This window comes from Allostigmatella hybrida (assembly GCF_020103775.1).
Classification (GTDB): domain Bacteria; phylum Myxococcota; class Myxococcia; order Myxococcales; family Myxococcaceae; genus Hyalangium; species Hyalangium aurantiaca.
This window is the reverse complement of the sequence record NZ_JAHXBH010000006.1, coordinates 286,373-344,043: the sequence shown is the minus strand read 5'-3', so window position 1 is coordinate 344,043 and position 57,671 is coordinate 286,373. Positions and strand designations below refer to the sequence as shown.

General features: G+C 68.7%; 45 protein-coding genes (2 of these 45 running past the window's edge). 33 read left to right on the top strand and 12 right to left on the bottom strand.

The window, feature by feature from the left end; translation table 11 throughout:
• From KY661_RS13955 to KY661_RS13945, 3 genes are all read right to left on the bottom strand, one after another.
• On the bottom strand, positions 1 to 1,041 hold the beginning of the coding sequence (locus KY661_RS13955) for an efflux RND transporter permease subunit (protein ID WP_225410661.1). 2,076 nt of this gene lie to the left of the window's left edge; 1,041 of the gene's 3,117 nt are visible here — the first part of the coding sequence; its start codon is at positions 1,039 to 1,041; its stop codon lies beyond the left edge, outside the window.
• Between the two features lie 19 nt (positions 1,042 to 1,060).
• The gene (locus tag KY661_RS13950; protein WP_225410660.1) at positions 1,061 to 2,137 is read right to left on the bottom strand and encodes an efflux RND transporter periplasmic adaptor subunit; all 1,077 of its coding nucleotides are present in this window, start codon (positions 2,135 to 2,137) and stop codon (positions 1,061 to 1,063) included.
• A gap of 228 nt (positions 2,138 to 2,365) precedes the next feature.
• Positions 2,366 to 3,115 (bottom strand): DNA/RNA non-specific endonuclease, encoded by a 750-nt coding sequence (locus KY661_RS13945; RefSeq protein WP_225410659.1) that lies wholly within the window; start codon positions 3,113 to 3,115, stop codon positions 2,366 to 2,368.
• A 217-nt stretch (positions 3,116 to 3,332) separates the two neighbouring features.
• Here KY661_RS13945 and KY661_RS13940 point away from each other — a divergent pair, with 217 nt between their 5' ends.
• The 19 genes from KY661_RS13940 (at position 3,333) to gstA (ending at position 23,746) form a co-directional block, all read left to right on the top strand.
• Entirely contained in the window at positions 3,333 to 4,706 is a 1,374-nt protein-coding gene (locus tag KY661_RS13940) for an erythromycin esterase family protein (protein WP_225410658.1), read from the top strand.
• A 49-nt stretch (positions 4,707 to 4,755) separates the two neighbouring features.
• A complete protein-coding gene (locus tag KY661_RS13935) occupies positions 4,756 to 6,174 on the top strand; it encodes a sigma-54-dependent transcriptional regulator (RefSeq protein WP_075010430.1) in 1,419 nt (472 codons plus the stop codon).
• Between the two features lie 190 nt (positions 6,175 to 6,364).
• Positions 6,365 to 7,291 (top strand): type II secretion system protein GspC, encoded by a 927-nt coding sequence (gene gspC / locus KY661_RS13930; protein ID WP_225410657.1) that lies wholly within the window; start codon positions 6,365 to 6,367, stop codon positions 7,289 to 7,291.
• Positions 7,292 to 7,318: 27 nt separating this feature from the next.
• On the top strand, positions 7,319 to 9,853 hold the full coding sequence (gene gspD, locus KY661_RS13925; protein ID WP_225410656.1) for a type II secretion system secretin GspD: 2,535 nt from the start codon (positions 7,319 to 7,321) through the stop codon (positions 9,851 to 9,853).
• A gap of 5 nt (positions 9,854 to 9,858) precedes the next feature.
• On the top strand, positions 9,859 to 11,670 hold the full coding sequence (gspE, locus tag KY661_RS13920; RefSeq protein WP_225410655.1) for a type II secretion system ATPase GspE: 1,812 nt from the start codon (positions 9,859 to 9,861) through the stop codon (positions 11,668 to 11,670).
• Between the two features lie 42 nt (positions 11,671 to 11,712).
• Positions 11,713 to 12,969 (top strand): type II secretion system inner membrane protein GspF, encoded by a 1,257-nt coding sequence (gene gspF, locus KY661_RS13915; RefSeq protein WP_225410654.1) that lies wholly within the window; start codon positions 11,713 to 11,715, stop codon positions 12,967 to 12,969.
• Between the two features lie 11 nt (positions 12,970 to 12,980).
• Entirely contained in the window at positions 12,981 to 13,127 is a 147-nt protein-coding gene (locus KY661_RS13910) for a hypothetical protein (protein WP_225410653.1), read from the top strand.
• Between the two features lie 76 nt (positions 13,128 to 13,203).
• The gene (gene gspG / locus KY661_RS13905; protein WP_398577186.1) at positions 13,204 to 13,629 is read left to right on the top strand and encodes a type II secretion system major pseudopilin GspG; all 426 of its coding nucleotides are present in this window, start codon (positions 13,204 to 13,206) and stop codon (positions 13,627 to 13,629) included.
• A gap of 13 nt (positions 13,630 to 13,642) precedes the next feature.
• The gene (locus tag KY661_RS13900; protein ID WP_225410652.1) at positions 13,643 to 14,077 is read left to right on the top strand and encodes a type II secretion system protein GspG; all 435 of its coding nucleotides are present in this window, start codon (positions 13,643 to 13,645) and stop codon (positions 14,075 to 14,077) included.
• Positions 14,074 to 14,769, top strand: coding sequence for a pilus assembly FimT family protein (locus KY661_RS13895; RefSeq protein ID WP_075010424.1), 696 nt, complete (start codon positions 14,074 to 14,076; stop codon positions 14,767 to 14,769). The genes KY661_RS13900 and KY661_RS13895 overlap by 4 nt, the downstream gene beginning before the upstream one ends.
• Positions 14,766 to 15,497 carry a prepilin-type N-terminal cleavage/methylation domain-containing protein gene (locus KY661_RS13890; RefSeq protein WP_225410651.1) on the top strand — a complete coding sequence of 244 codons (732 nt, stop codon included), beginning with the start codon at positions 14,766 to 14,768 and terminating at the stop codon, positions 15,495 to 15,497. Before KY661_RS13895 ends, KY661_RS13890 begins: the two co-directional genes overlap by 4 nt.
• Entirely contained in the window at positions 15,494 to 16,165 is a 672-nt protein-coding gene (locus KY661_RS13885) for a type II secretion system protein GspJ (RefSeq protein WP_075010422.1), read from the top strand. Before KY661_RS13890 ends, KY661_RS13885 begins: the two co-directional genes overlap by 4 nt.
• Positions 16,165 to 17,493, top strand: coding sequence for a type II secretion system minor pseudopilin (locus KY661_RS13880; RefSeq protein WP_225410650.1), 1,329 nt, complete (start codon positions 16,165 to 16,167; stop codon positions 17,491 to 17,493). Before KY661_RS13885 ends, KY661_RS13880 begins: the two co-directional genes overlap by 1 nt.
• A 3-nt stretch (positions 17,494 to 17,496) precedes the next feature.
• Positions 17,497 to 19,092 carry a pilus assembly protein PilM gene (gene pilM, locus KY661_RS13875; RefSeq protein ID WP_225410649.1) on the top strand — a complete coding sequence of 532 codons (1,596 nt, stop codon included), beginning with the start codon at positions 17,497 to 17,499 and terminating at the stop codon, positions 19,090 to 19,092.
• 4 nt (positions 19,093 to 19,096) lie between these two features.
• Positions 19,097 to 19,654 carry a type II secretion system protein GspM gene (gene gspM / locus KY661_RS13870; RefSeq protein ID WP_075010419.1) on the top strand — a complete coding sequence of 186 codons (558 nt, stop codon included), beginning with the start codon at positions 19,097 to 19,099 and terminating at the stop codon, positions 19,652 to 19,654.
• An 18-nt stretch (positions 19,655 to 19,672) separates the two neighbouring features.
• Entirely contained in the window at positions 19,673 to 20,680 is a 1,008-nt protein-coding gene (gene gspN / locus KY661_RS13865) for a type II secretion system protein GspN (protein WP_225410648.1), read from the top strand.
• A 125-nt stretch (positions 20,681 to 20,805) separates the two neighbouring features.
• Entirely contained in the window at positions 20,806 to 22,449 is a 1,644-nt protein-coding gene (locus tag KY661_RS13860; protein WP_225410647.1) for a sigma 54-interacting transcriptional regulator, read from the top strand.
• 106 nt (positions 22,450 to 22,555) lie between these two features.
• The gene (locus KY661_RS13855) at positions 22,556 to 23,065 is read left to right on the top strand and encodes an RNA polymerase sigma factor (RefSeq protein WP_225410646.1); all 510 of its coding nucleotides are present in this window, start codon (positions 22,556 to 22,558) and stop codon (positions 23,063 to 23,065) included.
• A gap of 69 nt (positions 23,066 to 23,134) precedes the next feature.
• Positions 23,135 to 23,746, top strand: a complete 612-nt coding sequence (gstA, locus tag KY661_RS13850; protein WP_225410645.1) for a glutathione transferase GstA — start codon at positions 23,135 to 23,137, stop codon at positions 23,744 to 23,746.
• Between the two features lie 58 nt (positions 23,747 to 23,804).
• Here gstA and KY661_RS13845 read toward each other — a convergent pair whose 3' ends face one another.
• The gene (locus KY661_RS13845; RefSeq protein WP_225410644.1) at positions 23,805 to 24,413 is read right to left on the bottom strand and encodes a CAP domain-containing protein; all 609 of its coding nucleotides are present in this window, start codon (positions 24,411 to 24,413) and stop codon (positions 23,805 to 23,807) included.
• A 120-nt stretch (positions 24,414 to 24,533) separates the two neighbouring features.
• Here KY661_RS13845 and KY661_RS13840 point away from each other — a divergent pair, with 120 nt between their 5' ends.
• From KY661_RS13840 to KY661_RS13825, 4 genes are all read left to right on the top strand, one after another.
• Positions 24,534 to 25,640, top strand: coding sequence for a glycoside hydrolase family 3 N-terminal domain-containing protein (locus KY661_RS13840; protein WP_225410643.1), 1,107 nt, complete (start codon positions 24,534 to 24,536; stop codon positions 25,638 to 25,640).
• A gap of 173 nt (positions 25,641 to 25,813) precedes the next feature.
• Positions 25,814 to 27,568 carry an SGNH/GDSL hydrolase family protein gene (locus tag KY661_RS13835; protein ID WP_225410642.1) on the top strand — a complete coding sequence of 585 codons (1,755 nt, stop codon included), beginning with the start codon at positions 25,814 to 25,816 and terminating at the stop codon, positions 27,566 to 27,568.
• On the top strand, positions 27,565 to 29,715 hold the full coding sequence (locus tag KY661_RS13830; protein WP_225410641.1) for a serine hydrolase domain-containing protein: 2,151 nt from the start codon (positions 27,565 to 27,567) through the stop codon (positions 29,713 to 29,715). Before KY661_RS13835 ends, KY661_RS13830 begins: the two co-directional genes overlap by 4 nt.
• Positions 29,716 to 29,798: 83 nt before the next feature.
• Positions 29,799 to 30,407 (top strand): hypothetical protein, encoded by a 609-nt coding sequence (locus tag KY661_RS13825; protein WP_225410640.1) that lies wholly within the window; start codon positions 29,799 to 29,801, stop codon positions 30,405 to 30,407.
• Between the two features lie 6 nt (positions 30,408 to 30,413).
• On the opposite strand, the gene KY661_RS13820 is transcribed toward KY661_RS13825, so the two are convergent.
• Both KY661_RS13820 and KY661_RS13815 read right to left on the bottom strand, forming a co-directional pair.
• Positions 30,414 to 31,067, bottom strand: a complete 654-nt coding sequence (locus KY661_RS13820) for a high-potential iron-sulfur protein (RefSeq protein ID WP_225410639.1) — start codon at positions 31,065 to 31,067, stop codon at positions 30,414 to 30,416.
• Positions 31,067 to 33,241 carry a S46 family peptidase gene (locus KY661_RS13815; protein ID WP_225410638.1) on the bottom strand — a complete coding sequence of 725 codons (2,175 nt, stop codon included), beginning with the start codon at positions 33,239 to 33,241 and terminating at the stop codon, positions 31,067 to 31,069. Before KY661_RS13815 ends, KY661_RS13820 begins: the two co-directional genes overlap by 1 nt.
• Before the next feature lie 104 nt (positions 33,242 to 33,345).
• Between KY661_RS13815 and KY661_RS13810 the strand changes: the two genes are divergently transcribed.
• The 5 genes from KY661_RS13810 to KY661_RS13790 all read left to right on the top strand — a co-directional run bounded on the left by KY661_RS13810 (position 33,346) and on the right by KY661_RS13790 (position 40,022).
• Positions 33,346 to 34,080: a M50 family metallopeptidase gene (locus tag KY661_RS13810; RefSeq protein ID WP_225410637.1), complete on the top strand. Its 735-nt coding sequence runs from the start codon at positions 33,346 to 33,348 to the stop codon at positions 34,078 to 34,080.
• A gap of 92 nt (positions 34,081 to 34,172) precedes the next feature.
• Positions 34,173 to 34,565 (top strand): hypothetical protein, encoded by a 393-nt coding sequence (locus KY661_RS13805; protein WP_225410636.1) that lies wholly within the window; start codon positions 34,173 to 34,175, stop codon positions 34,563 to 34,565.
• A 111-nt stretch (positions 34,566 to 34,676) separates the two neighbouring features.
• Complete coding sequence (locus KY661_RS13800) at positions 34,677 to 34,814, top strand: hypothetical protein (protein ID WP_225410635.1); 138 nt, start codon at positions 34,677 to 34,679, stop codon at positions 34,812 to 34,814.
• Positions 34,815 to 34,886: 72 nt separating this feature from the next.
• A complete protein-coding gene (locus tag KY661_RS13795) occupies positions 34,887 to 35,876 on the top strand; it encodes an aldo/keto reductase (RefSeq protein ID WP_225410634.1) in 990 nt (329 codons plus the stop codon).
• Between the two features lie 93 nt (positions 35,877 to 35,969).
• Entirely contained in the window at positions 35,970 to 40,022 is a 4,053-nt protein-coding gene (locus KY661_RS13790) for an MG2 domain-containing protein (protein WP_225410633.1), read from the top strand.
• Between the two features lie 93 nt (positions 40,023 to 40,115).
• Here the strand turns inward: KY661_RS13790 and KY661_RS13785 are convergent, their stop codons facing one another.
• Complete coding sequence (locus KY661_RS13785; protein WP_225410632.1) at positions 40,116 to 42,194, bottom strand: prolyl oligopeptidase family serine peptidase; 2,079 nt, start codon at positions 42,192 to 42,194, stop codon at positions 40,116 to 40,118.
• 74 nt (positions 42,195 to 42,268) lie between these two features.
• On the opposite strand from KY661_RS13785, the gene KY661_RS13780 reads away from it, so the two are divergent.
• Positions 42,269 to 42,799: a DinB family protein gene (locus KY661_RS13780; RefSeq protein WP_225410631.1), complete on the top strand. Its 531-nt coding sequence runs from the start codon at positions 42,269 to 42,271 to the stop codon at positions 42,797 to 42,799.
• A 203-nt stretch (positions 42,800 to 43,002) separates the two neighbouring features.
• Here KY661_RS13780 and KY661_RS13775 read toward each other — a convergent pair whose 3' ends face one another.
• Positions 43,003 to 45,102, bottom strand: a complete 2,100-nt coding sequence (locus KY661_RS13775; protein ID WP_225410630.1) for a lectin — start codon at positions 45,100 to 45,102, stop codon at positions 43,003 to 43,005.
• Positions 45,103 to 45,224: 122 nt separating this feature from the next.
• A complete protein-coding gene (locus KY661_RS13770) occupies positions 45,225 to 45,617 on the bottom strand; it encodes a GFA family protein (protein WP_263436979.1) in 393 nt (130 codons plus the stop codon).
• 154 nt (positions 45,618 to 45,771) lie between these two features.
• Here KY661_RS13770 and KY661_RS13765 point away from each other — a divergent pair, with 154 nt between their 5' ends.
• From KY661_RS13765 to KY661_RS37555, 3 genes are all read left to right on the top strand, one after another.
• Positions 45,772 to 46,713 carry a glycoside hydrolase family 19 protein gene (locus KY661_RS13765; protein ID WP_398577184.1) on the top strand — a complete coding sequence of 314 codons (942 nt, stop codon included), beginning with the start codon at positions 45,772 to 45,774 and terminating at the stop codon, positions 46,711 to 46,713.
• 148 nt (positions 46,714 to 46,861) lie between these two features.
• Positions 46,862 to 47,968 carry a phytanoyl-CoA dioxygenase family protein gene (locus tag KY661_RS13760; RefSeq protein ID WP_225410627.1) on the top strand — a complete coding sequence of 369 codons (1,107 nt, stop codon included), beginning with the start codon at positions 46,862 to 46,864 and terminating at the stop codon, positions 47,966 to 47,968.
• 128 nt (positions 47,969 to 48,096) lie between these two features.
• Positions 48,097 to 49,227, top strand: coding sequence for a peptidoglycan-binding domain-containing protein (locus KY661_RS37555; protein WP_317987257.1), 1,131 nt, complete (start codon positions 48,097 to 48,099; stop codon positions 49,225 to 49,227).
• Here the strand turns inward: KY661_RS37555 and KY661_RS13740 are convergent.
• From KY661_RS13740 to KY661_RS13730, 3 genes are read right to left on the bottom strand one after another with little or no spacing between them, the layout of a single operon-like run.
• Positions 49,224 to 52,709, bottom strand: a complete 3,486-nt coding sequence (locus KY661_RS13740) for a hypothetical protein (RefSeq protein WP_225410626.1) — start codon at positions 52,707 to 52,709, stop codon at positions 49,224 to 49,226. The two genes, KY661_RS37555 and KY661_RS13740, sit on opposite strands and share 4 nt — an antisense overlap.
• Complete coding sequence (locus KY661_RS13735) at positions 52,703 to 53,242, bottom strand: DUF1318 domain-containing protein (RefSeq protein ID WP_225410625.1); 540 nt, start codon at positions 53,240 to 53,242, stop codon at positions 52,703 to 52,705. Before KY661_RS13735 ends, KY661_RS13740 begins: the two co-directional genes overlap by 7 nt.
• Positions 53,239 to 56,925: a hypothetical protein gene (locus tag KY661_RS13730; RefSeq protein WP_225410624.1), complete on the bottom strand. Its 3,687-nt coding sequence runs from the start codon at positions 56,923 to 56,925 to the stop codon at positions 53,239 to 53,241. The genes KY661_RS13735 and KY661_RS13730 overlap by 4 nt, the downstream gene beginning before the upstream one ends.
• Positions 56,926 to 57,208: 283 nt before the next feature.
• On the opposite strand from KY661_RS13730, the gene KY661_RS13725 reads away from it, so the two are divergent.
• On the top strand, positions 57,209 to 57,671 hold the 5' end (the start) of the coding sequence (locus KY661_RS13725; protein ID WP_225410623.1) for a hypothetical protein. It continues 881 nt past the right edge of the window; the window shows 463 of its 1,344 coding nt (coding positions 1-463); it begins with the start codon at positions 57,209 to 57,211; its stop codon lies off the right edge, out of view.

Below are 57,671 nucleotides of genomic sequence, written 5' to 3'. Positions count from 1 at the left end.
CACCACGACGATGATCAGCGTCTCCACCAGCGTGCTCACCACCTCATCGATGGCGTCCTGGATGTACTCCGTTCCATCGAAGGTGATGCCCCCCTGGATCTGCTCCGGCATTTCCTTCTGCAGCGCGTTCATCTCCGCGTGCACGAGCTTCAGGACATCCAGGGAGTTGGCGTGGGGCAGCACCCACAGGCCGATGAACACCGCCTCCTTCCCGCCCGCCCGGACGTCGTTGTCATAATCCTCGGCCCCGAGCACCACGTCCGCGATGTCCGAGAGCCGCACCACCGCGCCGCCGTCCCGGCGCACGATGAGCTGCCGGAACTCCTCCACCGAGCGCAGGTCCGTGTTCGCCGTGAGGTTCACCTGGACGAGCGAGCCCTTCGTCTGCCCGACCGCGGCCAGGTAGTTGTTGCTGGCGAGCGCCTGCCGGACCTGCGCCGGGCTGATGTTCAGCGCGGCCATCCGGTCCGGCTTCAGCCACACGCGCATCGCGAACGTGCGCGCCCCAAGGATGTCCGCGCGCTGCACGCCCTCGATGGCGGACAGCCGCGGCTGCACCACCCGCACGAGGTAGTCGGTGATTTCGTTCTGCTTCAGGAAGTCGGAGGAGAAGTTGAGGTAGGCCATGGCGGCCTGGCTGTCCGCGGACTCGATGCTGAGCACGGGGACCTGGGATTCGGGGGGCAGGTCGCCGCGCACCTGGTCGACCTTGGAGCTGATCTCGCTGAGCGCGCGGTTGGAGTCGTAGTTGAGCTTGAGCCGGGCGCGGATGGTGGACACCCCCTGCGCGCTCTGGGACTCGACGTAGTCGATGCCGTCCGCGGAGGCGATGACGCGCTCCAGGGGCGTGGTGATGAAGCCCCGGACCAGCTCCGCGCTGGCGCCGATATAGGCCGTCGTCACGACGATGTCGGCGTTCTCGCTGCGCGGGTACTGCCGCACGTTGAGCGACTGAATGGCCTGAAGACCCGCGATGATGATGAGCAGGTTGACCACCAGCGCCACCACGGGACGCCGGATGAAGAGATCGGTGAAGTTCATGGGGCCGTCTTCCGTTCCACTACGGGGCGACGGGCTGGGGCGCGGTCTCGGCCTGCGGCGCCAGCGCGTTGTTGACGGCGACGGCCGCGCCATTGCGCAGCTTGAAGACGCCGTTGCTGACCACGGTCTCTCCGGGCTTCAGCCCCGAGGTCACCGCGATGAAATCCCCCCGCCGCTCGCCCAGCCGCGTGAACCGCTGCTGCGCCACGAGGTTCGGCTTCCCGGCAGCATCCTTGCCCTCTTCAAGGACGAACACCGAGTCTCCATACGGGGCGAAGAGTACGGCGGTGGTGGGGATGGCCACCACCTGGCGCGCGTCCTCGGAGAGCACATCGATGGAGGCGAACATGCCCGGCAGCAGCCGCCCGTCCGTGTTGGACACGGTGGCGCGCATGCGCACGTTGCGGGAGGAGAGCTCCACCTCGGGGTTGATGGTCGTGAGCGCGCCCTCCCAGGTGTCCTTCGGGAAGACATCGACCTGGACCCGCACCTTCTGCCCCTCCTTCACGTCCGCCAGGGCCTGCTGCGGCAGGAGGAACTCCACATGAACGGGATCCATGGACTGGAGGGAGGCGATGGGGCTGCCCGGGGAGACGACCTGGCCCAGCTCCACCTGGCGGATGCCGATGCGGCCATCGAAGGGCGCGCGGATGACCTTCTTGGCGATGAGGGTGCGCAGGTGGGTCACCGTGGCCTCGGCCTGGACCGCGCGCGCCTGGGCGGCCTCGAGATCCGCCTGGGGCTTGGAGCCCTGGGTGGCCAGAGACTGGACGCGGGCGCGGGTGAGCCGGGCCAGCTCCGCGTCCGCCTCGGCTCCCACCAACTGGGCCGCCTCGCTGGCGGTGTCGAGCTGGACGAGCACCTGCCCCTTCTTCACCCGCGCGCCGTTCTCGAAGCCGATTTCACGGACAATGCCGGACAGCTCGGAGCCCAGCGTCACGCCCCGGACCGCGAGCACCGTGCCCACGGCCCGCTGGGAGGCCTGCCACGTGATGGCCTCGGCCTTGACCGAGGTGACGGACTCGGGGGGCGGGACATAGGAGGCCCCCGCGTCGATCATCGCGCCGATCTGCGCCGCCTTGATGCCCACGAGCACGGCGATGACTCCCAGCAAAGCCAGGATGCCGAGGATCCACCCCTTTCGATTGCTGGCGGGACGTGGGGAAAGAGAGGGATTTTCAGAAGAAGCAGAGACAGGCATCGCGAGCACTCGGCGGGGAAAAGTGCGGGCCGTGTAGCCGATTCGCCGGGTGCTTGCGCTCTTGAAAGTAAAAACCAGCTGTGGGCAACGGTTCGCTGTCCAGGAGAACCGTTTTCCGGGGCGTTAATTGCACCCCGCACTGGTGAGGAAGCTCACGCCCCGGTTCTTCTCGGCCACTCCGTTCGGGCCTCCTGCGTCCGTGTTCAAGAAGGAGAGCGACACGCTGTCGCCGGTGGCCTGGTTGCGCAGCTCCATGATCAGGGCGTTGGGGACGATGCTGCTGATGTTCGGGTAGTTCGCACCGACGTAGTAGCGCATCCGGCGATTGGGCAGGGCCGCGCACTTGGCCATCTTGTTCTCGAGCACCACCCAGTTTCCGCGATTGAAATTGGCATCCTGCGGGACGAGGTTCGCCCGCCCGCCCCACCCTCCGAGCTGAGAGCCAATGAGGTGTCCCCCGTCATAGTCGTTGCTGGGGTCCGCCGCGTCCCCCCACCGGCCCACGTTGGTCTGGCACGTCTCGGCGCGCGCCGCCGCGGCGATCGGCGGCAAGTACGCGTAGGCCCGGTGCGGCCGGCCCGAGCTGTCAATGAAGTGGTACATGCCATTCAAGCTGTGCCAGGCATTCCGATCGCTCGCCGGAAAGAACTGCGGACACTCGGTGATGGCGGCCGGGGTGATGAACCCGACGCCGTAGGGCGCCATCGCCCAGCGGATCTCGTCTTCGGAGTGGCTCTCGAAGAAGTCCATCAGTCCGCCCGGACCACCAAAGTCCTGCTCGATCTGGCTGACGGCCTCTTCGCCTCCCAGGTGCTGGGCGCCACAGCCAACGAGACAGAGGCCGGACAGCATCACCACAAGCAGCTTTCTCATGCGCGTTCTCTTCACTCTCTTGGGGGGGAGCTTCGGAGTGTCGAGGATACGGCGTGAGGCAATGAACTCGATAAAACAGCCGGTGTCACAATGAAATTGACAATCCGTGAATACAGCCGTGCCGCACCCGCTTCCGGACCCCATCCGCCGGGGAGAAGAGAGAGGGCCTGAGTGCTTGCCTGGACCCGTGCCTGCTGGCTCCCGGTGACTGGGCGGCATGCTGCATCCTGCCCACCTTGTGGGCATGGTCCCCCTCTTCGATGAGCCAGACATCTCGCAGGACTTGCTCAACGGCGTGCGCTCGGCGGCCGTGCCGCTGACGGGTGCCGCCGCGGATCTGGATGCGCTGATCGAGGGCATCGGCGATGCGCGCTTCGTCCTGCTGGGCGAGGCGACCCACGGAACCCATGAATTCTATGCGCTGCGCGCGGCCCTCACCCGCCGGTTGATTGCCGAGCACGGCTTCACCGCCGTGGCGGTGGAGGCGGACTGGCCGGACGCCCTGCGCGTCAACGCCTTCGTCCATGGCGAGGGAGACGACCCGGACGAGGAGCGCGCGCTGGGAGACTTCCAGCGCTTCCCCCGGTGGATGTGGCGCAACCAGGACACCGTGGAGCTGGTGCGCTGGCTGCGGAATCACAACGCCTCCCAGCCTCCGGAGCGCCAGGCGGGCTTCTACGGGTTGGATCTCTACAGCCTGCATGCCTCGATGCGCGCGGTGGTGGACTACCTGGAGCAGGTGGACCCCGAGGCGGCCCAACGGGCGCGCGAGCGCTATGCCTGCTTCGAGCGCTTCGGAGATGATCCCCAGCATTACGGGCACGCCGTGGCCTCGGGCCGGGCCAGCCCCTGTGAGGCCAAGGCCGTGGCGCAGCTCCTGGAGCTGCAGCGGCGCCCGCCCCTCCACGCCCGGGACGTGGACGCGCGCTTCTTCGCCGAGCAGAACGCCCGGCTGGCCCGGAACGCGGAGGCCTACTACCGGGCGATGTACGCGGGCCGCCACGAGAGCTGGAACCTGCGCGACACCCACATGGCGGACGCGGCGGACGCGCTCGCCGGACACCTGACCCAGAAGACGGGACGGCCCGCGAAGCTGGTGGTGTGGGCCCACAACTCCCACCTGGGGGATGCGCGCGCCACGCAGCTCGGAGACCAGGGGGAGCTGAACCTGGGCCAGCTTTTGCGGCAGCGGCACGGCCGGGCCACCTACAACGTGGGCTTCACCACGTACACGGGCACCGTCCTCGCGGCCCACGAGTGGGATGGGCCCGGGGTGCGCCGGAAGATCCGCCCCGCCCTGCCCGGCAGCTACGAGCACCTGTTCCACGAGGTGGACCTCGGGCGCTTCCTGCTGCGCACGAAGGACCTGGGCGAGGCCGCCTCGGGCCTGCGCGAGCGGCGGCTGGAGCGCGCCATCGGCGTGGTGTACGCCCCCCGCACGGAGCGCTGGAGCCACTACTTCCTGGCCGACCTGCCCGCGCAGTTCGATGCCGTGGTGCATTGCGACGAGACGTGGGCCCTCCAGCCCCTGGACGCGGACGCCGGGCACGAGGAGGAGGACGCCCCCGACACCTATCCGTTCGGCCTGTAGCCCCGGTGGGAATAAGGATTGCAGGGCCCTGTTGGGAGGCCTTCCATCCATGACCACCGCCACGGTTCTGGTCGTCGACGACGACCGCGCCAATCTCGACTCCGTCGCCCGCATCTTTCAACGCGAGGGGCTTGCCACGCACTGCGCCTCCAACGGCACCGAAGCGCTGGAGCTTCTGCGCAAGCCGGAGGTCAGCGTCATGGTGACGGACCTGATGATGCCCGGCATGGATGGGCAGGAGCTGCTCAAGGCCTCGCGCACCATCCGCCCCGACGTGGAGGTGGTGCTCATGACGGCCTACGGCACCGTGGAGACGGCCGTGGCCGCCATGAAGGATGGCGCCTACGACTTCATCACCAAGCCGCTCAAGCGCCACGCGCTGGTGAAGGCCGTGCAGAAAGCCCTGGAGAAGCAGGCCCTCGTCGCCGAGAACAAGGTCCTCAAGGCGAAGCTCGCCGAGATGGGCGCCTCGGGCGGCAAGGCCATGGTGGGCCTGGCCCCCGCCTTCCGCGCCATGATGGACACGCTGCGCCAGGCGGCCCCCTCCACCGCCACCGTGCTCCTCATGGGGGAGTCCGGCACCGGCAAGGAGCTGGCCGCGCGCGCCCTGCACGAGCACTCCTCCCGCGCCAAGACGGCCTTCATCGCCGTCAACTGCGCCGCCCTGCCCGAGAGCATCCTCGAAGCCGAGCTCTTCGGCGTGGAGCGCGGCGCCTACACCGGCGCGGTGGCCCGCCGCGAGGGCCGCTTCGAGCGCGCCCACGGGGGCACCCTCTTCCTGGACGAGGTGGGCGAGATGCCCCTGTCCGCGCAGGTGAAGCTGCTGCGCGTGCTCCAGGAGGGCGAAATCGAGCGGCTGGGCGGCACCCAGACGGTGAAGGTGGACGTGCGGCTGGTGGCCGCCACCAACAAGGATCTCCAGAAGGAGGTCGCCGAGGGGCGCTTCCGCGAGGACCTCTACTACCGCCTGAACGTGGTGGAGGTGCGCGTGCCGGCGCTCGCCTCGCGCCGCGAGGACATTCCGCTGCTGGCCGATGCCTTCCTGCGCCGCTTCGCCGCCAAGAACGGCAAGACGGTGCGCGGCTTCTCCCCCGAGGCCCTGCAGATCCTCGAGAACTATGCCTGGCCGGGCAACGTGCGGGAACTCGAGCACGCCGTCGAGCGCGCGGTGGTGCTGGCCAAGGGCGAGGCGCTGGAGGCCAGCGACTTGCCCGAGAGCGTCCGCAAGGGGCCCCTGGGCTCGGCCGGCCAGCTCGTCATCCCCATTGGCACCCCCATGGAGGAAGTCGAGCGCCGGGTCATCCACGAGACGCTGCGGCACACCAAGGGCGACAAGACGCTGGCCGCCCGGCTGCTGGGCATCGCCGCGCGCACCATCTACCGCAAGCTGGAGCGGGAGTCCTCCGGGGGACCGGAGCGTGAAGGTCTAGGGCCCGAGGAGCCCCGCGTCCCCGGCACCGCCGACTGACAGCCCGTCAGGCGATGCCCCCACCGGCTTTGACAAATTGTCCACGCGGTCCCCGCCCATTGCCCCCGGGCAGCCGAGGGGGCCCACTGCTGGAATAATTCCGGGCACTTGGCCGTAGGCCACCGGTTTCACGCCGCCCCAGGGGTGGCACTTGGCTTGCTCAATGACGGGCAGCCCTTCTGGACGCGTGATGGAACTCTTCTTTCGCAAATACTTCTGGACCGTGAACCTGGTGTTCATCTTGCTCGTCGCCTGGATGGTGGCGCGCACGGCGAACCTGTTCGTGGAATCCGCCATCGCACCCGGCCTCGGCTCGGAGCAGATGGCACGCATGCCGCAGCGGACCCACGCGGCCACCCAGCAAGCCATGCTGGACATGGAGACCCTCTCGCGGCTCACGGGCATCAAGATCCCCGAGCCCGAGGTCGCCGTTCAGGAGCCCTCCTCGGCCCCGCCCGTGGACGAGAACGCCGAGCCCGTGAAGAGCGGCCTGCGGGTGAAGCTCCTGGGCACGCTGGTGGCCGCCGACAAGCTCTGGTCCTTCGCGTCCGTGCAGGACATGGGCACCCAGCGCTCGCAGACGTACATGGTGGGTGACCGCATCCAGGGCGCCGAGGTGACGGACATCCTTCGCGAGCGCGTCATCATCATCAACAATGGCCGCCGGGAGTTCATCGACGGGCAGCCGGGCGATGGCGCCGCGCCGGTGCCCACCTACCCGCCCCCGGCCGTGGCCACGGCCCCCCCCGCGGGCCCTCCCAACAACGGCCTGGGCAACGGCATCCGCTCCACGGGCGAGAACGAGTACGAGGTGCCCCGCACGGAGATCGACCGCACCCTGTCGAACCTCAACGAGGTGGCGATGCAGGCGCGCATCGTGCCGGCCTTCAAGGACGGCCAGGCGCAGGGCTTCAAGCTCTTCTCCATCCGCCCGGACTCCATCTATTCGAAGATCGGCGTCCAGAATGGGGACGTCATCCGCCGCATCAACGGCTTCGAGCTCAACAGCCCCGAGAAGGCCCTGGAGGTCTACTCCAAGCTGAAGGAAGCCGGCCGCATCGAGATCGAGATCGAGCGCAACGGAGCGCCGATCCGCAAGACGTACAACGTTCGTTAACCCCCGCAGCGTACGCCCTTTCCGACAATGAAGACGCTCCCGTCCTGGTCGCTCCTTCTGTGCCTGGTGCTGGCCACCCCGCCCGCTTGGGCCCAGCGCCGCCCCCTCTCGCAAAACACCAACCCCGACACCGCCGGGGAGCGGCAGATCGCCCCGCAGGCGACGGCCACGGGCGAGGGCACCTCCGCCACCGTGCGCTCCACCCCCAGCTGCGAGGAGGCCCGGCGCCGCGCCCGCTACGGCATCTACTTCGACAAGGTGGACATCGAGAAGCTGGTGCAGACGGTGTCGGATGCCACGTGCAAGACGTTCATCCTTCCGGAGAACGTGCGCGGGAAGATCTCCATCATCGGCCCGGAGAATGGCCGCGTGGAGGTGGACGCCGACTCGTTCTACGCCGCGTTCCTGGCGGCCCTCGACGCCAACGGGCTGTCGGTCTACCCGCACGGCCGCTTCCTGAAGATCGTCGACAAGCGCTCGGCCAAGCAGAACCCCATCCCCACCATCATCGACGGGGACACGGCCTACACCACCAACGAGCAGATGGTGACGAAGCTCTTCCGCATCCAGCACGTGGAGGTGGAGCCCTTGCGCGGGGTGCTCCAGCAGCTCGTGTCGAAGGATGGCGACACCATCCCGTACCCGCCGGACACCATCATCGTCAACGACGTGGGCTCCAACATGCACCGCCTGGAGCGCATCATCAACCAGCTGGATGCCCGCTCCGCCAGCGACGAGATGCGCATCATCCAGGTGCAGTACGCCAGCGCCCAGGAAGTGGCCGGCACGGTGCAGAAGCTCTTCGAGTCCAAGGCGAGCCGCCCCGGCCAGCGCCCGGGCAGCTTCAACAGCCCCAGCCCGGGCGGCGTGCCGCCCGACATGTCCCAGGGCGGCGGGGAGAGCAACGGCCCGGTGACGCTCTCGCAAATCATCCCGGATGAGCGCACCAACAAGCTCATCATCGTGGCCAGCCCGGGCGCGTTCGACCGCATCCAGGAGATCGTCAAGGAGGTGGACATCCCCACCGACTCCGGGGGCCGCATCAACGTCTACCCGCTGGAGAACGCGGACTCGGAAGAGCTGGCCAGCACGCTGCAGACGCTGGCGCAGGGCACCGCCAACCGGCCGCGCACCACGCCCCAGCAGCAGCCCCCGGGCGTGCCGCGCCAGAACTCGGCCGTGGCCGCCGAGCTGTTCTCCGGCGAGGTGAAGGTGTCGGCCGACAAGGCCACCAACTCGCTCGTCATCGTCGCCAGCCAGGCGGACTACAAGAACATCGTCCGCGTCATCGAGAAGCTCGACATCCCGCGCCGCCAGGTGTTCGTCGAGGCGGTCATCATGGAGGTCAACCTCGACCGCAACTCCGAGTTCGGCATCAACGTCCACTCCGGCTACAAGCTGGACACCAGCGACGGGCCCGCCACGGGCATCGTCGGCACGAAGTACACCAAGCAGGGCGCCCCGCCCTCCTTGAGCCTGGGCTCGCTGGTGAACCTGGGCGGCTTCCTCGCGGGCCTGCAGGGCCCCGTCATCCCCGAGCTGAAGAACCTGGGCATCGACGTGCCGGCCTTCGGCGTGGTGCTGCACGCGCTCCAGCAGAACTCGGACGTGAACGTGCTGTCCACCCCGCACCTGCTCACCAGCGACAATGAGGAGGCGGAAATCACCGTGGGCCAGAACGTGCCCTTCCAGGCCGGCTTCTCCCCCACCTCGCTGGGCGGCAGCATCGGCAACATCGGCGGCATCTCCGGCGGCGCCAACGGCGGCCTGAGCAGCGCGCTGCTCGGCCTGGGCTCCTCGTTTGCCCCCATCACCCGCCAGAACGTGGAGCTGAAGCTCACCGTCAAGCCGCAGATCAACGAGAGCGACTTCATCCGCATGGTCATCACCGAGCAGACGGAGGAAATTGCTTCCAGCGATCCCGTGCTCGGCCCCACCACCTCCAAGCGCAGCGCGAAGACGACGGTGGTGGCCAAGGACCAGGAGACGGTCGTCATCGGCGGCATCATGCAGGACCGCACCATCGAGAGCGTCTCCAAGGTGCCCGTGCTGGGCGACATCCCCCTGCTGGGCCACCTGTTCCGGGAGACCACGCGCCGCAAGACGAAGACGAACCTGCTCCTGTTCCTGACGCCCTACATCATCCGCAACCAGAGCGACTTCCGGACCATCTTCGAGCGCAAGATGAAGGAGCGGCAGCAGTTCGTGGAGCAGTTCTACGGCCAGGTGCCGGGCTACCAGGTGCCCATCGACTTCAGCCGCAAGCCGGGCCCCCTGTCGCGCATGAACCAGACGGTGCTCCGCGAGCAGCAGAAGGCGGAGAACGGCGGCCCCGGCGCCGCGGGCGAGCGCGTCATCACCCCCGCGAGCGAGGCCCCCGCCTCTCCCCCCGCGAACCCGCCCTCGCCGGGCGGGCAGGCTCCCGGGGCCTCGGAGGGCCTGCCGGTGGGGACGGAGGTGCGGGAAGCCGCGTCCTCTCCCCCGGGTTCAGAAGGGTCAACGCCCCCTCCCGAATCCCCGGAACAACTGCGCATCCAGCCTGACACGGGAGAGGGCGAGTAATCCCCATGAGCCTGACCACCGATCCCACCCTTCCAGCCCCCACGCCGGCCCCCAGTGCGTCGCGCAACGACGCCACGCAGATCGTCGCGCACAGCCAGGCCTACCTGTCCGGCCGCCCGCTGGGTGAGATTCTCCAGGCCACCGCCTCGCTCTCCGCGGAGAAGCTCCAGGAGGCGCTCGCCGTCCAGGCGGAGAAGGGTGGCCGCATCGGTGAAGTGCTCGTGGGGCTCAAGGCGGTCACCGAGGACGACGTGGCCAAGGCGCTGGGCACCCAGCTCGACCTGCCCTTCCTCCAGCGCATCTTCGTGGACGAGGTGGACCCGGAGCTCGTCAAGCGCGTGCCCATCAACTTCGCCAAGCAGGCGAAGCTCCTGCCGCTCGCCCTCGAGGACGAGACGGTCATCATCGCCGTGGCGGACCCGCTGGACACCGCGGTGCTGGACAACGCCCGGCTGCTGCTCGGCCTGAACGTCAGCCCGCGCATCGCGCTGGGCTCCACCATCGTGGATGCCATCAACGCCGTCTACGACCGGTCCATCAACGAGGCCGAGCAGCTCGTGGACGAGATGGAGGAGGCGGACCTCGACTCGCTCGCGCACGAGTTGGAGGAGCCCAAGGACCTGCTCGACACGGACGACGAAGCGCCCGTCATCCGGCTGGTCAACTCCATCCTCTTCCGCGCCGCCAAGGAGCGCGCGAGCGATATCCACATCGAGCCCATGGAGCGCGAACTGCTGGTGCGCTTCCGCGTGGACGGCGTGCTGCAGGAGGTCATCAAGCCGCCCAAGCGCTACCAGAACTCCATCGTCAGCCGCGTGAAGGTGATGGGGCAGCTCAACATCGCCGAGAAGCGCCTGCCCCAGGACGGCCGCATCCGCATCAAGCTCGCCGGCCGCGACATCGACATCCGTCTGTCCACCATCCCCACCACGTTCGGTGAGCGCATCGTCATGCGTCTGCTGGACAAGACCGCGACGCTGCTGGACCTGGCCGAGATCGGCATGAGCCAGCACACGCTCTCGGGGATCAGCGCCGTCATCAAGCGCTCGCACGGCATCATCCTGGTGACGGGCCCCACGGGCTCCGGCAAGACGACGACGCTCTACGGCGCGCTGTCGAAAATCAATACCCCGGACCTCAACATCCTCACCGTCGAGGACCCGGTCGAGTACCAGCTCAAGGGCATTGGCCAGATGGCCATCAGCCCGAAGATTGGCCTCACCTTCGCCCAGGGCCTGCGCTCCTTCCTCCGCCAGGACCCGGACGTCATCATGGTCGGCGAAATCCGCGACAAGGAGACGGCGGAGATCGCCATCCAGGCATCGCTCACGGGCCACCTGGTGCTCTCCACGGTGCACACCAACGACGCGGCGGGCGCCGTCACGCGTCTGGTGGACATGGGCGTGGAGCCCTTCCTCGTGGCCTCCTCGCTCACCGCCATCCTGGCCCAGCGCCTGGTGCGCCGCGTGTGCCCGGACTGCCGCGTGCCCACCTCCACCGACGACGTGGAGCTCAAGGAGCTGGCCCACACGCGCGCTTCCTTCAAGGAGCGCTACGGCGTGGACCGCATCTACAAGGCCACGGGCTGCCCCAACTGCAACCGCACGGGCTACCGCGGCCGCACGGGCATCTACGAGTTCCTGCTGGTGGATGACGACGTGCGCCAGCTGGTGCTCAAGAACGTGGACGCGTCCACCATCAAGAAGTCCGCCATGAGCAAGGGGATGCTCACCCTGCTGGATGACGGCGCGCGCAAGGTGGCCCTGGGAGAGACAACCATCGCCGAGGTCCTCAGCATCACGCAGGAGGACATCTAACCGCCTCCCCTCCTACGGGAAGGGGCCGGGGGTGAGCCACACATGCCGGTCTTCGAGTACAGAGGTCTCAACAGCGCGGGGAAAACCATCAAGGGGCTCTTGGAGGCAGACTCGCCCAAGACCCTGCGCAGCCAGCTGCGCAAGGATGGCATCTTCCTCACGGACGTGCTCGGCCAGGCCGAGGGCAGCCGGGGCGCGGTGCGCAAGGGCGCGGGCGCCGCGCTCGCCGAGCGTGACATCGACCTGCGCAAGGTGGCGCGCGGCCGTGTCACCACCGAGGACATCGCCATCACCACGCGCCAGCTCGCCACGCTGCTGAGCGCGGGCGTCACCCTGGTGGAGTCGCTCACCGCGCTGGTGGACCAGGTGGAGAAGGAGCGCTTCAAGCGCATCCTGTCCGACATCAAGCAGCGGGTGAACGAGGGCTCCTCGCTCGCCGACGCGCTGGGCCAGCACCAGAAGGTGTTCGGCTCGCTCTACGTGAACATGGTGCGCGCCGGCGAGGCCTCGGGCGCGCTGGACACGGTGCTCCAGCGGCTGGCGGACTTCACCGAGGGCCAGGCCAAGCTGCGCCAGAAGATCGTCGGCACCATGCTCTACCCCGCCATCATGCTGGTGGTGGGCGGCGGCATCCTCGTGCTGCTGATGACCATCGTCGTGCCGAAGGTGACGAAGATCTTCGAGACGATGAACGCCACCCTGCCCTTCACCACGCGGGTGCTCATCGCGGTGAGCAACTTCCTGCAGAACTGGTGGTTCCTCATCTTCCCCACCCTGGGCCTGGGCATCTTCGGGCTGGTGGCATTCCTGCGCAGCCCGCGCGGCAAGCCCATCTGGGACCGGTTCGCGCTCAAGGCGCCCGTGTTCGGCAGCCTCGTGCGGCTGCTGGCCATCTCGCGCTTCGCGCGCACGCTGGCCACGCTGCTCAAGAGCGGCGTGCCGCTCCTGGCCGCCATGGACATCGTCAAGGCGGTCATCACCAACTCGGTGCTCTCGGACGTGGTGGAGAAGGCGAGGGACGCCATCCGCGAGGGCGAGAGCATCGCCAACCCGCTCAAGCGCTCGGGGGAGTTCCCCCCGCTCGTCTACCACATGGTCGCCATCGGCGAGCGCTCCGGCCAGCTGGAGGAGATGCTGTTCTCGGTGGCGGACAGCTACGAGACGCAGGTGGACGTGCGCATCGGCGCCCTCACCTCGCTGCTCGAGCCCATCCTCATCGTGTTCATGGGCGCGGTGATTGCATTCGTCGCCTTCTCGATCCTGATGCCCATCCTGCAGGTGAACTCGGCCATCCGGTAAGAGGCGCGGCAATGAACGACACGCTCAACAGGTGGGTCCAAGGCGTCACCCTGGCGGCCCTGCTGGCCCTGGCGGCGGCCCTGCTGGGGGTGGGTGCCGCGCTGTACGCTTCGGACTCGCAGGCCAGCGCTCCGGCCGCCCCCCGCGGCGAGCCCTGAGCGCGGCACTGTTGAGACTTTTGACACAAAGGCATGGGCAGACCGCCAGCGTCTGCCAGAAAGTCAATCGAGGGACATGATGGACACGACGACGAAGAAGCAGCAGCGCCGCCGCCGCAACCGCGGCATGACCCTGATCGAAATCATGGTCGTTATCACCATCCTCGGCCTCATCGCCGCGGCGGTGGGCGTGGCGGTCATCCCCCAGCTCAACCAGGCCCGCCGGGACCGCGCCGAGCTGGACATCAAGAGCATCCAGAACGCGCTCAAGCTCTACTACACGAAGAAGGGCAACTACCCCGACACGGCCACGGGCCTGCGGGGCCTCGTGGAAATCCAAGCGCTGGAGGCCATCCCGAGAGACCCTTGGAACAACGAGTACGTGTACCTGAACGAGGGCGGCAAGCCCGTCATCATCTCCTACGGTGGCGACGGCACCGCGGGCGGCGAGGGCCAGGACGCGGACATCTCGTCGCGCGACGCGAACCCGGCCGGCAAGTAGGCACGGAGGACCCATGGCCATGGCCGAGCACGTCTCCCCCCAGCCCCCCGTGAGCACGGCCCACCCGGCCCGGGTCGGGCGGATCGCGCTCGCCATCGTCTTCTTCCTCGGCACGGCGCTGGCCTTCGGGCTGGTGTACCTGACGCAGGATGACGCCCTGGGCCAGAAGCAGCGCCGGGCGCGGGCGCAGATTCGCCGCCTGGAGGGCTACTTCCAGGCCTTCCACCGCGCCACGGGGCGCTTTCCCACCGAGGCCGAGGGCTTCACCCCGCTCATCCAGGCCAAGGTGATGGACACCCCGCCCATGGACCCGTGGGGCAACCCGTACGTGTACCGGATGAACGACGCGCGCGCCGGCATCGTCTCCTATGGCTCGGACGGGGTGCCGGGGGGCGAGGGAGACGCCGCGGATGTCACCAGCGGCGGGCTCGAGGAGACGCGGCCATGAGACGTGCCGAGCGCGGGCTGACGCTCATCGAGATCGCCATCGCGCTGCTCATCGCCGCGGTGCTCTTCTCCGCGGTGGTGACGAGCGTGGGCGCCATCACCGGCAGCAAGGCCAAGGCGGCCGCGGCGGAGCTGGCGGGCATCATCCGCTCGCTCTACGACACGGCCGCGCTGTCGGGGAAGACGTGCCGGTTGGTGTTCGAGCTGCCCAACCCCAAGAGCGAGGAGGTGGTGCGCTACCACGCCGAGTGCGCCGCGGGCGGCGTCACCACGGCGCGCGACCGGGACGAGGCCCTCAAGACGGAGAACCGCTCGCGCGAGGACGAGGCCCGCTACGGCGCCGACGAGCGGCGCAACTTCACCTCCTCCAACAGCGGCGGGGCCCCGAGCCTCCAGGAGCTGATGGCGCAGGAGCAGAACCGGGTGGAGGAGGCCGCGCGCTTCTCCAGCTACACCAGCGAGGAGCTGGCGCCGCGGGAGCTGCCCAGCAGCGTGAGCCTCTCGGTGTGGACGCGCCAGCAGAAGGAGCCGGTGGACGAGGGCGTGGCCTACCTCTACTTCTTCCCCCAGGGCTACACGGAGAAGGCCCAGGTGTACGTGCGCCAGGGGGACAACGTCTGGACGCTCAGCCTCTCGCCACTCACCGGCAAGGTGATGGTGGCGGGAGAGGAGCTGGAGGTGCCCAAGTCATGAAGCGCACCCGCGGCTTCACCCTGCTGGAGACCGTCGTGGCGCTGGCCATCCTGGCCCTGGCGCTCATGGCCATCTTCGATCTCAACTCCGGCGCGGTCTCCAACCACGTCTACAGCAAGCACCTCACGGTGGCCTCGCTCCTGGCCCGCTCGAAGATGACGGACCTGGAGCAGCAGCTCTACGACGACGGCTTCTCCGTGGACGATGACGAGGAGTCCGGCGACTTCTCCGAGGAGGGCTGGCCCCGCTTCAAGTGGCGCGCGAAGATCATCGCGCCCAAGACGGACGGCGTCTCGCCCGACCAGCTCATCGGCGCCATCTTCAACCTGCCCATCGGTGACATGGGAGACCTGGGCGGCCTGGGTGCCATGTTTGGTGGCTCCTCGGGCAAGGACGGCCAGGGCACCAACCTGCCCAGTGGCCAGACGCCGGCCGGCGGGGGCATGGCGGGCATGGCCATGGGCATGGCGCAGCCCATGTTCACCCAGATGGTGGACCAGCTCACCAAGGCCGTGCGCGAGGTGCACCTCACCGTCACCTGGAAGGAAGGCAACCAGGTGGAGAGCATCGACGTGGTGACGCACATGGTGTCGCTGGGGCCGGGCTCGGACCGCAACGGCAGCGCCACGGGCACCAACCCGGGCGGCACCAACCCCGGCGGCATCAACCCGGGTGGCCTCAACCCGAATGGCAATCCCTCCTTGCCGAACCAGGGGGCCATCCGATGAGGCGCGCGCTCCGGGGCTTCACGCTGATGGAGGTGATGGTGGCGGTGGCCATCACCGCGCTCATCGGCACCATCGTGTCCATGGCCTTCCAGACGGGCTTCCGCGCCAAGGAGCTGGTGGAGGGCGAGGCGGAGCGCTACCGCATGGTGCGCATCGCGCTCAACCGCATGGCGCGCGAGGTGGGCTCGGCGTTCGTCAGCGACCGGTATGACCCGAAGCGCTACCGGGACGCCAACGACCGGCCCACCAACTTCGTGGGCGAGGAGGACCGGCTGCTGTTCACCACCTTCTCGCACCAGCGCCTCTACACGGACTCCAAGGAGTCCGACCAGGCGGTGGTGGAGTACTTCGTGGAGAACTCCACGGAGAAGACGGCACGGGGCCGGCAGGACCTGAAGCGGCGGGTGAACCCCAACATCGGCGAGCGGATGGACCGCGGGGGCACCACGGACGTGCTCTTCGAGGGCGTAAAGAAGGTGGAGTTCGCCTACTGGGACTCCGAGCGCAAGGAGTGGGAGGACGAGTGGGACACGCGCCGCAATGAGCGCAAGTCCATCCTGCCCACCCGGGTGCGCATCACCGTGACGGCCCTGGACGAAAACGGCAAGGAAGCGCGTTACACCACCCAGGCCCGGATCATGTTGAACACGGAGCTGCCGAGGTTCTGATGCGCGGACACTTCTCCCAGAAGGCCTCCAGGGCCCAGCGCACGCGCGGCGTGGCGCTCATCATCGCCGTCGTCTCCATCACCCTGCTCACGGTGGTGGCCACCGAGTTCGCCTACAACACCCGGGTGGACCTGCAGCTGGCGGCCAACCAGCGCGACGAGGTGCGGGCCTTCTACATGGCGCGCTCCGGCATCGCGCTCGGCCGGCTCCTCCTGCGCTTCCAGCGGCAGGTGGACCAGACACCCATTCCGAACCTCGGCGGGATGATGCAGGCGGCCCTGGGCGGCGCCGCGCCCGCCGCGGGCGCGCCGAGCGCCTCCTCGCTCAACATCCAGCTCTGGAAGCTGGCGCGTGTGGACTGCCACATGCTCAAGGGGCTGGTGAACAGCGACACCTCCGCGGAGGGCGCGCCCGCCCAGGACTCGAACTTCCAGATGGACGAGAGCGAGGGCGCGGGCGCGGAGCTGTCCGCGGCCCCCATCCGGCGCTCCTTCGGCGGCTTCGAGGGCTGCTTCCTCGCGAGCATCAGCGACGAGGAGGAGAAGCTCAACGTGCACCGGCTCTCGTCGCTGGCCACGGATGCGCTGCCCACCGCGGCGCGCATGATGGACCTGTTTGGCGACAAGCGCTTCGAGTTCCTCTTCGAGAAGGAGGACTCCAACAAGGTGCGCGTCACGCCCAAGGACGTCGTCATCGCGCTCAAGGACTGGGTGGACGAGGACGAGGGACAGTCGGGCCTCAACCTGGTGGACCCCGTCAACCCGTTCGCCTCCGGCTTCGCCGACGAGGGCATGCACTACGACCGGTTCGAGCCGCGCTACGAGCCGAAGAACGCCCGCTTCGACAGCCTGGATGAGCTCTACCGGGTGCACGGGGTGACGGACCGCTTCATGGCCGCGTTCCGCGACCGGCTCACCGTCTACCCGGACATCAACTCCCGGCCCAACATCAACACGGATGATCCGATGATGATGTACATGGCCATCCTGTCCGTGGCGGATCAGACGAAGCCGGACCCGCGGCTCCAGGACCCGGTGTTCATCCAGGAGCTGATTACCCAGATTCGCACCGCGCGCATGTTCAGCTTCATGGGCATGTCCGTGGCGGACTTCGTCAACATCGTCGCCGCCGCCGGGGTGCCCATCAACCCGAGCGTCAACCCCTCGGTGAACCGCAACGCGGCGAACAACAACCGGCTCGTGGGTGACAAGAGCCAGACTTTCACCATCAAATCCGTGGGAGAGGCGGGCAGCGTCCAGAAGACGCTCACCGCCGTGGTCCGGCTCGACGACACGCTCGGCCGGCTCCTGTACTGGAGAGAGGAATAAACGATGGCCCGGATTCTCGGCCTGGACCTCGGCAGCTACGCCGTGAAGGGCGTGCTGTTCGAGTCGAACATGAGGGGATACGCCACCAAGGCCTACGCCGAGGTGCGCCGCGCGGAGGGAGACCGGACCGAGACGCTGAAGGCGGCCCTGCAGGAGCTGATGGCCAACCCCGCGCTCCAGGCCGACCAGGTCATCGTCGCCCTGCCCGGCCCCGCGCTGATGACGCACACCTTCAGCCTGCCCTTCGGCGACCCGAAGCGCATCGAGGCCGCCCTGCCCTTCGAGGTGGAGAGCCAGCTGCCCTTCGACTTGTCGGACGTCGTCTTCGACTACCAGGTGACGGGCCAGAAGGACAACAAGGCGGCCAGCGACGTGCTGGTGGGCGTGGTGCGCAAGGAGGAGCTGTCCTCGCTGCTGGGGACGCTCACCGAGCTGAACGTCACCCCGCGCATCGTCACCCACCCGGGCATCACCTACCAGAACCTCTTCCTCCAGCTCCCCGCGGCCTTCGAGGGGCTGGACGCGGCGGAGGCGGTGGCCGTGGTGGACATTGGCCACGAGCGCACCACGGTGGCCATTGGCCGGCCGGGGGTGGGGCTGGAGTTCGCCCGCACCTTCTCCGGGGGCGGCAAGGACCTGAGCCGCGCGCTGGCCACCGAGTTCCAGACGCCACTGCCCGAGGCGCACCAGTGGAAAGAGGTGCACGGGGCGATGGCCAGCGTGGCCGCGGCGAACGGGCCAGACGCCGAGCGCGCCGCCGGGGCCTTCCTCCGGGGGCTCCAGCCGATCCTCCGGGAGCTGCGCCCTACCTTCAAGTCCTTCACGGCGCGCAGCCGGCGCCAGGTGGGCGCCGTGGTGCTGTGCGGCGGCACCGCGCGCATGCCGGGGCTCGCCGAGCAGATCGGCCGGGAGCTGCACATGCCCTCGCGGGTGCTCAGCCTGCCCAACGAGGCGATCTCGGCGGTGCCCGCCGAGGCCCAGCCCCAGGCGGCCCAGGCGTACTCGCTGGCGCTGCGCGGCCAGGCCTCCGGCGCCAAGGCGCCCCGCTTCAACCTGCGGCGCGGCGAGTTCGCCTTCAAGGGCGACTACGACTACGTGAAGGACAAGGTGGGGCTGCTGGCCTCCTTCGCCGCGACGATCCTGCTGCTGCTCGTCGCCAGCAACGTGGTGCGCAACTCGGTGCTCGCGCGGCGCGAGGCCCAGGTGGACGCGCTGCTGTGCGCCACCACCCAGCGCATCCTCGGCACGTGCGAGACGAACTACGACCGCGCGCTCAACCTGCTGCGCGGCGTGGAGAGCCCCGCCGCGGCCCTGCCCCAGCAGTCGGCCGTCAACCTGCTGGCGGAAGTCACCCAGCGCATCCCCGCCGAGGTGCCGGTGAAGCTGGACCGCATCCAGATCGACCTGGAGCGCATCATCCTCCAGGGCGAGACGGACAGTTCCAAGGAGATCGACACGCTGACGACCGCGCTCAAGGGCCACCGCTGCTTCAAGGAAGTCAACCCGGGCAAGGTGGAGAAGACGCGCGACGGCTCCAAGGTCTCCTTCCGCCTGGACATCCAGGTGCAGTGCCCCAACCAGCCCGTGGTGGAGAGCTAAGGACATGGACAAGCTTCGCCAACTGCTCACCGACGCGCGCACCCGGTTCGACCAGCTGAGCCCCCGCGAGCGCCGGCTCGTCACGGTGGCCGGCGCCGCCGTGACGGCCTTCATCTTGTTCATCACCCTGTGGTCCTTCTCCTCCAGCGCCTCGGGCTACCGGCGCCGCACCCAGGACAAGCTGGCCAAGCTCCAGCAGGTGCAGCAGCTCGCCGCCAGCTACAACGAGGCCACGCAGGCACGGAAGTCGGTGGAGCAGCAGCTCACCGCCAGCGACGTGCGCCTGCTCAGCTACATCTCCGACAAGGCCACCGCCTCCGGCCTCGAGGTGCCCAACATGACGCCCAAGGGCGAGGTGGGCATCGGGGATGGGAAGATCGTCGAGAGCAGCATGGAGCTGACCTTCACGGACGTGGACCTGCGCAAGCTGACCGACTTCCTGCGCTCGGTGGAGAGCGGCCCCGGCATCGTCAAGGTGAAGTACCTGCGCGTCGAGCCCCGCCCCGCTTCCGAGTCCCTCACGGCCTGGACCACCGTCTCCACCTACAAGCTCAAGCCGTAACGAGCCCCCCGCGAACCCATGGCCACCGAAAAAACCGCCCGCTGGAAGATTGTCCTGGGCTACAGCGCCTTCACGGTGCTGGCCCTGGTGCTGTGCTTTTTGCTCACCTTCCCGTACAGCGCGCTGCGCGCCCGTGCGGCCACCGAGGCGCTTCGCGCGGGCTACGCGCTGCGCATCGGCTCGCTGCGGCCAGGGCTCGTGGGGCTGACGGCCCGGGACGTGCGCCTGAGCGTGCCGCCCGGCGCGCTCAGCCCGGAGACGGTGGCGGCGCTCACCAGCGGGGATGCGGACGCGGCGCGGCTGCTGGCGCCCGCGGAGCTGGGCGAGCCCATCCTCATCGACTCCGTCTTCGCGCGCCCCACCCTGTTTCCCCCCGGCGTGGCCTTCCACGCCCAGGTGATGGGCGGCACGGTGAGCGGCTCCGTGGGCGGCAGGTCCGAGCGGCGGGTGAAGGTGCGCCTGTCGGGGCTGGACCCGTCCCAGGGCAACCTCAAGAACTTCACCGGCCTGGACATGGAGGGCCGCCTGAACGGCTCGTTGGATCTGCGCCTGCCCGCGGGCGTGGGCACGGGCGGCCGGCCCGGCGAGCCGGACCTGGCCCAGGCCGACGGGGAGCTCGCGCTGGACGGCCAGGCCTTGCAGCTCAAGGGCAGCGTGCCGGGCGTGGGGCTGGTGGGACAGAGCCCCGTGGCGCTGGCGTTCCCCGAAGGGCTGCCCGCCATCCCGCTGGGAGAGCTTCAGGGCGTCATCCGCTTCGAGAAGGGCCAGGGCACCGTGGACACGCTCCAGCTGCGCAGCGACCAGGTGGAGCTCCAGGCCACGGGCACGCTGCGGCTCAAGCCGCGGCTCCAGTACACCGAGCCGGCGCTGGACGTGAAGCTGCGCGTCGAGCCGGAGTTGGTGAAGAACCTGGGCGTCGCGGGCGCGGGGCTCTCGTTCCTGCCCCCCGACAAGGATGATCCGAAGTTCCGCGCGGCCCGGCTGAGCGGCTCGATGGGCAAGCTGTCGTTCCTGCCCAAGCGGTAGGGGCGCCCTCCCGGCACCCGCCATCCTACCTGGGCCGGTGCACCGCCCCCTCCCCACCCAGTAGGTTGAAAAGACCGGGCCGCGTCGTGTAAAGCCCCCCGGCGGTGGCGCTTCTGGAGGCCGGCATGCCGGAGCTGGTGTTCTTTCGTCGTGGTGAGGAGGTGCTCCGGGTGGGGCTGTCGCACGAGCGCGTGGTGCTCGGGCGGGGGGAGCAGAGCGACGTCGTCCTGCCGGATCCGGACATCAGCCGCCGGCACGTGGCGCTCCAGCATGACGGCACGCGCTGCGTGCTGGAGGACCTCTCGGGCCGCGGCACGCTGGTGTCCGGCAAGCCCATGCAGCGCGGCGAGCTGGCCGACGGGGAGGACATCACCCTGGGCCAGTGGCGTGCGGTGTTCCGCCAGCGCGGCGGCGGCCAGGAGGAGGCCCCCACGGGGGTGAGCAGCAGCACCGCCCTGCAGGGCCCCAGCCGCCTCGCCGAGCCCGGCCAGCCGGTGCGGCTCCGGGTGAAGCAGGGCGCCACCGAGTTCATCCACGAGCCGCGCCGCGACAGCTTCACCCTCGGCAAGGACCCGGGCTGCGACGTCGTCGTGCAGGACCGCTTCATCTCCGGCCGGCACCTCAAGGTGACGCAGCGCGAGGGGTTCTTCCACGTGGTGGACCTGAACTCCACGAACGGCACGTTCCTGGGCACCACCCGCATCTTCGAGGTGGAGGTGGCGCTCCACACCGCCCTGCGCATCGGGGAGACGGAGCTGTTCCTGGAGCCCCGGAGCGCTCCGCAAGGTGGCACGGCGCTGCATGGCCTGGTGGGCAATGAGCCCTCCATGCGCCAGCTCATGGATCTCGTCGAGCGCGTGGCCCCCTCCTCCGCCGCGGTGACCATCCTCGGCGAGTCCGGCACCGGCAAGGAGCTGGTGGCGCGCGCGCTGCACACCTGCTCCACGCGCGCGGATCAACCCCTGGTGCCCCTCAACTGCGCGGCCATCTCGCGGGAGCTCATCGAGAGCGAGCTGTTCGGCCATGAGAAGGGGGCGTTCACCGGCGCCCAGGGCGCGCGCAAGGGCGCCTTCGAGGAGGCCCACGGGGGCACGCTCTTCCTGGACGAGGTGGGCGAGCTGCCGCTGGACTTGCAGGCCAAGCTGCTCCGCGCCCTGGAGAGTGGGGAGATCAAACGCGTGGGCGCCAGCCGCCCCCTGCACGTGGACGTGCGCGTGGTGGCGGCCACCAACCGGGACTTGCTGGCCGCCGCGCGCGAGGGGAGGTTCCGGGAGGACCTGTACTACCGGCTGTGCGTCATTCCGCTCGTGCTGCCGCCCCTGCGCAACCGGCGGGGGGACATCGCCCCGCTGGCCGAGCACTTCGTGCGCACCTATGCCCCGCGCGGCCAGACGGTGAAGCTCACCCCGGCCGCGCTGGAGCGGCTTCAGCAGCACCCCTGGCCGGGCAACGTGCGCGAGCTGCGCAACGTGGTGCACCGTGCGCTGCTGCTGCGCAAGGGGGCGAAGATCGATGGGGAGGACATCTCCTTCGATGCCGAGTTCGGGCGCGAGTCCGCCCTGTCCGCCCTGCCCGTCCCCCCCGAGCTGCCCCCGGGCATGACGCTGGAGCAGATGATGACGCGGCTGGAGCGCCAGATCATCGAAGGCTCCCTGCGCCGCCACGGCGGCAACCGCGAGAAGGTGGGCAAGGAGCTGGGCCTGGCGCGCTCCACCCTCTTCAAGCGCCTGAAGGACTGGGGCCTGACGACCAAGGAGGATCCGGAGTAGTCCTTCCTCCGACATGGCCCGGCCCTGGGCAGGGACAAAACGTTTCCCCGGCTCGCGCGTTACATCTCCAGAAGCCCCCTTATGCGGGGGGTTTCAGGAGGCAGTCATGGCCGCCGGTGTCGTGGGTTTACCCGCAGTCACGCAGATCTACCGCATGCATCGCACCCGGGCGCTGGCCATCGCGCGGCGCATCGTGGGGGACTCGGACGACGCGGAGGATGTCGTCCAGGATGTGTTCGCCCGTCTGGCCCGCCAGCCCGAGAACTTCCAGGGCCGGGCCGCGTGGACCACCTGGCTGCACCGCGTCATGGTCAACAGCAGCATCAACTGGCTCCGGGCACGCAAGCGCCGGGAGCGCCTGAGCCACGAGCCGCAGGAGCCCGCCTCGCCCGAGGCCCAGGCGGTGGGCCAGGAGATGCAGCGGCACTTTGGCGAGGCCTTGAAGGAAGCCAACGAGCTGCAGCGCCAGGTGCTGTGGCTGCGGGAGGTGCGCGGCTTCAGCTACCCGGAGATCGCCCAGGTGCTGCACGTGCCCGAGGGGACCGTGAAGAGCGCGCTCCACCGGGGGCGGGTGCGGACGCTGGAAGTGTTGGCGGCGCGAGACCAACGGCCGTAAGGGGCTTCCGGAGCTTGCCCAGGCTCCTGTATGCAGCGGCCCTTCCCGCTGTCCAGGAGACCGCCGAACATGAAGCTCTACTACACCCCAGGTGCCTGCTCGCAGTCGCCCCACATCGTGCTGCGCGAGTCGGGTCTGAAGTTCGAGCTGGAGAAGGTGGACCTGCGCTCGCACAAGACCGAGAAGGGCGCGGACTACTACAGCATCAACCCGAAGGGGTACGTGCCCGCGCTGCAGCTGGACAACGGCCAGGTGCTCACCGAGGGCCCGGCCATCGTCCAGTACATCGCCGACCAGAAGCCGGAGACGAAGCTGGCGCCCCAGGCGGGCTCGTTCGAGCGCGCCCAGCTGCAGGAGTGGCTGCACTTCATCGGCACCGAGCTGCACAAGACCTTCAGCCCGATGTTCAACCCGGCCATCACCCCCGAGGCGAAGCAGGCCGCGCTCGACAAGCTGAGCAAGCGCTTCGAGTTCGTCGCCAAGCACCTTGAGGGCAAGCAGTTCCTGCTGGGCGAGCACCTCACCGGGGCGGACACCTACCTGTTCGTGATCCTCAACTGGGCCAAGAACATGGGCCCGGACATCGCCCAGTGGCCCTCGCTGAAGGCCTTCCACGAGCGCATCAGCGCCCGGCCCGCCGTCAGGGCGACGCTGGAGGCCGAGGGCCTGCTCAAGTCGTAAGACCTTGAAGCGGCTCCGGGACTGGGGGCGGCAGGTGCTGCCCCCAGCCACCTGCGGACTACGGGGCGCCGAAGTCCTGCGTCCAGTACTGCTTATAGGACGCGCCAGAAGCGCGGTAGTAGTAGCCCACGCCCAGCTTCTTGAAGCTGCCGTTCATGATGTTGTTGCAGTGGCCGGTGCTGCTCATCCAGCTTGCCATCACGGCTTCGGCCGTGGCCTGGTTGGCGGCGATGTTCTCGCCCGCCGCGGTGTAGGTGTAGCCCGCCGACTTCATACGGTCCCAGGGCGAGGTGTTGCCCGTGCCCGTGTGGCTGAAGAAGTTGTTCACCGCCATGTCCTTGGAGTGCTTGCGCGCGGCACAGCGCAGCCGCGTGTCGAGCGCGACCGCGGGGACCGCGGGCTTGTTCACGCCCCCACAGGTCGCTCCCGCCGCGCGCCGCTGGTTCACCAGATTCAGCACCTGGGTCTCGAACGAGGCCCAGTTCGCATCCCACGTGGTGACGTCGTCACAGTAGGCCTGGGCCGTGTACTCCCCGCCTACGGCCTCCACCGTCTCCATCGCCACGCCCTCGCCCACCACGCCGTCCGGCGTGACCTCGACGCGCTCCTCGGCACCACATCCGGCCAGCAGCGCCAGCCCCACCAGCACGATTCCCGAACGATTCATCCGCACCATGGTTTGCTCCTTTATAATTTTCCAGCAATACTCGTATTGCTGGCTTCACTGGAAATACTGCACCAGAGAAATCACGTCGTAAAGCGGTGTTTTGAGGGCGAGACTGTGCTCATGCGCGCCGTGCTCTCGTCCACCCTCGTCCTTCTCGCGCTCGCGTTGCTGCCACCTGGGCAAGCCGCCGCACAAGCCCGCAAGCCGCAGGCCTTCAGCCACCGGAAGCCGGATGAGGCGCGCGTGGAGCGCGTCCTGGCCTCCCTGTCCCCGCGTGAGAAGGTGGGACAGTTGCTGCTTGCCTACCCCCAGCTGAACAAAGAGAGCCCGGTGGAGGTAGGCGGGGTGCTGTTCGTGGGCGGCACCTTGAAGAAGCTCGATGCGGCGAAGGCCCGCATCCAGTCGAGCCGCGAGCGCGCCCGGGTGCCCCCCTTCTTCGCGGTGGACATCGAGGGCGGCGGCTTCAACCGGCTGGAGCGGCACCCGGCCCTCAAGGGGCTTCCGCTCGCCCGGGAGATGGCCGCGCTGGAGGACAGCGAGGTGGAAGCCTGGGGCCTGAAGGTGGGCCGGACCATGCGCGAGGTGGGGCTCAACATGAACCTGGCCCCCGTGTTCGACGTGGCCCCCCGGGGGCACATGTTCCGCAATGGGCGTGCCTTCTCGGGAGACCCCGAGGTGGTGAAGAAGAAGGCCACCGCGTTCGCGCGGGGCCTGGCCCAGGCAGGGGTGGTGGCCATCGGCAAGCACTTCCCGGGCTACGGGGATCTGGACGCGGACTCGGATCATGAGCGCGCCACCGTCGACTGGGACGAGGCGCGCGTGCGCCGGGAGGCCAGCGCATTCCGGGCAGCGGACCGGTTCCTCGGCGGGGTGATGCTCTCGAACATCGCCTACTCGCGGTTCGGCCCCAAGCCCGCCATCCTGGAGCCAGCCCTGGTCGCCCTGGCCCACGAGCTCGGAGGGCTCAGCGTGACGGACGACGTGGCCATCCGCGCCCTGGCCGATCAGATCGGCGCCGAGCCGGCGGAGGTGCTGCGGCAGGCGTTCCTGGCGGGAAATGATCTCATCCTGACGACCGCGCCGCCCGACTGGGCCCAGGGCCTGGACTACTTCGGCATCCTCACGGCGCTGGCCGAGGCGAGCCCCGAGAACCGGGAGCGCCTTGATACCGCGGTGCGGCGTGTCCTCCGGCTCAAGGATCGAATGGGGCTGCTGGAGGGGCTGTAGCGGGAGGAAGCATCCGGGCAGGCATGCCCCTGGGTGGACCTGAAGGCCCATCTGGCTAGACTCCGGGGCGAATGGACGCGCCGCACCGGAAGGGACCCTCCCCGAGGCATCTGCTGCTCAGGGGACGCGCAATCACCACCATCCTCGCCTCGTTCGCGGCCGTGGGGGGCCTGATGGCCTTTCACCCCGCGCCGCCCGTGGACAGCCCCCCTCCCGCGGCCGGTGAACGCCCTGCGGCGGCAGGGGCCCCTTCGCGGGAAAGCCGTCAGGCCCGGCTCGCCGCGGCCCAGGTCATCGCGCGCGCGCTGGCGCCCGCGGACTCCCGGCGGCTGACGGAGCGCTCCCCGGAGGAGCAGTCCCTGCTGGAGCTGGCCGCCTCGCTCCAGGCCCCTGGCGCGAGCATCGAGAACCCGTGCGTGGAGCGCACCGGGCCGTTCTGCACCCGGACGGTGCTCGAGCCGCTCTTCTCTGCGCTGGATGGCCTGCGCTCGGGCCAGGCGTCCTCGCCCGTGCGGATCGCGGCCTTTGGCAACTCGTTGATCGCCGGAGACCGGATCGTCGACATCGTCCGCGAGCAGTTCGTGCGCCGGTTCGGGGATGGCGGCCGGGGCCTGCTGCTCATCGACCGGCTCGCGCCCTACGGTCCCCGGACGCGCACCGGCACCGCGGAGGGCTGGTCCGTGCACACGGTGGGAGAGCTGAAGGACTCGCCCTGGCCCATCGGCCTCTCGGGCGTGGTGCACGTCTCCAGCCAGCCCCGCGCGCGCTCCCGCTTCAGCCTCTCCGGAGAGCGCCAGGGCACGCTGTTCTGGCTGGACCAGGACTCCGGCCCCTTGGAGCTGCGCGTCGACGGCCATCCCCTGCTCCAGACGCAGCCCCAGAACGGGGGCGAGCACCAGCAGGAGGACTTCACGCTGCCACCGGGCGCCAAGACACTGGAGCTCATCGCCCCGCAGAGGGGAACGGCCCTCCAGGGGCTGGCGCTCGACAAGCCCGGCCCGGGCATCGTCCTGGACACGCTGGGCGTTCCGTCCGCGGACGCGAGCCTCTTTCTCAGGGCGGACGAGGCCATGGTGGCCGATCAGCTCCGCGCGCGTGCGCCCTCGCTGGTCCTCGTCATGCTGGGGGGCAACGAGGTGAAGCGCCTCCAGTGGAAGCGCTCCACGTCCAGCCAGGTGGAGCGGGACCTGCGCCGGTTCCTCCAGCGGGTGACGCGCGCCACGCCCGAGGCGGCGTGCCTGGTGGTGGGGCCGGTGGATGCCGTCCTGGGCCCCGGGGCCGCCAAGCCCTTCCAGCAGCGCGAGCACCTGGAGGAGGTCATCAGCATGGAGCGGGAGATTGCCCTGGAGGAGGGGTGCGCCTTCTTCGACATGTTCTCGGCCATGGGCGGCACGGGCGCCATCCAGCGCTTCCACACCCGGGGCTTCATGCACGACGACCTGGTGCACCCCAAGGGGCGTGGACTGGATGTGCTGGGGGCCCTGCTGAGCCGGGGGCTCCTGCGCAGCTGGGAGGACACCCCCCGCACCGAGCCCTCCGCCGCGCTGGCGCGGGCGTGGACGACGCTGCTGGGCGTGGAGCTGCTGTCCCACGCGCCCCACCCTTCGCGCCAGGCGCGGCGCGTGGCGCTGCTGCCCGGTGCGCCGGAAGGCCCCTGGGCGGACGGCGTGCGGCGCGTGCTCGACACCGCGCGCACCCGGGACGCCTCCGCGTCGCTCTCCCTGGCGGAGCCCTCGTCCCTGCGGTGCGCGACGCTCGTGCCCCTCCTGGGCGTGGCGGCCGACGGCAGCGGCTGCCTTCCCGTGACGCCGCCGCCGTTTCCCGGAGGGTTTCAGGATCCGTTCCAGCGTGGCAGCGTGGTCGGCGCCTGGCTCCTGGCGGAGCTCGTCCGGTATGACACCCTGGCCACCGCCTGGCAGGCCCCATGAGCGGACCGCGCCGACGCCACCGCACGGGCTGGGTTCTCTGGGTGGCGCTGCTGGTGGGCAGTGCCTCGGCGGCCCCGCGGCCCGAGGCCCCCGTCCGGAGCCGCCCCGCGCCCGCGCTGCTGCCCCCTGGCACCGAGGCGCTGCCGGCCGGGCAGATCCAGGCGCTGGATGCCCTCCTGCGCGAGCAGCTCAAGGGCCGGCTTCTGGCGGGACTCTCGGTGGGCGTGGCCCGGGGGGACCAGGCCTGGACGGCGGGCTATGGCCTCCGGGACATCGCCCAGCGGCGCCCGGCCACGCCGAGGACGACGTACCGCACGGCCTCCATCTCCAAGTCCTTCACCGCCATGGCCGTGATGCAGCTCGTGGAGGCGGGCACCGTGGGCCTGGACGATGACATCCAGCGCTGGGTGCCCGAGTTTCCCGCCAAGGCCTGGCCCGTCACGGTGCGCCAGCTCCTCGGGCACCTGGGCGGGGTGAGCCACTACCGGGATCCGGCCCGGGAGAACCACATCACCCAGCGGATGAACACCACCGAGGCGCTCGCGCTCTTCAAGGACTGGCCGCTCGCCGCCGAGCCCGGCACGGAGTTCGTCTACACCTCCTACGGCTTCAACCTGCTGGGCGCGCTGATCGAAAACGCCTCGGGCATGCCCTACGGGAAATACCTTCAGGAGAAGATCTTCGCCCCGGCGGGAATGACGAACACGGCGCTGGATGACGTCCGCACCCGGGACAGCCACCACGCCGTGGGCTACCGCCGGGTGAACGGCTCCTTGCAGCGCTCCGCCCGGCTGGATGTCTCGTCCCGCTTCGCCGGCGGAGGGGCCCGCTCCACGGTCGTGGACCTGCTCGCCTTTGGCCGGGCGGCCATGGCCAGCACGCTCGTGCAACCCGAGACGACGCGCCGGATGCAGGTCTCCATGGAGACGCGGGACGGGCGGCTGACCGACTACGGGATGGGCTGGGCCACCTACCCCGTGCGCGGGCACTACGTGGTGGCGCACGCGGGCGGCCAGCCCGAGACGAGCACGTTCCTGATGCTCATTCCCGCGGAGCGCCTGGCCATCGCGTTGTCCGCGAACGTGGAGGACCAGGGGGAGCTGCTCAAGGAGCTCGCCAGCGCCATCGCCGCGCAGTTTCTGGAGGGCGGCTCGCGGCGGCGGCCCATCTCCGCCGAGGACCCCGTGGACGAGGGGCTCCACGAGGGGCTCTACCGCATCTTCACCTACGGCCGGGCCTTTGAGACCTTCCACCGCGCGGGCTTCGCGGCCCCGCCCGAGCCAGGGGATGTGCAGGCCGCGTTCGCCGAGGTGTCCGCGCTGCTGTCCCGGGAGAGCCTCACCGCGGATCCCCACGCCGCGCTGAAGACGCTGAAGCAAGCGCACCAGCCCCGGGCGGGGCGGCTGTTCATCCGCGTGGGCGTCCACATGGCGGAGCAGCTCACCGCCGCGCTCGGCCCCGAGGCCCTGGCGGCCTATCCCGCCGAGGGGGCCCTGCGCTTCTTCGAGGACTACCTGCGCGTGTGCGAGCAAACCCCGTGCGCCGAAGCCCTCCAATTCACCCCGGCGCTGCGGGCGGACATCGCCCGGCTCGCGGGCCCCTGGAAGACCGCCAACGCCGAGGCCGTCCGCACGCGGACGCTGCGCGCGGGGCCCGAGCTGCCCGGGGCACTCGAATCCCTCCAGCATGCCTTCAGCGGCGCCCCCCTGCACCCGGACTTCTCCGAGGAGGCCCTGGCGCTCGCCCAGGCCCCGGGCACTTCCGCCGCGCAAGCGGCGCTGCTGCTTGAGTGGGCCTGGCAAACCCACCCCGGGAGCATCGCCGTCCTGCAGGCCCGCGCCGAGGACCTCCTCCGGCGGGGAGATGCCGAGGCCGCGGAGCTGCTGTACCGGCGGGCCCTGGCACGGCCCCTGGGGCCCGAGCAGCTCTCCGCCGAGAAGCTCCTGGCCCGGGCGAACCGGAGCCCCCTGGCGGCGGAGCTGCTGCGGCTCTCCGTGCGGCTGCACCCCGGCTCGGTGCCCCTGTGGAAGGCACTCGCGGCGCGGGAGCGAGCCCTGGGCAACGTGAAGCCGGCGGATGCCGCCCTCTCCCAGGCACGGACCCTGGCCGCTCCACCGCCCCCCGGTCCAAGCCCTACGGTTCCCTAGGAAAGACGCTTGTACCCGGGCGATGAATCTTCCCGGGCCTGACGCGTCCTGAAGGCAGAACGCAACACTCAGGAGTTCTCCCCATGTCGAAGTGGCTGCTGGCAACGATGGCTTTCGCTCTCCCCTCCCTGGCGCTCGCCGGCCCCCATGACCGGCGGGAGCGGCACGAGAACCACCAGGAGGCCCAGCAAAACCGCCAGGAGCAGCGCGATGACCGGTGGGACTTGAAGCGGCTTGAGAACCTGGTTACCCGCTTCGACACGGCCGCCTCTCACCGTCACCGGGACGCCCTGCGGCAGGTGGACGCGGACCTGCGGGCCTATGTGGCCCTGGAGCTGAAGGAGACCCGGTATGAGCTTTCCGACGCCCAGTCGGAAGTGCGGCGGGACCACCATGAAACGCACGACGCGCACGGCCGGAGAGAGTTCCGGGACGCCCAGCGCGACCGCCGCGACGACGTGCGCGATGTGCGCGTGGAGGCCGAGTCCCTGAAGCGGACCCGCGTCATCCAGCGCGAGCTGGAGGACCTCCATGGCCGCATGGACCGCAACAGCCTGCACCACAAGCGCGCGTTGATGATGGAGCTTCTCCAGATGGCGCGCGCCGAGCAGGCCCAGAACCGGCAGGAGATCCGCGAGGACCGCCGGGAGTCTCGCGAGGACCGGCGCCAGGCCCGCGACGACCGGTACTGAGCGAGGCTACTCGTCCCCCTTCTGGCCCACGAACTGATCATTCTTCTCCCGGAAGAGGAGATTGAAGCTCGTGAGGGAGCCGTAGACGCGGGTGATGTAGGACTGCATCTCCACCTTCTCGGCGTCCGTCAGCTTCGGGTGGGCGTTGAGCTTCTGCTCCAGCGTGCGGAGCCGGTCGCGCACCATCACCACCTTGTGGAAGAGGTTGTCGATGGGCAGGTCCTTGCCCTGCACCTCCGGCTTGCCGGGAACGAGCTTGATCGTCCCCCCCTCCCACTTGCCCGCGAGCGGCGGGGACTCGCCCTCGCCCGCGGCCTCCCGGAAAATCTCCATCAGCTCTTCACGCGTCATGTTCAGGTCTCCCAGTTCGACGAGCTCATTGGGCTCTCTCTTGCGCCGCACCACGGGGGCCACGGTGCGCGCGGCCCGCGCCCGGGACGAGGAGGCCACCGGCGCCTGGGCGCTCACCCCGCTCTTGGGCGCGAACGCATCCCCACAGATGGGCGCCGAGGGCGGAAACAGCCCGCGCCCCGGGTAGATGCGGCAGGGCCCCACCCACCCGCGGTGGTCCGTCGAGTGAGCGCTCCACAGCTTGCAGTTGCCACAGACCCGCTCTTCCGGCTGGAAGACGGGCAGCGCGGTGGGCGAGTCATCAGGCATCAGCGCTTCTCCCCCGGCATGGAAGGCCCCTTGCGGACGCCCAGCTCCCGCAGCAGCCCGTCCGCGTTCTCCACCTGGTCCAACATCCACAGCACGTAGCGGACATCCACGTTCACGTTGCGCGCCACGTCCGGGTTGTAGCCGAAGTCATTGGCCACGTTCTCCCAGACGCGATCGAAGTTCACGCCCACCAGCTCGCCCTTGCCGTTCACGGTGGGGCTGCCGGAGTTGCCGCCCGTGGTGTCCGCGGACGACAGGAAGTCCACCGGCACGTCCTTGAGCGCCGCGTCCGCCCAGGGCCCGAAGCGCTTCTCCCGGGCCGTGGCGAGCACCTTGTCCGGCACGTCGAAGGGCTCGGCGTCCGTGTGCTTGGCGAGCACGCCGGAGAGCGTCGTCTGGGGCGTGTAGAAGACGCCGTCACGCGGCGAGTAGCCCTCCACCTTGGCGAAGGTGACGCGCAGGGTGCCGTTGGCATCCGGGGCCACGGGCTTGCCCGCGTGGGCCAGCACCGCGCGCCGCCACTCCGGGCGCAGGCGCCGCCGGGCACCCTCGCGGCGGTCCTTCACCGCGTCCAGGGCGGTCAGCTCGGTGGCCAGATCCAACCCGAAGGCGAGCAGCGCGTCCTTGCGGGCCTGGAGCTGGGCTTCGGAGGCCTGGAACATGGCCATGCGCTCGCTCAGCGTGAGCACCTTCGTCGTGGCGTACAGGGCGTTGATCTTCGCCATCACGGCCTTCTCCGAGAAGGTGCGGCCAAAGTGCTTGTCCACCGCGGCGATGCGCTCGGCGGGCCCCAGTGCCTGGGCGCGGCGCACGAAGGCCTGGAGCAGCCGCTTCTCTGCGGGAACGAAGAGGTTCTTCTGCTCGCGCTCGAACTGGTCCTTCAGCCGCACGAGCTCCCGCTCCATGAACTCGGGCTCGCGCTCCATGTCGGGCCTCGCCCGCTCGCGCGCCAGCTGGCCCAGCGTCGCGGCCATGGACACCCCGCGAGCCCCCGCCCGGAGGTTGTTGAGCAGGAACTCGCGCTCCCACGTGCGGGCCTCCTCCTTCAGGGACTCCCGCAGCTCCTCGCGGCCCACCAGCGCCCCGGCATACTCGGGACGGGCCTGAGCCCACCGCACCACGGCGGCCTCGTGCTCCTGCTGCTTCTCGATGATGCGCCCCCGCGCGAGCCCGGCGAGCTGGCCGCTGGCGTTCTTCGCCCGGTTGTGGAGGCTCTTGAGCGTGGAGGCCACGGCGATCTTCCCTGCCGCATCCTTCGCCCCCTCCTCCGTGAGGATGCGGATGGCCTCGCCGTAGAAGTCGATGACCCGGGGGTAGAAGCGCGCCTGGCGCTCCGTCATCTCCTCGGCCAGCAGGGCGCGGAACGAGATGCCGGGGTAGCCCAGCACCATGACGAAGTCTCCGGGCTGAACGCCCTGCGGGGCGAGCGGAAAGAAGAACTCCGCCCGGTGGGGCACGTTCGTCTCGCTGTAGGCCGCCGCGGCCCCATCCGGCGCGGAGTAGGCGCGCACGATGGCAAAGTCCCCGGTGTGGCGGGGCCACATCCAGTTGTCCTCCTCCCCGCCGAACTCACCCACCGCGCGCGGCGGGGCATAGACGAGCCGCACGTCCGCCAGCTCCACCGAGTCCACCAGCACGTACTGGGAGCCGCCGTCGAACGCCGCCAGCTGGCAGCGCGTGGCCGGACGCTTCTCGCACGCGGCGACCAGCTCCTTCTGCTGACGCTCGATGGCCTTGAAGCGCGCCAGGTCATCCGCCCCCGCGGGGACCGCGGCCAGCACCTGCTTCGTCACGTCCGTGAACGCCCGGGGCACGAGGATGCGGGCGCCCTTGCCCGGCAGCTCCGCCTCGCGATTGGCGGCCAGGAAGCCCTGGGAAATCAAATCCCGCTGGGGCGAGCTGTGCTCCTGGATGATGGAGAAGACACAGTGGTGGTTGGTGATGACCAGGCCCGTGGAGGAGATGAAGGCCCCCGAGCACCCGCCCACGTTCACCGCCCCCGCCAGCAGGCCCGTGCCCCGCTGGGCATCCCACAGCCTCCCCGGGGGCAGCTGAAGCCCCTGCGCCTTGAGCCAGGCCGGATCCAGCTCCAGCACCTGTTGGGGAGTCCACTTGCCCTCGCCGGCGAACGCCGGGAGCGCCACCCACAGCAGCAGCAGCCACATCGTCTTCATGGGCCCTCCCTACCCTGTCTGGCGCCCGCTGGCGACCCCTGGGTTCCTCCGGTTTTTTCCCGGAAGATGGGGCCCGCCCGCGTGTTCGGGGGGGAAGGAGACCCATGCAGACTGCCAGTGGCGCCAAGCTGAACGCAGGCCGAATCCTCCTGCTCCTCCTGTTCCTGGGGGGGGGGTGGTACTTCTGGGACACGGCCGCCCTGCTTCCCCTGAAGCTGCTGGTGGTGATGATGCACGAGAGCGGACACGCGATCGCCACCCTGCTCGTGGGTGGCTCCGTGGAGCACATCACCCTGCGGCTCGACCAGTCCGGGGCCTGCCTGTCCAGCCTGCCCCCGGGCATCTTCCGGAAAATCTTCGTCTTTTCCGGCGGCTACCTGGGCAGCGCGGTGGTGGGCGCGGGGCTGCTGCTGGCCACGTTCCGCTTCCGGCTGCGGCGGTGGGTGCTGGGCGCCACATGTGTGTGGCTGGGCGTCATGGGCGTCCTCTACGCGAGAGATCCCTTCACCCTGGCCTTCTGTGTGGGCACGTCGGTGGTGCTGGGCCTGGCGGCGCGGTTCCTGCCGCAGGGGGCGGTGGATGTGCTCAACCTCTTCCTGGCGGCCTTCACCGCGCTCTATGCGCTGTTCGATCTGCGGGACGATCTCTGGGACAGCTCCATCCGCTCCCTGAGCGACGCGGCGCTGCTGGCCCAACACACGTGGGTGCCCGCCATTGCCTGGGCCGCGCTGTGGACGCTGCTCGGCGTGCTCCTGCTGGGATGGGCCGCCTACGTCTCCATGCACGCGCGGCCCGCCTCCCCGTTCTCCTCCGTGTCCATGCCCTCCCGGCGCTTTTGAGCGCCCGCCTTCCGGCCCCCGTGAATGTCCAGGGGGGAGCCCCGTCAGAAAGTACAACTCGGACAGCTCACCCCCGAGGGAGGAACAGCACCATGGCTCTCAAGACTGGACTCTCCCTTCTGGCGCTCGGCGCCCTCTTCCTGGGCTCCGCCGCGCACGCCGCCCCCCAGGCCTCGCAGCACGCCGCCAGCCCCGCGACGCAGACCCAGAGCCTCCGTGGCCGCCGGCCGCAGCAGCCCCCGCCCCCGGCGAAGGCGCAGGGCCGCTACGAGCTCAAGAGCGTGAAGAAGTGGGTGCCCGGCTACACCGAGAAGGTGTGGGTGCAGCGCGAGTGCACGAACCACCGGCACCGCCGGGGCGAGCGGTGCGAGGGCGGCTACTACCAGCAGCGCCAGGTGCCCGGCCACTACGAGACGGTGGAAGAGTGGGTGTGGGTGCCTGCCCCGTCGCGCCGGCCCCAGGGGCCGACCTGGGCCTCCCGCTAAACCGGGAACCCTCCGCTAAGGCGGACAAAGTTCCGCGCAACTGACAGGCCCCCCTTTCCGATAACTCCTGTGAGTGCCTTCAACGGCCTCCACCCGGAAAGGGGGTCTGCCATGAACCCAGCATCCGCTGTCATTGATCTCGACGAGTTCCGCAAGCGCCGGGCCGTGAGCCCTCCGGCCCCCCGCCCTCCCCAGCCCTCCGCGGTGTGGTCCCCCGTGTGGGTATGGGTCATGTGCTGGCCCTACTGAGTTCACCCCGGGGTGTCTCGTGCCAGACAGGGAGCATGTCCCCCCTGTCTTCCGCGCAGTAGGGTGCGCGGCATGAAACTGCGACAACTGGGACGGCAGGGTCCGCAGGTCTCCGCCCTCGGGCTGGGCTGCATGGGCATGAGTGAGTTCTACAGCGGGCGCGACGAGGCGGAATCCCTCGCCACGATTCACCGCGCGCTGGAGCTGGGCGTCACCTTCCTCGACACTGCGGACGTCTACGGGCCCCACCTCAACGAGCAGCTCGTCGGGCGGGCCCTCCAGGGCAAGCGCTCGCAGGTGTTCCTCGCCACCAAGTTCGGCATCGTGAGGGACCCGAAGGACCCCTCCGCCCGGGGCGTGAGCGGCAAGCCGGAGTACGTGCGCCAGGCCTGCGAGGGCAGCCTCCGGCGGCTGGGCGTGGAGACGATTGATCTCTACTACCAGCACCGGGTGGACCCCTCGGTTCCCATCGAGGAGACGGTGGGCGCCATGGCTGGACTCGTGAAGGAAGGCAAGGTCCGCTACCTCGGGCTGAGCGAGGCCTCCCCAGACATCATCGAGCGTGCCCACCGCACCCACCCCATCACGGCGCTGCAGAGCGAGTACTCGCTGTGGACGCGGGATCCCGAGCAGGGCGTGCTCGCCACCTGCCGGCGCCTGGGCATCGGCTTCGTGCCCTACAGCCCGCTGGGACGCGGCTTCCTCACGGGCGCCTTCACCCGGCCCGAGGACTTCGAGCCGGATGACTACCGGCGACACTCCCCGCGCTTCCAGGGCGAGAACTTCCACAAAAACCTGGAGCTGGTGCAGAAGGTGAAGGACCTGGCAGCCCAGAAGGGGTGTACGCCCTCCCAGCTCGCCCTGGCGTGGGTGCTGGCCCAGGGCGAGGACCTGGTGCCCATCCCCGGAACCAAGCGGCGCAAGTACCTGGAGGAGAACCTCCAGGCGCTAAACGTCTCACTGACGGAAGGGGACCTGAAGGCCCTGGAAGCAGTGTTCCCCCAGGACGCCGCCGCCGGGACGCGCTACCCCGAGGCGATGATGAAGCTCCTGAACCGCTAGGGAGCCCACGCAACGCGAGACGCGGCGGACGCGGGAGAACTTTCCGCGCGATGGTCCGTTCCCGGTGAGGTTCCGTTCCCCTTCGAGGACTACATGCTCTTCTCTCTCCCGCCGCGAGCCCTGCTGACGCTGCTCGCCCTGGGCCTGACCGTTCCGGCGCTGCTTCCCTCCGTGCTCGCCGCCCGGGCATCCCCGAACACCCTCGGAGGCCCCACCCGCCACCTGACCTTCGTCAGCACCGACAAGCCCCTGTACCGCCCCGGCGAACAGGTGCTGGCCCGGGGCCTGATGCTCGAAGCGCACAGCCGCAAGCCCTACGCAGGCACCGGACAGGCCACCGTCGAGATTCGAGGGCCCAAGGGGGACGTGGTGACCTCCGCGCAGGTCCAGGTACAGGACGCCGCTTGGGGCTTCCAGTGGCCCGTCCCGGAAGGGACTGCGGGCGGAGAGTACACCCTCAAGGTCACCTTCCCCTGGCAGGGGGATGCCCCCGCCGAGCGGAAGTTCGACGTGCGGGCCTACCGGGCGCCCCGGCTCAAGTCCCAGATCGAATTCCTCCGGGATGGCTATGGCCCTGGAGACACGGTCACCGCGACCCTCGACGTGAAGCGTGCCGAAGGCGGCGTGCCCGAGGGCGCCAAGGTCACCGCCACCGCGCTCGTTGACGGTGTCTCCGTGGCGCAGGTGCGGGGCACCGTCAACGCGCAGGGGCTCTGCACCGTGCGCTTCACGCTGCCCAAGGCCATCGAGCGCGGCGAGGGCACCCTGGCCTTCGCCATCGAAGATGGCGGCGTGGTGGAGACCGCGGCGAAGACCCTGCCCATTCTCCTGCAAACCCTGGACATCGCCCTCTACCCCGAGGGCGGCGAGCTCGTCGCGGGGCTGCCCTCGCGCGTCTACTTCCAGGCGAGGACGCCCGCTCAGAAGCCCGCGGACCTGGTGGGCGTGGTGATCAACACCGCTACGGGCCAGGAAGTCTCCCGGGTCCGCTCGGAGCACGAGGGGCGCGGCCGCTTCGAGCTGACGCCCCAAGCCGGTGCGGCGTACGCGCTGCGCATTGATGAGCCCTCGGGCATCCGGAAGACGTTTCCCCTGCCCACCGTGAAGGCCCAGGGCGCCACCCTCCGCGCGAACGAGGACGTCATCCCCGCGGGCAAGCCTGTCTCGCTCTCCGTGGCGCTCGCGGGCATGGCCCGGGCGAAGCTGACGCTGAGCCAGCGCGAGGTGGAGGTCGCCTCGGCCAACGTGGGCCCCCAGGGCACCGTGACGCTCGATCCCAAGGGCGCTGACGGCGTGCTCGTCGCCACGCTCTGGGCTCCGGACGGCCGTCCCCTGGCAGAGCGGCTCGTGTTCCGTCAACCCGCGAAGGCACTCACCGTCGAGCTTCGCCCGGACAAGCAGGGCTATGTGCCGGGGGACACGGTGCGGCTCACCGCCCGGACCACCCAGGACGGCAAGCCGGTCTCCGCCTTGGTGATGCTCACCGTCACCGACGATGCGGTGCTGGAGCTCATCGAAAAACGCGACCAGGCCCCCTCGCTCCCGGTGATGGTGCTGCTGGAGCCCGAGGTGCGGGAGCTCGCCGACGCCCAGGTTTACTTCGACGAGAAGAACCCCAAGGCCAAGGCCGCCGTGGACCTGCTGCTGGGCACCCAGGGCTGGCGGAGGTTCGCGCTCGCCCATCCCGAGCAGTTCCTCTCCCAGCATGGAGATGCGGCCCGGCGAGCGCTGGCGGTCCGGATCCAGGCCGTGCCCATGCCCACTGCTGTCCCCGAAGCCCTCTTCGGAGGGGCCGTCCCCCAAGAAGTCGCCCAGGCTGCACCGCTTCCCCCCCCGGCCGCACCGCTTCCCGTCCCGGCCGCCCCGGCCGCCCCTGCCCCCAAGGCCAAACAAGATCTGGCCGCGGCCAAGCCCGCCCTGAACCGGGCGGAGCGAAGGGCCCCCCGGCCCGTGCTCCAAGACGGGCTGATGATGGAGAAACGGGCATGGCAGCCGCCCGTGGTTTATCTCCGCGAGTACGCCCACACCGTGCGGCCTGGCCGCAAGCCGGGCGACCGCGTGGACTTCGCGGAGACGCTCTACTGGAACGCCGGGGTGCGCACCGATGCCCAAACGGGCGAGGCCCGCGTCTCCTTCGCGCTGAATGACTCGGTCACCACCTTCAAGGCCTTCGCCGGCGCGGTGGGCGCCAATGGCGCGCTCGGCTCCACGGTGGCAAGCCTCGAATCCGTGCAGCCTTTCTACGCCGAGCCGAAGCTCCCGCTGGAGGTCACCTCCGGAGACGTCATCCAGCTCCCAGTGGCCCTGGTGAATGGCACCGCGGCCCCCCTCCGGGGAGCATCGGTGAAAGCGCTCCTGACGGGCGATGTCCGCGTCTCCAGCGTGGGGACGGTGGACCTCGCCGCGAAAGAGCGCGCCCGGCGCCTCATCGAGCTGAAGATTGGCCAGGAGTCGAAGCCCCTCGCGCTGACGCTCGCGGCCACCGCTGGAGACTACGCGGACACGGTGACGCGCACGCTGACCATCCAACCGCAAGGCTTTCCCTTGCGAGCCTCCTTCGGAGGGCTCTTGTCGGCCCGGAACCCCGCGGCCCACACCGTGAGCCTCCCGGCCAACCTGGTGCGCGGCAGTGTCAAGACGTCCATCACCGTGTACCCCACCCCGCTGGCCAACATGACGGAGTCCCTGGCGCGGCTCATTCAAGAGCCCTCGGGCTGCTTCGAGCAGACGAGCTCCACCACCTACCCCATGACGATGGCGCAGCAGTACTTCCAGTCCCACAGCGGGGTGGATCCGAAGCTGGTGGCCTCGGCGCGCGAGAAGCTGGACGCGGGCTACAAGCGGCTGACGGGCTTCGAGTGCCCGGAGAAGGGCTACGAGTGGTTCGGGGAGAACCCCGGCCACGAGGCCCTGACGGCCTTCGGCCTGCTGCACTTCACCGACATGCAGCAGGTGCGCGAGGTGGACGCGGCGATGCTCGAGCGCACGCGGGCGTGGCTGCTGCGGCAGCGCGATGGCCAGGGAGGCTTCTCGCGCAAGCGCCGGGCGCTGCACACGTGGCTGGAGGATCCCGATACCTCGAACGCCTACATCCTCTGGGCCCTGATGGAGAGCACGGGCCGCAAAGCCTCACCGGCGGGCGAGCTGTCCCGGGAGGTGGCCGCGCTGAAGCAGTCGGCGGCGAAGAGCCGCAACAGCTACGTGCTGGCGCTCGCGGCGAACGTGATGGCGCTCACGGGAGACCACTCCGAGGCCCGGAAGCTGATGCAGCGGCTGGCCGAGAAGCAGAACGCCGGGGGCACGGTGGAGGGAGGCACACAGTCCATCGTGGGAAGCCAGGGCGACGCCCTGGCCATCGAAACCACCGCGCTGGCGGTACTGGCCTGGCTGCGGGAGCCCACGCACGCAGCGAACGTGCAGCGCTCGATGAAGTTCCTGGCGGACTCGTGCCAGGGAGGCCGCTACGGCTCCACCCAGAGCACGGTGCTCGCGCTGCGCGCCATCATCGCCTACGACAAGGCGCGCGCGGCAAAGCGCGCCCCGGGCTCGGTGCGCATCTATGTCGATGGCCAGCCCGTGGGCAGCGCGGTCCCCTTCACCGCCACCGCCCAGGAGGCCCTCAAGCTCCCCGACGTGTCCGAGCTGCTCGCCCCAGGGCAGCGGAAGCTCGAGCTGCGGATGGAGGGCGGCTCGGAGCTCCCGTACTCGATGGAGGTCGTCTATCACGCGATGATTCCTGCCAGCTCGCCGGAGACGAAGCTCACGCTGGAGGCGGCCCTGGCCAAGAGCGAACTCACCGAGGGAGAGCCCACCGAGGCCATCCTCACCGTCTCGAACAAGACCGATGAGGCACTGCCCACGTCGGTGGCCATCTTCGGCGTCCCCGGGGGACTGGAAGTACGGCACGATCAGCTCAAGGAGCTGGTGAAACAGAAGAAGGTGGACTCCTACGAAGTGATCGGCCGCGACGTGGTCCTCTATTGGCGGGGAATGGAGCCCCGGAAGCGGATCAGCGTTCCCCTGTCCCTGATGGCGGCGGTTCCTGGCACGTACACAGGCCCGGCCAGCCGTGCCTACCTCTATTACACGGACGAGCACAAGACGTGGCTCGACGGGGTGAAAGTGGTCATCGCGCCCAGGCGGTAGGACCTGGGAAGACAGACGAGGCAACCGTGAACGCCGCCTGCGCGGAGAATGCCCGCATCCTCCGCGACGCCCTCGGAGAGCCGTGATGCCAGCTCACGGCGCGGGCGGCGCGAGGCCGAGTGCCCAGCAGTAGAAGCTCAGCTCGTCGGCATCCTGCTCGATGAGCGCCGTCAGCGTGGTCCCCCCGCCGTGTCCCGAGTCGCGAAGCGGCAGCAGCAAATAGGGTCCTCCCTGGATGCCTTCCGCTTGGAGCCTGGCGGCCATCTTGAGCGGATCATGTGGCGGAGCGACCTGGTCGTTCAACGCTGGCGCGAAGGCCATGATGGGGTAACGGCGATCGGCTCGAACGTTGTGATAGGGCGAGTATCCCGCGAGATACGCGCCCTCCACGGGCTCTTCAGGGGAGCCAAACTCAACGGTCGCCGAGCTCAGGTGGCTGAAATTCGGAAAGCGCAGCATGTCGAGGATGGGCGCCCGGCAATAGACAGCGCCGAAGGCCTCGGGCGCTTGCATGGCGGTGACGGCGACGAGCAAACCGCCGTTGCTGTTACCTCGCGAGACGAGCTTGGAGGGAGTCGTATAGCCCGCCGAGACAAGCCACCGTGCCGCCGCGATGTAATCGTCGAAGGCGTTCTGCCGCCGTGTCTTGCATGCCGCCTCGTGCCAGGCGCGTCCGTATTCGCCGCCGCCACGCACGTTGGCGAAGGCGAGCATGCCGCCCAGCTTCAGCCAGGCCGCGTTGAGCGCCGAGTAGAGCGGTTCCAGCGCGATGTTGAAGCCACCGTAGCCGCTCAGACGCACGGCCTGGCGCCCATCCCGAGGCAAATCCCTCCTGTGAACGAGGAACATCGAGACCCGTGTACCGTCGAGCGACTCGTACCAGACCTGTTCCGTCACATACTCGGACGCGTCGAGCCCGGCATCGGGGACATGGTACGGAGACAGGCGATCCGCCGCATAGTCATACCGGTAGACCGAGGGCGGCTGCACATACGACATGAAGCTCACCCACACCTCGTCACCGCTCCAGGCACCGCTGATGCCGCTGACGGTGCCTTCCCCTTCGTTGCGATTGACAGAACCGAGGGCAGGCAGCGGGAGGTCGCGAAGGTAGGTGCCATCTTCGGCGTGAATGCGCACGCAATGCGAGGCCGCATGCGAGTAGACGGCGTAGAGTCGGCCACCAATGCCTGTAACGGTCTGCAGCGTGTCCGAGCCTTCTGGGATGAGCGTCCGCCAGTGCTCTGGCGCAGTCAGCGGTGCCACACAGAGACGGCCGCGTGGCGCATCGAGGTCGGTCCGGATGAGCAGCAAGTCCCCAATGACCTGCACCTGGTTGAGAGCCCGAGGGGTGGGCGCCACCGGCACGAGCCTGTCATCCGCGAGACGCAGAAGGTAGACAGCGTTGGCGTGCACATAGTCCCACTTGTAGAGCACGGCGAAGCGGCGGCACTCGCTGATCTGGACGGAGCACCAGTACGCTTTCTCCTGCTCGTCGCCGAAGACCCGGCGGGCAGGTTCACCTGACCCAAGCCTGTGTTCGTAAATCGCGTTCCAGTGCGCCTCGTCGCCGGGAGGCACCTCGCCCGGCTCGGGACACGCCGAGTAGAAGAACCCCGACGCATCGGGCCTCCACGCCACAGACGCGTGGCTCGTTCCACGGGGCCGGTCAGGAAGCAGCCACCCTGTCTCGACGTCGAGCACATGGATGACCGCGGCATGTGTCCCTCCGGTGGCCTTCCCGAAAGCGATCCGCATGCCGTCGGGGGACGGTACGGCGAAGACCAGTGCCTCGTTGCTCGCCCAGGTGTTCGGGTCAAGCACCGCTTCGAGCGGTGCGCCCTTGCCACGCCGGAGCATGAATTTGAGCTTCTCGCCGGCGGCGTCCGCCTGCCAGAAGAACTCACGCCCGGGCGGCCCGGCCGGAACCGGCGGCGAAAGCCGGGCGTAGCACGCGGAACGAGCGGCCGCATTCCGCAACGCTTCGCGTCCCGGCACCGCCTGCAGAACAGCGCGCGTGACGGCCTCCTGCGCGGAGATCCACGACTGGGTCTCCGGGGCATCAAGCCGCTCCAACCAGGCATAAGGATCGTCAAACCACCTGCCCAGCAGCGTGTAGCCGCTCTCCGGATCGCGTCGCGCGGCGGGAAACTCCAGGGTCCGGTTCCTCATCGGGCCATCCTCCGCTGGAGAGCCAGAGAAACCCAGCCTGTTTAGCAACGAAGCCACACCATACACTGAGCCCCATGGCGAACCCCCTCAAAGACACCCTCCTTGGGCAGCTTGAAACGGCGTGGGCGCTCACCCGCTACCACTTGGAGGGACTGACCACCGAGGAGTGCCTGCGGCGTCCGGCCCAGGTGGGGTTGCACGTGAATCGCGGCACGGATGGGCACTGGCGTGCAGACTGGCCCGAGCACGAAGGCTACAGCCTGGGACCCGCGAGCATCGCGTGGCTGACGTGGCATCTGGGATTCTGGTGGTCCATGGTGCAGAACCACTCGTTCGGAGATGCCAGCCTGCAGCAGCAGCAGGTGTCCTGGCCTGGAACCGCCGAGGAGGTGCGTGCCTGGCTGACACGGCTGCATGCCGACTGGCGCGCTTCTGTGGATCAGCTCAGCGACGAAGACCTGCGCTCCACCGGACGGACGCGCTGGCCGCTGAAGGACAAGCCCTTTGCCGACATCGTGGCCTGGGTCAATCTCGAGCTGATGAAGAACGCGGCCGAGATTGGCTATGCGCGGTTCGTCCTGGCGGTGTCAGAACGGAGTGGGTGACTGAACCAGAGAGCCCCAGGTCATGCCTCCCGTCGCCGAGACCGTCCCTCCCGTGTAGACGGTGCTGTTGGTCCAGCATGCCGTCATGTCCCAACCTCCCGGGCAATGCGCCTGCGTGCGTGCAGACGCATGCCCGGTATCCACACCGCCTCACGGCCCGTCGTTCAATCGCGGTGGCAGGAGTTTGAAGGTGCGGTGGCAGCTCAATTGCCGAGCAGCACGCGGAAGATCTTTTCGTTGCTGTTGTTGGGGATGCTGTCCTTGTCGCCCGAGTTGCTCGTGGTGAGCCAGAGGTTGCCGTCCACGGACGGCTCGACCGTACGCAACCGGCCGTACGTTCCGACGAAGTACGGGGTCACGTTGGTGAGGTTCGAGCCCGAGATGACTTCCCGGTACACCCGCGTGCCGCGCTGGCACGCCACGTAGAGCACGTCACGCACGACGGCGATTCCACTGCACGAGCCCTCGGCCGTGGAATACGTCTGCTTGGGCGCGATGTAGCCCGGCGTCGCACAACCGCTTCCGCCCTGCGAGACCGTGCCCTCGCAGTTGGGCCAGCCGTAGTTGCCGCCCTTCACGATGAGGTTGGTCTCGTCCATCACCGAGTTCCCGAACTCCTGGGCCCAGAGCTGACCGCTCGAGTCGAAGGCCAGCCCCTGCGGATTGCGGTGGCCATAGCTCCAGACGAAGTTCCCGAACGGGTTGTCGCTGGGAATGGAGCCGTCCGGGTTGATGCGAAGCACCTTGCCCGCGAGGTTCGAGGTGTTCTGCGCGTTGGCCCCGTTCTGCGCGTCGCCCGTGCTGGCGTACAGCTTGCCATCCGGGCCCCACCGCAGGCGGCCGCCGTTGTGGAACTTGTTGCGCAACAACCCCTGCACCAGCACCTGCTGGCTCGCGAGGTCGAGCGTGAAGCCGGCCGAGACCTTGATGCGCACGATGCGGTTGTCCGTGGGCGACGTGTGCATGATGTACAGCCAGCGGTCCGTGTCGAACGCCGGCGAGACGGCAAGCCCGAGCAGACCGCCCTCTCCGTCCGTGCTCTGCACGTTGGGCACCGTGCCCAGCGTCGTCTTCACACCCGTCACGGGATTCAAGCGCACGATGTCCTGCGCATCCCGGCGGCTGTAGAGCACCGTTCCGTCCGCGAGCGCCACGAGCCCCCACGGGATGTCCGTGTCCGTCGCCACCTGCGTCACCGAGCAGATGGGGTTGGTACACGCCGCGCCCGTGGTGAGCGTGAGCGCGTTGCTCGCCGTGGACACGTTGCCCTGGGCGTCCCGCGCCACGACCGTATAGGTGTAGGCGGTGCTCGTCACGAGCCCGCTGTCCACGAACGTGGTGCCCGTCGAGGTGCCGGCCTTGGTGCCGTTGCGGAGCACGTCATAGCCAGAGACGCCCACGTTGTCCGTCGAGGCGTTCCAGCTCAACGTCACGCTCGTTCCGGACGCACTGCCCGAGAGCTGAGACGGGGCCGCTGGCGGGGTGGTGTCCAGCTCGCACTGCGGCGGCGCCAACGGCAGCGTGGGGCTTGCCTGCGAGACGTTGCCCGCGGCGTCACGCGCGTTCACATACAGTCCCCAGTTGGCGCCCGGCACCACCGTGAGCTGCGTCGAGCGCGTGCTGCCGTCCACGGACTTCATCAGCTGACCGTCGTGGTACACGTCGTAGAAGGCAACGCCCACGTTGTCCGTCGAGCCCGTCCAGCTCAGCGTCACCGAGTTGCAGGTGAGGTTGCTCGTCACGAGGTTGCTCGGCGGCGTGGGCGCTTGCGTGTCCGGGGCCGCGGGACGGGACCACTTCTGGTTCGTCTGCCCATTGCAGGTCCAGACGATGACGGAGGTCCCGTTCGCGGTCTTCCCGCCTTCCACGTCCAGACACAGGCCGCTGGCCGTGTGGACCACGGAGCCGTTCGCGTTGAAGACCCACTTCTGCGCAGGCAAGCCCGTGCACGTGGCGATGACGGCGCGCGCGCCCGGGGCCGTCTGCCCCGAGGCCGTGTCCACGCACAGCGTGTTGTCGTAGGCGCGCAGCTCACCCGCGGCGTTAAAGGTGAAGGCTTGATTCGTGCCGCCATGGCAGCCGTAAATCTGCAGCCCTGCGCCGGGCGTGCGGCTCTCCTGCGCCACGTCGAGGCAGCGGCCGCTCGACACACTCACGAGCGGCTCACCCGCGGCGAGCGCCGCGCCCTGGGGTTGTGGTTCGGGAGACTCGGGCACGGCCCCGGACCCACAGGCGGCCCCCCAGAACAGGGTGGCAACCCCCAGTAGCTTCCTCAACAGGACTCGCTGCGTACGGCAATCCATGAACGTCTCCTTTTCGCCAATCGGCTGGCGAACGGACGCTCATACCCCGGCGAGCGCGGACGGATGCGCCGTCCCTCTCCCTTCTCGCGCGACTGTTCCGAAGTTGAAACCGCGGGGCCTGGTTATTTCTTGGGAAGGGTGTCGTACTTCGGCAGATCGCCTGAGATCTCGTAGTAGTCGCCCTTGCTGGCCGTGAAAATGTGGGCCTTCTCGCGAACGCCGGAGGGCGCGTCGAGCGTGCCGGCGCAGATCGACATCTTCGGCTCCGGGGTCTCGTCAAACAGCACGCTCGAACCGCACTCAACGCAAAAGCCTCGCCGGACCGTGGGCGAGACCGAGTGCCATTTGAGGCCGCGCGACTCCGTGAGCCGGAAGCCCTCGCGGTCCACCGCCGTGTAGGCGCCGACGTGTCCATGCCACCGGCGGCACTTCGAGCAGTGGCAGTACGCCACCGCCGTCAGCGGAAGACTCACCTCGTACCGAATCGCACCACAAAAGCAGCCACCCAGGTTCATGGGCCTTCTTTAGAGCACGCCGCCACACCGCCGCCAATCTGCCGTGATTCCCGCCAACAAGATTAAACCCGAAAAAATCGGCAAACCCCTCAAGAGAGGTGCCGGGCTGATGCCTTCATCCCGGATGACCCTGCAACACTGACTTCAGAAGGAGATGTTCACTATGTGGCGACAGGAATTGCGTGGTGTTTCGAAGCGCCTCTTGGGTGCGGCAATGCTGTTCTTTTCGACGGTGGTTGTATTTGCACCGGACGAAGCTGCGGCGGCGTGTCGAGGCACCTGGACGGAAGGTTCGTCTTACAACATTGGCGATGGCGTGAATTACAGCGGTGGCAGCTACACGGCCATCCAACCCCATACCGCTTGCGTCGGTTGTGGATGGAATCCTGTGGCAGCACCGTCGCTCTGGAAGACGGGGGGCGACTGTGGCACGAATCCCCCGCCCCCGCCCCCGCCGCCTCCCCCCACGGGCAACGGAATCGCCTCGGTCCTGAGCGAGGCCACCTTCAACGCCATGTTCCCCAGCCGCAACGGCTTCTACACCTACCGGGCGCTGGTGGACGCGGCCAACACCTTCCCGCAGTTCGCCACCTCGAGCGATGTCGGCATCCGCAAGCGTGAGGTGGCCGCCTTCCTGGCCAACATCGCCCACGAGACCGGCCACCTGGTCTACATCGAGGAGATCAACAAGAGCGTCATGTGCGACACCAGCTGGGGTCCTGCCGGCTGCGGTTGCGCCGCGGGCAAGATGTACTACGGCCGGGGCCCCATCCAGCTGTCGTGGAACGGCAACTACTGCGCGGCCGGTAACTACCTGGGCGTGGACCTGAAGAACAACCCGGACCTGGTGGCCCAGAACGCCACCATCGCCTGGCGCACGGGCCTGTGGTTCTGGATGACCCAGTCGGGCGCCGGCTCCATGCCCGCCCACAACGCCATCATCAACAACGCGGGCTTCGGGCAGACCATCCGCTCCATCAACGGGGCGCTGGAGTGCGATGGCCGTAACCCGGCCCAGGTCGACAGCCGCGTCAACAACTACAACCGCTTCCTGCAGATGCTGGGCGGCACCGCCGTCGGCAACAGCCGCTGCTAAAGCCCTCCGGTCTTGGCCAGGGCCCCGGGCCGTTCTGCCGGGGCTTTGGTGTCTGAAGCCTCCAGCCGCTCGCGCACGTCCGTCACCGCCTCCTCGAAGAATCGAGTAGGTTCGCGGACCGCAGCATCAGGTCCGGAGAGCCCTACAGATGACACCCAGAAGAGCCGCCATTCCCCTGGAAGATCAGGCGTCCGCTGTCTACTCGTTCAACGTACCGTGGGTCGAATCCCCGTTTTTCTACGGCATTCTCGCGCAGAAGAATCCCCCCGCTCCGCTCGCGAAGCTCGCAACGGAGTACCACGAGCACGGCTACTGCATTCTCGAGGATCTCCTCTCCCCGGACCTCTGTGACCAGACCATCGAGGAGACGCGCGGGCTCTACAACCCCCACCTCCCCGACGGACCCCGGAGTTACTACCGCGCCCAGGACGCCTGGCACGAGTCAGCGTCGGTCAAGAAGGTCGCGACCCTTCCTCGCGTGCTCGAGCTCCTCGAGTTCTTCTATGACCGGAAGCCCGTGCCGTTCCAGACCCTGAACTTCCGGCACGGAACGCAACAGGCGGGTCACTCCGATTCGATCCACTTCAGCAGCCTGCCCGCGCGGTACATGTGTGGCGCCTGGGTGGCGTTGGAAGACGTGACCGTGGAGAACGGTCCGCTCTTCTATTACCCCGGCTCCCACAAGCTGCCCGAGCTGGACCTCTACCAACTCGGGATGACGCTCGAGACGGCGAATTACTCGGAGTACGAGCGCGCCCTCGCCGCCCTCGTCAAGCACCTGAAGCTGGAGCCGAAGCAGCTCACCATCAAGAAGGGAAGCGGTCTGATCTGGGCCTCCAACCTGATTCACGGGGGCTCCCACATCTCCAAGGCGGGCGCCACACGCTGGTCCCAGGTCTCGCACTACTACTTCCGCGACTGCATCTATTACACGCCGTTCTTCTCCAACCGCTCCTTCGGCGAGTACCTCCATCGGCCAGAGGTGGTGGACATCGGGACCGGTGAGCGGGTGAAGCAGACCTTCGATGGCACGCCCTTCGAGGTCCAGCCGGCAGAGGGGGGGCGGGTCCGTTTCGTGACCCAGCGTGCTGCGGGTGCCGCCAGTGCGCCCGCGGCAACCCCCGGTCAGGACGAGCTGAACGCGCTCCGTCAGGAGATTCAGTCCATCAAGGGCTCGCGCAGCTACCGGGTGGGCCGGGCGTTGGGAACCCCCGTGCGGGTGGCGCGGCAGGTGCTGTCGCAGATTCGCCGCTGAGACGTTTTCCCCGTAGGGGAGGACATTCTGCGCAGGTGTAGGCGTGGCCTTTCGGAATTGACGCGACGCAACTTTCAGCTCCCGCGGGCGATAACCTCCTCACTGTCTCATTTCCTGAGGTTCTCGAAATGCGTGTTTCCTCCGCCGCACGCAGCAATCTCTACGCTGCCAGCGCACCTTCGCAACCCACCCTGAAGCTCGGCTCGTCCGGCGCTTCGGTGAAGAACCTGCAGCAGGCACTGGCCAACGCGGGCTTTTCGCCGGGCGCGGCCGACGGCCAGTTTGGTCCGAAGACGGCCGCGGCGGTGAAGGCCTTCCAGAACGCGAGGGGCCTCGTCGCCGACGGCGTCGTCGGGCCGAAGACCTGGGCCAAGCTGACTGCGGCCCCCTCGGGCGGCGCGACCCCCACGCTCAAACAGGGGGCGACGGGCGCCTCCGTCACCAACCTGCAGAATCGCCTCGCCCAGCATGGCTTCAACCCGGGCGCGGCCGACGGCCAGTTCGGTCCGAAGACCACCGCGGCGGTGAAGGCCTTCCAGAGCGCGAAGGGCCTCGTCGCCGACGGCGTCGTCGGACCGAAGACGTGGGCCAAGCTGAACGCCGCGGCAGCCCCTTCGGCGCCGGGCGGTAGCGGCCCCACGCTCAAGCAGGGCTACAGTGGCGCTCCGGTGACCGCGCTTCAGAACCGGCTCAACCAGCTCGGCTTCAATGCCGGTGCGGCGGATGGCCAGTTCGGCCCGAAGACCACCGCGGCGGTGAAGGCCTTCCAGAGCTCAAAGGGCCTCGTCGCCGACGGCGTCGTCGGGCCGAAGACCTGGAGCCAGCTCGGCATCACGGTGGGCGGTACGCCCACCGTCCCCTCCAACCCCGGTGGCGCGCACGGCAATTCCGCGCTCGCCAACAACGCCCGCAACGTGGCGTTGAGCATGGGTGGCTACTCGAGCCAGGGCCTTTGCGCCACGGGCGTGAGCCGCGCCATTCAGAACACCTACGGCATCAAGGTGTGGGGCAACGGCAACCAGATCGACGACAACCTGCCCAGGAACAAGTTCAAGCAGGTGAACCTGTCGCTCGCCGAAGCGCTGAAGATCCCCGGCCTTGTGCTCACCTGGGAGAAGACCTCCACCCGCCTCGGCAGCATCTACGGCCATACCGCTATCACCTCGGGTGACGGCCGCAGTTCCTACAGCGACTTCGTGGAGAGCAACACCCTGGGCGCGAGCGGCCGCAGCGGCTTCAAGGTCTTCATGCCGATCTAAGGGTTTTGCCTCCGCCTTGGCTTAGCCGGACGCAGGAGGGACGGCGGTGGCTCCACGGGAAGAGGGTCTGCACCGAGGGCCAGATAGATCTCGAACCACGCCAGATATGAACGCCAGGCAGGAGAACGCTGGCCGATGAGGGAGCGATGCGCCTGGCCCAGGCGCTTGGGCACGTCGAAAGGAAGCGGCGTGCTCCCCTCTGCGTGCAGCTGCGCCGCGAACCAGAGCACCCCCAGCTGACCGGCATCGACCGGCGCGTGGGTGCGTTCGACCAGGGTGTCGGCATGGGCGAGCGCCTCGCCCAACCAGCGGGCCGCCTGCGCCATGTCCCGGCGATCCACGGCATTCTCGGCCAGCCGCAGCTCCGCCAACGTCGCCGCGCTGACGTCCTGATCGCGATCCAGCTCGTCGAACTGCTCCAGGAACAGTGCACGCCGCTGCTCGAGCGCGCGGGCAGCAACGTCCAAGTGCCCGAGCCGGGTCTCCGCGTTGGCGCGCAGTCCCGCGGCGATGATGCGATAGGATCGCATGACGTGCTCGGGTGTGGCGCGTCGCCAGCCCAACGTGGCCTGCACCGCAGGATCCGCCAGGTCTCGATCAACGATGGCCAGATCCTCCAAGGCCCGCTGGGGCTGCCCCGCCCCTAGCGCCGCGGCGCCACGGGCCAGCCGCACCACCAACCGGTTGCGAAGCCCCTCCTTGCCGCGAGCCTCCGCCTCCAGGAGGGGCAGCTCACGATCATAGAGCGCCAACGCACGCTCGAAGCGTCCCGCGGCGAGGTTGTAGAGCGCCGCGCGATCCAGTGCCAGGAGGGCGAATCCGGCCAGCTCCGGCGTGGCATCCAGCCGGGCCAGGGATTGATCCGCCGCCTTCGCTGCCTCCTCCTCGCGGCCGGTGTGCAAGAGCGCCCGGGCCCGGGCCAGGGACACCGCCAGCCCCGCTGCGTTGTCCACAGCGGGGAATTTGTCCCGTTGCTCCAGGTACTCCAGAGCGATGTGGAAGTTGCCCACCTGGGTGTTCAGCAGCCCCAACGCGCCGAGGATCATCGCCCGGTAGCGGACGTTGTTGCGCACCAGATCCAGGGCGATCAAGTAATGCCGGTTGGCCCGCTCCGCAGCGGCCGGATCCTGACGGCGGAGGAAGTCCTCGTGATGGATGGCGCCAGAGAGGGCCTGCACCGCGCGCTGGCCCTTGAGCTCCTTCCACGACATACGCAGTTCCTTCACGGCCGCCGACACCGTCTGAGCGTGGGTCTCGTCATCCAGCTCAGGCAGCTGGCACGCCATGAGATAGGCTTTCACGAAGTGCGCGAGCGGCCCGGCCATCTTGGCGGCGGTGGTGGTGACCTCCTTCTCCACTACCTCGGGGGGCGTGCCAGCGCGCAGACGCAGGTTGATGGACTCGACAGCACTCTCCAGCGAGCCCGTCCGTTGTGTCACGAGATCAAAGTCGGCACGGGCGTTGTCCAGGCGCTGTCTTCCCAACCGGCGGTAGGCGCGGCCCGTCAACGCACGGCGGAACAACCGCTCGGCCCGGCGGCGTTCCTCGGTACCGGCCGGAGTGTCATCGACGTAGACCGTCGCCAGCGCCTCCATCACTCCGTCTGCCCCGAGACTCGCCGCGCGCTCGACGGCGTCTTGCACCAGCGCACGGCGGCGAAGGGGGTCCTGCTGCTGCTGGTAGAACGCAATCAAGGCATCCCGGACAGGACGGGGGGGGCGCTCGTCGTGAACCGCGTTGACACGCCGGCCCATCTCCAAGGCGAACGCATAGGCCGAGCCAGCAGGTGCCAACGCAAGGGCCTGGGCCATGGCGGCATCTGCCTGATCATAGGGACGTCCCCGGTACAGGGCGCGGACGGCGGCACGCGCGAAGTCGAGCTGATCGTCCTCATGGAAGACCTTGTTCAGGGAGAGCCGGCGGCCAGCTTCCACCAGGGCGTCCCGGTCATCGAGCTTGCGGTAGAGCGAGTCCGCCCGTTCGAACCAGGCCTCTAGCACCGCGCGCGGTGTGGTGTCGGTCAGCTGCGCCGCCTCCAATTCCTGGCGCGCCCGCGTAAAGTCGCCAGCGTCCTCCGCCAGCTCGCTGCGCACCACGTGTTGAAAGACGGTGGAGGGTGGGCTCGGAGCGGCGGCAGGCTCCAACGCCGCCATTCGCTGCTGCCCGGCCTCACTCAGCTCGTCCACCATCCGGCCGCGCTCACGCTCCTTCATGGCGCGCCGGTGGTCGATGAGGATCTGCAGCGGCTCCGCCAGTCCCGCGGTGGCGGGATCGTTCACCGAGCGCATGCCGCGGGCGTAGAACCCAGCCGCATCGAAGTCCTCGAAGGCCAGGTGCAGATAGCTCAGGCGCATCATCAGCAGCCTGCGGGGTTTGGGCCGAGCCTCGAGCAGCAGGCGCTGGCGATAGAGCAGGAGCTGATCAGCGCGCCGGCCGACCATTCTCAACTCTTCGTTGAGACGAGGAACGTCCCAGTGGATGGGAACCTGGCCATCGAGCGGCAGTTGGTACACATCCAGCGTTCGATCGCGCGAGCAGGTGGCGATGAGTGACTCGGCCGCAGGGGCTGGATACTCGCAGTTCCAGGCCACGCTGGTGAGCTGGTCCGGACTAGAGGCGGCAGCCAGTTCGGGCGCATCCTCGCGCTCTGTGGCGAAAGGCACCCGGAACAGCACCCCGCTGTCGCTGGCGTCGATCACCTCGTCCCCATTGGAATCGGTGAAGAACTGCACCACGTACAGGGAGCGCCCATCACGGGCGAACACCGGCTGCCCCGTCTGTCCTGGAAGATCGAGCGTCAGCGGGATGGGCGCAGCGCCCGGGCGATCCAGACGCAGTGCCTCCAAGTGGCGCGCAGCGCGCGCGGCGAATCCGGGGCCTACCTGCGGCACGGCGCGCTCGATCGGGACATACACCAGCCAGCGCCCATCGGGAGAGAGGGTGGGACTGGTCAGGTTGCGCTCCAGCAGGGGCTTCGCGCTCAGCGTGTGCGCCACATCAACCCGCGACAGGTGCAGACCTCCCTGGATGGCCGCCCGGCTCACCAGCGCGATGTGCGAGGCATCGATCCATTCCGCCTGCACCGCGCTGCTCTCCTCCCCGAGGCAGCGGCGATCGTCCGCGGCGGGCAGATTCCGCACACACAATTGGCCGCCTGCCTGATCCCGGAACGAGATGTAGAGCAGATGCTTGCCGTCGGGGCTGACCCGCGGCCAGGTCACGTCGGCGCCTTCATCGAAGAGACGGCGCTCGCGCCCTCCTTCCAGCTCCTGCGCATAGATCTCGGTCGCGATGTTGCGGTTGGACACGAAGATCAGCCGCTTCCCATCGGGCTCCAGCTGCCCCAGGAAGTGATCTCCCATGCCCACGGTGAGCCGCGTGGGCGTGCGCAAGCCCCCGTCATTCTCATCGTCCTGCGCCCAGGCGGCGCACGCGAAGAGAACGGCCAGGGCCAGGAAGAGCCCGCCACGATGCGTCAGCACTTCTTCTCTCCCCAGGTGCCATCATCGGACTCGACCCAACCACCGCAGACCACACCCTCCGCATGGACCAGCCGCCAACGCTGCCGCAGGGACTCTTCCGGCACACCGGGGCGGACCGTCTGCATCCAATGCCAGAGCTGCAACCGAGCCCGGTTCACGCGCTCCACCAGGGCGACGTCATCCGCCGACAGGCGTCCGGCCTGACAACTGCGCCGGGTGTCCACGAGCAGTCCGTCCCGCCCCTCGCCCACGCAGTGGCGCCGCAGTAGCTCGTCGACGCGGTCTGCCTGCGTCTTGCCCATGTTCTCGACCAACGGCGAGGGTTGGAGCCCCAGTTCCTCCAATTGGTTGGGCGTGAGCGGCACCGGCGCCGGGCTCATCCCCGAGCGAGCCAGCCGCCGCTCCACGTCCTGGAACGACCCCGAGGCCTGTTCTTCGAGCGCTGTCGCGCGATCCACCATGACGATCTCCGGAGCGCGGATGCACCCGGGAGCGGCGAGGGCGGCAAGCAGCAGCAACCCGCGGTGTTTCATGGTGTGGCCTCCGCAAGCGGCAAGGAGTTGATGACGCGGTCGATGATGGGGCCGATGGGGATGCCCCGGATCTCATCGATGCGGAGCAGACTGGCCGGACCGCCCATGGTGATGGCCAGACGGCCAAAGCCGTGGTTGAAGCTCACCCGCACGTGCTTCGGGTAGCCCAACCCCAACGCGTAGCGGACACGGTTTGTGGCGGGATCGGCATGGTGCGGGTCCTCGAGATCGAGCAGATCGAGCAGGTGGCGGTTGCCAATGCGCAGGATCTCCGCGCGCCCGTTGATGCTGCGATCCTTGCCGGAGATGACCACGGCGGCATTTCCGTCGAAGGGCTCTCCCCGGGACGACCTCACGCCGGTCGCCCGCACGTGAGCCTCCAGAAGGGAGTGCTTCCCCTGCCAGTCCAGCACGCACTGTCCGGTGACACGCCCACCGCGGACGCCCATCTCCAGCTGGCTCATGGACACCACGTTCTGGTTGATGGACAGGTTTCCAGCCAGGGGCGCGATGGAGACGAGCGGCGTGGTGATGCTGCTCGCGGACATGAAGCCGCTGCGCGTGAGCAAGGGATGCTGATCGGCGAACCGAAGCATCGAGTACGGATTCGTATCGATGTCGCTCAACAGCCGTACCCCACTCCCGGTCAACTCCACGTTCCCATTCACCGGCACGTTGCCATCGAGCGCTTCGATGGCGATCCCCGACTCGGGCAGCCGCACATTCACGTTCTGGAGGAGAAGGTTGGAGAGGGTCCGGAAGACCACCAGATCGGGTGAAGCCACCCGGAACTCGACCGTGGCCTTGCCGCTGCTCTCAAGGAGACCGGGCTGCGCGAGCTTGGACAGGTCCTGCTCCAGCGCCCCCTGTACCGCCAGACGGCGCCGGTTGTCGCTGAGATCGAGCCTGCCTCTGGCCTTCAACGAGGTCTGGGTCCCCGAATGGGCCAGGTAAAGGTCGGGCACGTGAATGACGCCATGGGGCTTCCAGCGGACGGAGAACGACCCCTCCAGGTCCTGAACCGGATACGGCAGCGCGGGCCTCTGCTCGAGGGAGCGGACCTTCAACAGTTGCTTCAGTTCGATCTCGCCCGCTTCCCACTGGCCGGTGAACGTGGCGGAGGTGTCGCTCGTCAGGTCAGCGAAGATCAGCCGACGATCGCTCAGGCCCAGGGAGAGTCTCTCCACCGTCAGTTGGCTGTGGACACTTCGCTGTAGCCCATCGGCGTCCGACTTGACCTGCCAGCGCAGCGCGGGAAGGCCGATCGACAAGCCCTCCTGCCTCCAGCGGATGCCGCGTGCGTCCACCACCGCCTTTCCCTCGAAGCGGGCCGTGCGCCGAGGGTCAGGAGCCAGACTCAGGGTTCCATCCGCGGAGATGTCCGTGATCGCGCCGAGCAGCGTGCCCTGCAGCTCGATGTTCAGTGCAAGCCGCGAGGAATCCAACTCTGCGGGAAGCGGAGCCTTGGCCAGGAGCGGTGACAAGGCACCAAGGGGTGGAAGCTCTCCCTTCACATCCAAGCGAAGCGCGCGGGCCTTCCGGTCGAACGCCACCGCGGCATCAAGTGGCATCTTCAGCCCTGCATGGCTTTTGAGCCCCAGCCGCAGCGATGGCTTGCGGCGATCGAGGTCCAGCGTCAGGGTCTGGTGCTGAGAATCCGCCTCGGTCTCACCGATGCGCAGTCCTTCGATCCGCAGGTCCAGCTCACCCTTGTGCCGCCAAGCATCTCCTTGCGAGTTCATCACGACGGCGATGTTGCTGGCCGACACGTCGTCCCATCCCGGCCGCTGCAGGCGCAGCTCCGTCCGGTGCTCCAGCCGGGGCGAGGGAGAAAAGACCCCCGCCCATCTGCCCGTGGATGCCAAGTTCACGGCCAGGTGATTCCAAGGGACCCGTGCAGCGACAGACTTGGGAATGAAGGGCCGGGCAGCCACGAGGTCCGGGGTCTGGAGGGACAGCGTGTACGCCACATCGTCGGCCCCTTTCGTGGCATCCAGCGACACGTGCAGCGTGCCCACGTCGAACTCCAGACGGGCGCGGGCCCGGCTCAGCCGTGGATCATCCATCCGAGGGAAGGCCTCCGACACGTCGAGCTTCACGTGCACGGGGCCCTTCAGCACCTCGCGTCCATCCGCCATGACCACCCGGAGCGCCCCGATGGGCACGTCCGCTTTCAGTGCGAAGGGCGGCTCGCCCGCCAGGGGCGCTTGGAGCTGGAAGCCCAGACGTTCAGCCGTCACGCGGATCCCTGCGGAACGGACGTCCAATGCGTCCACCCTTCCGGACAGAACGGCATCCCCAGCGACCTGGATGGGCGATGAGGGGTCTGGCCTCAGCTGCTGCCCCTCCCATTGACCGGAGGCCTTCGGAACGAGAAGCGTGGTGGGCCCTCCGACCTCAAGCCCCTGAAGCGCGAATGCGAGCTGAGTGGACACCCCCTGCTGGGGATCAGGGGTTGCCACCCAGGAGATGCGTCCACTTTCGAGTCTCACCCGGGAATCGTTTCGAGCAAGCTGGAGCGCCGCGACTTCGACGTCCAGCCCGAGTCTGCCCTGGGCTCCCAGCTGCGGGATGGCGCCGAGGGTGAGCTCCTGAGCTTCCAAGTGCACCTTGCCGCGCTCGAGCGAGAACAACCGCCACTCGGTGGGGACCCATTGCAACAGCCGTCCAAGATCCACATCCACCAAGGCCCGCGTCACGACGGGAGGAGCCTCCACCGCATCCGGAAGCACCAGGCGGGCCTGCACCTCGGCGCTGTCGGTCAGCTGCGTGCGGTCCAGCTCAATGGCGATGTGCCGCTTCTCGCCATCGAACTTCGCCGAGGCCGTGCCGTGCAGCAGCGAGCGGACCGTGAACTGCGGATCGAACGTCTGCCGCGCGACGTCGAGATCTACCTGCACGCGGGCGGCCGACGCTCCGGCCTCCGCCGAGAAGCGCAGCTCCAACGAGGCATGGGCCGGCGGAAGGGCTGAACCTTCACGGCTCAACTCCACGGGAAGCGGCGCACCGGGCTGGCCCGTGGTGGCAAGGATCTTCCATCCATCGTCCTGATGCTTCGCTTCGACCGTGACGGCGAGCCCATCCAAGGACCAGCGCTCAAGCACTTCACCGCTCCGGACGCGGGCGTAGTGCAACGACACGCCCGAGATCTCGGCCTTGCCGAAGGGCGGCGCGGAGGCCAGGAGTGCAGCCAGCTGCCGAGAGGCTCCGAGTGGCGGCTCGACGGGTGGCGGCACCGGGGCTTTTGGCCCCATCAACCCAGAGAGAGACGTAAGCCCTGCCTCGTCGGCCACCAGGGCCAGGGTGACGTCTCGCGCCGCCACCCACTCCACCCGCGGTGACTTGCTCAGCAGGGCACCAAGCGACCACTGGACCTCCAGGTTGCCGACGCGCAGCAAGTCGGGCGCGACGCCCTGAAATGGCGGAGGAGTCCGCACCACCAGCCCTTCCAGGCGCAGGCCCGAGAGCACGGCGATCCGGGCTGTCTGGTAGTCCAGTTGCAGCCCGGTGGCGGCTTCTATCTGGGAGACGATGCGCGGTTTCAACCAGCGGTGCTCGAGGTGGTGTAGCGCGACCACCGCTGCGGCCAGCACCAGCACCAGGGCCGCGACGAGACCCAAGAGCACGCCTGCGATGATTCGAGCCAACTGCCGGCGAGGACGTCCAGCTCCGGAGGATTCCATGATGTCGGGTTGCGAGCGGCCGGCCTCCCCCGTCCTACCATGCGACGGAAGCGGGTTTCAATTGCAGGGCCCCGCTGGGAGCCCCCCGGAGTTGCTGAACTTGCGGGCATTGGGCAGCAGGCTGACGGCCACTCGCTCCGTGGGTGTCCAGCTCGTTCCGAGTGTGCTTCCGCAGGCCCCTTGCGCCGTTCTCCACGCGTCACGGGGGCCTGACCTGAGGGGAGGTGTCTGTACGCTCCGTGCGAAGGAACTTCCCCCTATCGTTCAATAGAGAGGGGGCCTGATGAGTTCCAAGACGCAGGTTTCGCAATGGGGTTGGAAGGGGCTGTTGCTGGGGCTGCTCGCACAGGCCGCATGCGGTGCGGTGCCGGAGGCACTGGAGGAGGCGGCGCGGGAAGACGCACAGGAGGACTCCGTCCCCACCTTGAATGCCCCCCCGAGCCCCGAGCCCACCTGGTCCACCCCTACTTTCGCCACTGGGACCGCAGTGGCCACGGATGGGCATCAGAGCCTGGTGGTTTGGCGGGATGTGCTCCGGCCGAGCGAGATGTTCGCCGCGCGCGTGTCGAAAAATGGCCGACTGCTCGACCCCGAATCCATCCCGCTCAATCCGGAGTCCGCCTTCGAACCAGGCGCGCCCGCGGTCGCCTTCGACGGCGAGCAATTCATCGTCACTTGGCACGGACCGTCTACGCTGATCGTGGCTCGCGTGAATCGCGATGGCACGCTGGAGGGCCCCCCCATCG

Excerpts from the sequence above, each read along its gene's own strand:
- KY661_RS13805 (WP_225410636.1), top strand. The coding sequence starts at position 34,173 with ATGGCTCTCAAGACTGGACTCTCCCTTCTGGCGCTCGGCGCCCTCTTC.
- KY661_RS13855 (WP_225410646.1), top strand. The coding sequence starts at position 22,556 with ATGGCCGCCGGTGTCGTGGGTTTACCCGCAGTCACGCAGATCTACCGC.
- KY661_RS13815 (WP_225410638.1), bottom strand. The coding sequence starts at position 33,241 with ATGAAGACGATGTGGCTGCTGCTGCTGTGGGTGGCGCTCCCGGCGTTC.
- KY661_RS13790 (WP_225410633.1), top strand. The coding sequence starts at position 35,970 with ATGCTCTTCTCTCTCCCGCCGCGAGCCCTGCTGACGCTGCTCGCCCTG.
- KY661_RS13760 (WP_225410627.1), top strand. The coding sequence starts at position 46,862 with ATGACACCCAGAAGAGCCGCCATTCCCCTGGAAGATCAGGCGTCCGCT.
- KY661_RS13810 (WP_225410637.1), top strand. The coding sequence starts at position 33,346 with ATGCAGACTGCCAGTGGCGCCAAGCTGAACGCAGGCCGAATCCTCCTG.
- KY661_RS13880 (WP_225410650.1), top strand. The coding sequence starts at position 16,165 with ATGCGCGGACACTTCTCCCAGAAGGCCTCCAGGGCCCAGCGCACGCGC.
- KY661_RS13945 (WP_225410659.1), bottom strand. The coding sequence starts at position 3,115 with ATGAGAAAGCTGCTTGTGGTGATGCTGTCCGGCCTCTGTCTCGTTGGC.
- KY661_RS13765 (WP_398577184.1), top strand. The coding sequence starts at position 45,772 with ATGTTCACTATGTGGCGACAGGAATTGCGTGGTGTTTCGAAGCGCCTC.
- KY661_RS13795 (WP_225410634.1), top strand. The coding sequence starts at position 34,887 with ATGAAACTGCGACAACTGGGACGGCAGGGTCCGCAGGTCTCCGCCCTC.
- gstA (WP_225410645.1), top strand. The coding sequence starts at position 23,135 with ATGAAGCTCTACTACACCCCAGGTGCCTGCTCGCAGTCGCCCCACATC.
- gspM (WP_075010419.1), top strand. The coding sequence starts at position 19,097 with ATGGACAAGCTTCGCCAACTGCTCACCGACGCGCGCACCCGGTTCGAC.
- KY661_RS13835 (WP_225410642.1), top strand. The coding sequence starts at position 25,814 with ATGGCCTTTCACCCCGCGCCGCCCGTGGACAGCCCCCCTCCCGCGGCC.
- gspF (WP_225410654.1), top strand. The coding sequence starts at position 11,713 with ATGCCGGTCTTCGAGTACAGAGGTCTCAACAGCGCGGGGAAAACCATC.
- KY661_RS13830 (WP_225410641.1), top strand. The coding sequence starts at position 27,565 with ATGAGCGGACCGCGCCGACGCCACCGCACGGGCTGGGTTCTCTGGGTG.
- KY661_RS13885 (WP_075010422.1), top strand. The coding sequence starts at position 15,494 with ATGAGGCGCGCGCTCCGGGGCTTCACGCTGATGGAGGTGATGGTGGCG.
- gspC (WP_225410657.1), top strand. The coding sequence starts at position 6,365 with ATGGAACTCTTCTTTCGCAAATACTTCTGGACCGTGAACCTGGTGTTC.
- KY661_RS13820 (WP_225410639.1), bottom strand. The coding sequence starts at position 31,067 with ATGCCTGATGACTCGCCCACCGCGCTGCCCGTCTTCCAGCCGGAAGAG.
- gspG (WP_398577186.1), top strand. The coding sequence starts at position 13,204 with ATGATGGACACGACGACGAAGAAGCAGCAGCGCCGCCGCCGCAACCGC.
- KY661_RS13940 (WP_225410658.1), top strand. The coding sequence starts at position 3,333 with ATGCTGCATCCTGCCCACCTTGTGGGCATGGTCCCCCTCTTCGATGAG.
- KY661_RS37555 (WP_317987257.1), top strand. The coding sequence starts at position 48,097 with ATGCGTGTTTCCTCCGCCGCACGCAGCAATCTCTACGCTGCCAGCGCA.
- KY661_RS13800 (WP_225410635.1), top strand. The coding sequence starts at position 34,677 with ATGAACCCAGCATCCGCTGTCATTGATCTCGACGAGTTCCGCAAGCGC.
- KY661_RS13825 (WP_225410640.1), top strand. The coding sequence starts at position 29,799 with ATGTCGAAGTGGCTGCTGGCAACGATGGCTTTCGCTCTCCCCTCCCTG.
- KY661_RS13735 (WP_225410625.1), bottom strand. The coding sequence starts at position 53,242 with ATGAAACACCGCGGGTTGCTGCTGCTTGCCGCCCTCGCCGCTCCCGGG.
- KY661_RS13780 (WP_225410631.1), top strand. The coding sequence starts at position 42,269 with ATGGCGAACCCCCTCAAAGACACCCTCCTTGGGCAGCTTGAAACGGCG.
- KY661_RS13845 (WP_225410644.1), bottom strand. The coding sequence starts at position 24,413 with ATGAATCGTTCGGGAATCGTGCTGGTGGGGCTGGCGCTGCTGGCCGGA.
- KY661_RS13860 (WP_225410647.1), top strand. The coding sequence starts at position 20,806 with ATGCCGGAGCTGGTGTTCTTTCGTCGTGGTGAGGAGGTGCTCCGGGTG.
- KY661_RS13730 (WP_225410624.1), bottom strand. The coding sequence starts at position 56,925 with ATGGAATCCTCCGGAGCTGGACGTCCTCGCCGGCAGTTGGCTCGAATC.
- KY661_RS13890 (WP_225410651.1), top strand. The coding sequence starts at position 14,766 with ATGAAGCGCACCCGCGGCTTCACCCTGCTGGAGACCGTCGTGGCGCTG.
- KY661_RS13770 (WP_263436979.1), bottom strand. The coding sequence starts at position 45,617 with ATGAACCTGGGTGGCTGCTTTTGTGGTGCGATTCGGTACGAGGTGAGT.
- KY661_RS13775 (WP_225410630.1), bottom strand. The coding sequence starts at position 45,102 with ATGGATTGCCGTACGCAGCGAGTCCTGTTGAGGAAGCTACTGGGGGTT.
- KY661_RS13910 (WP_225410653.1), top strand. The coding sequence starts at position 12,981 with ATGAACGACACGCTCAACAGGTGGGTCCAAGGCGTCACCCTGGCGGCC.
- KY661_RS13900 (WP_225410652.1), top strand. The coding sequence starts at position 13,643 with ATGGCCATGGCCGAGCACGTCTCCCCCCAGCCCCCCGTGAGCACGGCC.
- KY661_RS13840 (WP_225410643.1), top strand. The coding sequence starts at position 24,534 with ATGCGCGCCGTGCTCTCGTCCACCCTCGTCCTTCTCGCGCTCGCGTTG.
- KY661_RS13935 (WP_075010430.1), top strand. The coding sequence starts at position 4,756 with ATGACCACCGCCACGGTTCTGGTCGTCGACGACGACCGCGCCAATCTC.
- KY661_RS13785 (WP_225410632.1), bottom strand. The coding sequence starts at position 42,194 with ATGAGGAACCGGACCCTGGAGTTTCCCGCCGCGCGACGCGATCCGGAG.
- gspE (WP_225410655.1), top strand. The coding sequence starts at position 9,859 with ATGAGCCTGACCACCGATCCCACCCTTCCAGCCCCCACGCCGGCCCCC.
- gspN (WP_225410648.1), top strand. The coding sequence starts at position 19,673 with ATGGCCACCGAAAAAACCGCCCGCTGGAAGATTGTCCTGGGCTACAGC.
- pilM (WP_225410649.1), top strand. The coding sequence starts at position 17,497 with ATGGCCCGGATTCTCGGCCTGGACCTCGGCAGCTACGCCGTGAAGGGC.
- gspD (WP_225410656.1), top strand. The coding sequence starts at position 7,319 with ATGAAGACGCTCCCGTCCTGGTCGCTCCTTCTGTGCCTGGTGCTGGCC.
- KY661_RS13895 (WP_075010424.1), top strand. The coding sequence starts at position 14,074 with ATGAGACGTGCCGAGCGCGGGCTGACGCTCATCGAGATCGCCATCGCG.